Consider the following 50,237-nt stretch of genomic DNA (forward strand, 5'->3'; position numbering starts at 1 on the left):
TTAGCTGCCGTTATCTTTTGTCTATTCTTATGCTCATAACCTGCTGCTGGATCCCAACAGATGATGACCGTACTCGAACCGCCATCTGTGCTTTCCAGTCCGCAGCGCCGCTGCCAGGCGCTGCTGATGCTCTATCTCCCTGGTCATTCCATCACGGCGGAATACATTGGCATGGTGAATAATGTCGATGTTTCCACCGCCCGGCAAGATGTCATTGAAGCCGGAGAGGAGGTTGAGCGTTACCATCGTCTGGCGATCGCCACTCAGGCGGATGGCTGCTATCGGATTGAAGGCACAACCCTCGACCTGCGCCTGTGCTTACTGCACTGGCTTCGCCGCGCATTGCGTCTGTGTCCGCACTTTGTGACGCACCATTTTACACCAGCGCTGAAAACGCAGCTCAGGCAGTTGAAGATCCCGCGTACGCTATATGATGAAACCAACCTGCAGGCGCTGGTGAACCGCTGCGCCCGAAGCCTGCAGCGCGATTTTGAATGTCGTGACGTGCAGTTTTTACGCCTCTATCTCCAGTACTGTTTATTACAGCATCATCAGGGAGAAAGCCCTATTTTTAGCACGCTGCAAAGCGCCTGGACGCAGTCCACGCTGGAATATCAGATGGCGGCGGATATTGTCCACCACTGGCAGAGGCGGGTAATGCAAACGCCAAACCGCAACGAGCAGCACTTCCTGGCGCTGCTGTTTATGCTGCTGAAAGTGCCAAATCCCCAGTTTGATGGACGCGAGCAGGACCAGCAGCTACATCTGGCGATTGCCCGGCTGGTCGACCGTTTTCAGCATGAGGCGCACTGCCATTTCACCAATGAACGCAGCCTGCACGATCAGCTCTACGTTCACGTAGCGCAGGCGCTGAACCGCTGCGTGTTTGAGATCGGCATCGATCATCACCTGCCGGAAGAGATCCACCGCCTCTACCCGCGATTGATCCGCACCACCCGTGCGGCGCTGAGTGATTTTGAAACCCGCTATACCCTACACTTCAGCGACGATGAAGCGGCGCTGATTGCGGTGATTTTTGGCGCCGGATTAATGCAGGAGAGCGAGCTGCACGAGAAACAGGTGGTGCTGTTAACCGGCGACAACCCGGCGCTGGAGCAGGAGATTGAACAGCAGTTGAGGGAACTGACGCTACTGCCGCTCACCGTGAAGTACCTGACGGTCAACGTCTTCCAGAAAGAGGGCGCGCCGAAAAACAGCACGCTCGTGATTTCGCCTTACGCGATTGCCCTGCCCCTATTTTCACCGCCGCTGATCCACGCCGAACAACCGCTCAGCGAGCATCAGCAGCAGCATATCTGCAAGATACTGGAAACCTAGCGGGCGACCGTTTTTGGTCGCAGCACCAGCGCAGGCAGCGCCACCAGCGCCATCACCCAGAACAGCCCCTGATGAAGATGCTGATAAAGGAAGCCTGAGAACATGGTCATCACCGCAATGCTGCCGCCCATCGCCACCGCCGAGTAGACCGCCTGCAGGCGGATAACTTCGCTCCCCTGACGGGCAGCAATGTAGCGCATCGCCGCCAGATGGCAGACGGTGAAGGTGCCACAGTGCAGGATCTGAATCAGAATCAGCCACGGCAGGCTGGTCGTCCAGCCCATCAGCCCCCAGCGGATAACGCCGCAAATGGCCGACAGCAGCAGCAGATCCCGGGCGCTAAAGCGACGGAATACCTTTTTACTCAGCGCAAAGGTGACCACTTCGGCGACCACGCCCAACGACCACAGATAGCCGATAGCCGACGCCGAGTACCCCGCCCCTTCCCAGAAGATAGCGCTGAAACCGTAATAGGCGGCATGTGCCCCCTGAAGCAGGCTCACACAGGCAAGAAAGCGCCAGTTTTGCGTCACTAAGGAACGCCAGGCCGGCCAGCCAACGCTCTCCTGATGGCGGGATTCACCGAGCGGCATCACCGACGGTTTCAGCAACATCCCCAGCAGCATTGATGCGACGCCAAGACTCAGCATCACCAGGATGACATGGTAATCGAACAGGCTCACCAGCTTACCGGTCAGCGCAGAACCAATCACGAAAGCAATGGAGCCCCACAGGCGCACCCGGCCGTAGTCCATGGTTATCTGTTTTTGCCAGGTGTTCGCCAGCGCATCGGTAAGCGGCACCAGCGGCGAGAAGAACAGGTTGAAACCGATCATCACCACCATCAACCAGGCAACCTGCGTACCCGCCCAGAACGCGGCGGCGAACAACAGCGTCATCAGCGCCAGAATGCGCAGCACGCTTATCAAGCGCGAAGGATCGCTCACTCGCGGCGCTATCAGCAGGCTGCCGAGAAAACGAGCGACCAGCCCCGCCCCTAACAGTAGACCGATAGTTTCGGGCGACAGCCCAGCGCCTTTGAGCCAGACGCTCCAGAAGGGAAGAAAAATGCCGTAGCTAAAGAAATAGGTGAAGTAACTGAGCGCCAGCCAGCGCGTGGAGTGCAAAACCATGGGTCCTCCCGTTTTGGAGCCCCTAGTCTAATGACTCAACCCACATTCTGAAGAGCACTACTCCTCACATTAACAAGATAATTGTGATGAACATCACCTTTAGCTGTTTTTACGTCAGTCATCCGTCCGCACAAACGGTTACCGCGCTCGCTTCTCGCTGGCCCCCGACAAGAGCGCACAGAAAAGCGACGAACTTCGTATTAGAAATATTCATATAACCGGGCATCAAAGCGGGGTTATCGTCCTGCCATGGTGCGGTACGTACGTTACAGCCATAAGACTGATTTATGTGCGCGCGGTGGCAGGGAGCAACATTGTGTATTACGTTTAAATCACACGTACTTACACCATGGAATGACCATGAACGCTCTCCGTTATCTCGACTTTGGCGCATCGCGCGACTTGCTGTTGCTGATTGCGCGTATCGCTATCGTGCTGCTGTTTATTCTCTCCGGCTATCCCAAAATGCTTCACTACGATGGAACGGTGCAGTATATGGCATCCATCGGCACGCCAATGCCTACGCTGGCGGCCATCATTGCCATTCTGATGGAAGTGCCGGCCGTTATTCTGGTGATTCTGGGCTTCTTTACTCGTCCACTGGCGGTGATTTTTATTTTCTACACTCTGGGGACGGCGGTGATTGGTCACCACTTCTGGAACATGACCGGCGATGCGGTGATGCCGAACATGATTAACTTCTACAAGAACATCAGCATTTCAGGGGCGTTCCTGCTGCTGGCGATTGTCGGGCCGGGGAAAATTTCTCTGGATCGGCGCTAAGTATTGCCCGATGGCGCGACGCTTATCGGGCATAAAAAAAGGCCGCTTGCGCGGCCTTTTTTGCATCTTACGGTTAGCGATTACGCGTAAACCGGGAAGCGAGCGCAGATATCCAGCACTTTCGCTTTGACGCTTTCGATAACGGACTCATCGTTGATGTTGTCCAGCACGTCACACATCCAGCCAGCCAGCTCTTTCACTTCCGCTTCTTTGAAGCCGCGACGAGTGACAGCCGGGGAACCGATACGGATACCGGAAGTCACGAACGGGCTCTTCGGATCGTTTGGCACGCTGTTTTTGTTCACGGTGATGTTCGCACGACCCAGAGCGGCGTCTGCTTCTTTACCGGTCAGGTTTTTATCAACCAGATCCAGCAGGAACAGGTGGTTTTCAGTACCGCCGGAAACCACTTTGTAGCCACGGTTCAGGAACACTTCCACCATCGCTTTGGCGTTTTTAGCAACCTGCTGCTGGTAAACCTTGAACTCTGGCTCCATCGCTTCTTTCAGCGCAACCGCTTTACCAGCGATAACGTGCATCAGAGGGCCACCCTGCGCGCTTGGGAACACCGCGGAGTTCAGTTTTTTGTACAGCTCTTCACTACCGTCTTTCGCCAGGATCAGGCCACCGCGTGGACCCGCCAGGGTTTTGTGAGTGGTGGTGGTCACAACGTGAGCGTGTGGAACCGGGTTCGGATAAACGCCTGCGGCAATCAGACCGGCAACGTGCGCCATGTCGACGAACAGGTAAGCACCGATGCTGTCTGCGATTTCACGCATTTTTGCCCAGTCTACAACGCCGGAGTATGCGGAGAAGCCACCGATGATCATTTTCGGTTTGTGGGTCTGAGCCAGCTTAGCCATCTCGTCGTAGTCAATTTTACCGGACTCATCAATACCGTAAGGAATGATGTTGTACAGTTTACCGGAGAAGTTAACCGGGGAGCCGTGAGTCAGGTGGCCGCCCTGCGCCAGGTTCATACCCAGAACGGTATCGCCCGGCTGCAGCAGCGCGGTGTAGACCGCGAAGTTAGCCTGAGAGCCAGAGTGCGGCTGTACGTTAGCGTAGTCTGCGCCGAACAATTCTTTCGCGCGGTCAATCGCCAGCTGTTCAACGATATCAACGTATTCGCAACCGCCGTAGTAGCGTTTGCCTGGGTAACCTTCAGCGTATTTGTTGGTCAGCTGAGAACCCTGCGCCTGCATCACGCGCGGGCTGGTGTAGTTTTCGGAGGCGATCAGTTCGATGTGCTCTTCCTGACGTACTTTTTCCTGCTCCATAGCCTGCCACAGTTCGGCATCATAATCGGCAATGTTCATTTCACGCTTTAACATCCGCATCTCCTGACTCAGCTAACAATTAAATTTTGGCCTGAAAAGGCAGTCCAATTGGACAACGGCCAACAGTATAACTGATTAGTTCTGCGATAACAGGTCTTGACAAACGAAATTACGCAAACGTTTTCCTCCGCGCCACACAAGGGATTGAGGAATAAAGGGCTGAGGCAGGGAAACGGATTTCTTTTCAGGATTGTGATGTGAATAATTCATGTTGTAACCGCAATGGTGCATTCTTTCAAAGAACCATTTACAAAACAGGGGTATTTTTATAAGATGCATTTAACATGCAACATTAGATAACATTGATTGAAAGGAAGACCTGCCATGCTTGACGCTCAAACCATCGCCACCGTAAAAGCCACTATCCCCCTGCTGGTTGAAACCGGCCCGAAGCTCACCGCCCACTTTTATGATCGGATGTTCACCCACAATCCGGAGCTGAAAGAGATTTTCAATATGAGCAACCAGCGTAACGGCGACCAGCGTGAAGCGCTGTTCAACGCCATTGCCGCCTACGCCAGCAATATTGAAAACCTGCCCGCGCTGCTGCCGGCGGTAGAGAAAATCGCCCAGAAGCACACCAGCTTCCAGATCAAACCAGAGCAGTACAACATTGTGGGCGCGCACCTGCTGGCGACGCTGGATGAGATGTTTAGTCCAGGCCAGGAAGTGCTGGATGCCTGGGGCAAAGCTTATGGCGTGCTGGCAGGCGTGTTTATTAACCGTGAAGCTGAGATTTATCAGGATAACGCCAATAAAACCGGCGGTTGGGAAGGTACCCGTGCGTTCCGCATCGTCAAAAAGACCCCGCGTAGCGATCTGATTACCAGCTTCGAGATGGAGCCGGTAGATGGTCAGCCGGTGGCCGATTACCAGCCGGGGCAGTATCTGGCGGTATGGCTAAAGCCGGAAGATTTCGAGTATCAGGAAATCCGTCAGTATTCACTGACCCGCAAACCAGACGGAAAAGGCTATCGCATTGCCGTAAAACGTGAAAACGGCGGCCAGGTCTCCAGTTGGCTGCATAACGCGGCAAAAGAAGGCGATGTGGTCTATCTGGCCGCGCCTGCCGGAGATTTCTTCCTTAACGTCACCCCGCAAACCCCGGTTACGCTGATCTCCGGTGGCGTGGGGCAAACGCCAATGCTGGCCATGCTGGATACGCTGTCAAAAAACCGCCATCCGGCACAGGTGAACTGGTTCCACGCGGCGGAAAACGGCAGCGTTCACGCCTTTGCCGATGAGGTGAAAACGCTGGGTAGCGCGCTGCCGAACTTCACCTCACACCTGTGGTATCGCACCCCGACCGACGCAGACCGCCAGTCCGGCGCGTTCGACAGCGAAGGGCTGATGGCGCTTTCAGCGCTTGCCGATAAGCTGCAGGATCCGCAGATGCAGTTCTACCTGTGCGGCCCGGTGGCCTTTATGCAGCATGCGGCAAAACAACTCGTTGAGCTTGGCGTCAACGCCGACAGCATCCACTACGAATGCTTCGGCCCACATAAAGTCCTGTAATCTTTTCTTTCCAGGCGGGTAGGAAACTCCCCGCCTTCCCGCCTTTCTTCGCTCGTCCCAGTCAAAAAATAGAGTAGTGAGCTGTGTTATCATTACCCACTTATCTATTTCTTTTCCTTTGGTGACTCATTTTTATGCAACAACCGTTTGTGCGCGTTGGGGAATGGCTCGTCACGCCTTCAGTGAATCAAATAAGCCGCCCTGGACGCCAGCTCACTCTGGAACCTCGATTAATCGATCTGCTGATGTATTTTGCCCACCACCCAGGGGAAGTGCTCAGCCGCGACGAGCTTATTGATAACATCTGGATGCGGAATATTGTGACCAGCCATGTGGTCACGCAAAGTATTTCTGAACTGCGTAAATCGCTGCGCGACGGTGGTGATAGTCACGCCGAATACATTATTACCGTGCCCAAACGCGGCTACCAGCTTACGGCCCCGGTCACCTGGCTTAGCGAATCTGAAATAGGCGATGAAGCCGATGAGATACAGCCTACCACCGCCCTTGATAGCACGCCGGTCACGCCTGCGCGTGCCGCCACCGTAGAGCACAAACCACGCCGCTGGTTCGCCAACTTCTGGACCCAATGTGCCTTTTTACTCTCGCTTGGCGTGCTGATTGCCATGGTCCTGTTAAGCGTGGTGCGCCCGCATCCGCAGGTAACACGTGCACACCTGTTGCTGAACCCGCGCGATATTGACGTTCGCTTTGAACCGGGATCCTCCTGTAATAACTGGGCCTCGCAGCAGTCTTATGCCATCGGCCTCGGCACGCTGATTACCACCTCGCTGAACACCTATTCCACCTTTATGGTTCACGACAAAACCAACTATAACGTCAATGAACCGAGCAGCTCCGGGAAGACGCTGACCATCAGCTTTGTGAATCAGCGCCACTACCGCGCCCAGCAGTGCTTTATGTCGGTGCTGCTTATCGACAACGCTGACGGCTCAACCATGCTTGATAAGCGCTACTTTGTCACCGATAGCAACCTGGTCTCCATCCAGGGCGATCTGTTCGATAGCCTCTCCAGCGCACTGGCCCAGCCGTGGCCGGAGGGGATGCAAAAGGAACTGACCCGGCTGAAGCTGCCGGAAACGCAGTCACTGGCGCAGTTTTACCAGGCGCTGCAACTGGTTTCTGTCGGCGATGCGCCGTCGTTAAATAAGGCCAGCACGCTACTGACAAACATTACTAAATCCTCACCTCATTTTGCCTATGCCTATGCGCAAAAGGCGATGGTGGATGTTTTACGCCAGTCGCAGCAGCCTTTTGATAACCAGCAACTGGTCGCGCTGAATGAAGAATTAACGCGCGTAGAACAAATGCCGGATATTCAGAACAGCGCCATACTGTATCGAATTAAAGCTATCGACTATTTAAGCCACGGTAGTATCGATAACGCCTTCGAGGCGGTGAATAAAAGCATTGAAATTGAGATGTCATGGCTTAACTACGTGCTGCTGGGTAAAGTTTACGAAATGAAAGGCGAGAGTCGTCTGGCGGCTGATGCCTATATTACGGCCTTTAATTTACGTCCAGGTGAAAACACGCTGTACTGGATTCAAAATGGTGTATTCCAGACCTCGATTGAAAAAATAGTCCCGTATTTGCAGTCTTTTTTAGCTAAAGAGTAATCGTTAGCCCAATAACCCGATTATCATGGTTAAATAATCGCCCTCAAAATGTAATATTAATGTTGTCACAAGGTGTTATTTGTTACTTTGTGACAACATCAACTCTCTTAAAATACCACCACCTAACCAATTGTAATTAGTCACTATTTATCTTTTCCTGATATAAAGTTTTTATCCTGACGTGTTACGTTAAAAAGGTAAAGACCTCATTTTTTCTATGTTTGTTTTTACTTCACCTTTACTTTAGGACTTCTCTTAGCCTGCTCAGTAATAATTGCCGTCAGTTGGTCGGGTCATTCGTCATTTCTCATCTCGCGATCCGGTCCTAAAAATACTGTTCAGGAGAAACGAACATGAGTTCTGCCAAAAAGATCGGGCTATTTGCCTGTACCGGTGTTGTTGCCGGGAATATGATGGGGAGCGGTATCGCATTATTGCCCGCGAACCTCGCCAGCATCGGTGGTATTGCCATTTGGGGCTGGGTTATTTCTATTATTGGTGCCATGTCACTGGCTTACGTTTACGCTCGACTTGCAACCAAGAATCCGCAGCAGGGTGGCCCCATTGCGTACGCTGGTGAATTATCTCCCGCTTTCGGCTTCCAGACCGGCGTCCTTTATTACCATGCCAACTGGATCGGTAACCTGGCTATCGGTATTACCGCCGTCTCTTATTTATCCACCTACTTCCCGGTATTAAACGACCCGATTCCTGCCGGTATCGCGTGTATCGCCATCGTGTGGCTGTTCACCTTTATCAACATGCTGGGCGGTACCTGGGTGAGCCGTCTGACCACTATCGGCCTGTTCCTGGTGCTGATCCCGGTTGTGCTGACCGCCGTGGTGGGCTGGCACTGGTTTGACATGGCGACCTACCACGCCAACTGGAACACCTCTACCACGACCGATCCACACGCGGTGATTAAAAGTATTCTGCTGTGCCTGTGGGCGTTCGTCGGCGTGGAATCTGCCGCAGTGAGCACCGGCATGGTGAAAAACCCGAAACGTACCGTACCCATGGCAACCATGCTCGGTACCGCGCTGGCCGGTATCGTTTATATCGCTGCCACTCAGGTTATCTCCGGGATGTATCCCGCTTCCGTGATGGCCTCTTCCGGTGCGCCGTTTGCCGTCAGCGCCTCAACCATTCTGGGTAGCTGAGCCGCACCGCTGGTTTCCGCCTTCACCGCCTTTGCGTGCCTGACTTCTCTGGGCTCCTGGATGATGCTGGTTGGTCAGGCAGGTGTGCGTGCCGCCAACGACGGTAACTTCCCGAAAGTGTATGGCGAACTCGATAAAAACGGCATTCCTAAAAAAGGTCTGCTGTTAGCTGGCCTGAAAATGACCGGTCTGATGATCATCATCACCGTGATGAACTCCAACGGCGGTAAAGCTTCTGACCTGTTCGGTGAACTGACCGGTATCGCCGTGCTGCTGACCATGCTGCCTTACTTCTACTCCTGCGTTGACCTGATTCGCTTCGAAGGCATCAACGTTCGTAACTTCGTCAGCCTTATCTGCTCCGTGCTGGGCTGTGCGTTCTGCTTCATCGCGTTGATGGGTGCAAGCTCCTTCGAACTGTCCGGTACCTTCATCGTCAGCCTCGTTATCCTGATGTTCTACGGTCGCAAAATGCACCAGCGTCAGCATAACGACGACGAAAACAACACGGCTCAAGCGCTGTAATCATCCCCTAATTTCTCTAAAGGCTCCTCCTTCACCTGCCACATCGTGGCGGGAGGAGCCTTCTTTATCCGGAAACATGACTATGACTATGAACGTTATTGCTATCATGAACCACATGGGCGTCTACTTTAAAGAAGAGCCTATTCGTGAGCTTCACCGCGCGCTGGAAGGCCTGAACTTCCGCATCGTTTACCCAAATGACCGTGAAGACCTGCTGAAGCTGATTGAAAATAATGCCAATCTCTGCGGCGTGATTTTTGACTGGGATAAGTACAACCTTGAGCTGTGCGAAGAGATCAGCGCACTGAACGAGTACATGCCGGTTTATGCTTTTGCCAACAGCTACTCCACGCTGGACGTCAGCCTGAACGATCTGCGCATGCAGGTTCGCTTCTTCGAATACGCCCTGGGCGCTGCGGCTGACATTGCGGCGAAAATCCGCCAGAGCACCGACGAATACATCGACGCCATTCTGCCACCACTGACCAAAGCGTTGTTCAAATACGTACGTGAAGGCAAATACACCTTCTGTACGCCAGGCCACATGGGCGGCACCGCCTTCCAGAAAAGCCCGGTCGGCAGCATTTTCCATGATTTCTTCGGCCCTAACGCCATGAAGTCAGACATCTCCATCTCCGTTTCCGAGCTGGGCTCTCTGCTGGACCACTCCGGCCCGCACAAAGAAGCCGAAGAGTACATCGCCCGCGTCTTTAACGCCGAGCGCAGCTACATGGTGACCAACGGTACCTCTACCGCGAACAAAATCGTTGGCATGTATTCCGCACCGGCGGGCAGCACCGTACTTATCGACCGTAACTGCCATAAATCACTGACGCATCTGATGATGATGAGCAATATTACGCCGATCTACTTCCGCCCAACCCGTAACGCTTACGGTATTCTCGGCGGTATTCCTCAGAGCGAATTCCAGCGCGCGACCATTGAAAAGCGCGTGAAAGCCACGCCAAACGCGACCTGGCCGGTGCATGCGGTGATCACCAACTCCACCTATGATGGTCTGCTGTACAACACCGACTACATCAAGAAGACGCTGGATGTGAAATCCATCCACTTCGACTCTGCCTGGGTGCCTTACACCAACTTCTCGCCAATCTATGCGGGTAAATGTGGGATGAGCGGCGACCGCGTTGAAGGCAAAGTGATTTATGAAACCCAGTCCACGCACAAACTGCTGGCGGCGTTCTCTCAGGCATCAATGATCCACGTGAAGGGCGACATCAACGAAGAGACCTTCAACGAAGCCTACATGATGCACACCACCACCTCTCCGCACTACGGCATCGTCGCCTCCACTGAAACCGCCGCGGCGATGATGAAAGGCAATGCCGGTAAGCGTCTGATTAACGGCTCTATCGAGCGGGCAATCAAGTTCCGTAAAGAGATCAAACGACTGAAAGGCGAATCCGAAGGCTGGTTCTTTGACGTCTGGCAGCCGGAGCACATCGACGGCCCTGACTGCTGGCCGCTGCGTTCTGACAGCGCATGGCACGGTTTCAAAAATATCGACAACGAACATATGTACCTCGACCCGATCAAAGTCACCATCCTGACTCCGGGCATGAAAAAAGACGGTACCATGGACGACTTCGGTATTCCGGCGAGCCTGGTTGCCAAATACCTCGACGAGCGCGGCATTATTGTTGAGAAAACCGGTCCTTATAACCTGCTGTTCCTCTTCAGCATCGGTATTGATAAAACCAAAGCGCTGAGCCTGCTGCGCGCGCTGACCGAGTTCAAACGCGCCTTTGACCTGAACCTGCGGGTGAAAAATATTCTGCCTTCGTTGTACCAGGAAGCGCCTGAATTCTATGAAAACATGCGTATTCAGGAGCTGGCGCAGAGCATCCATAAATTGGTTGAGCACCACAATCTGCCGGACCTGATGTTCCGCGCGTTTGAAGTGCTGCCAGCTATGGAAATCACCCCGTACGAAGCGTTCCAGAAAGAGCTGCACGGCGAAACGGAAGAGGTCTATCTGGATGATGTGGTTGGTCGCATCAACGCCAACATGATCCTGCCGTATCCTCCAGGTGTGCCGCTGGTTATGCCGGGCGAGATGATCACCGAAGAGAGCCGTCCGGTGCTGGAGTTCCTGCAGATGCTGTGCGAAATCGGCGCGCATTACCCAGGCTTCGAAACCGACATCCACGGCGCCTACCGTCAGGCGGATGGTCGCTACACGGTTAAAGTGCTGAAAGACGCTAAAAAATAATTAAAACAACAGAGGGAAGCGGCTTGTCGCTTCCCTTTTTCGTGCATCCACACAGCAAGGAATCGACATGAAAACACCCTCACAACCGCGCGCGATCTACTACATCGTGGCGATTCAAATCTGGGAATATTTCAGCTTCTATGGCATGCGTGCCCTGCTCATCCTTTACCTTACCCACCAGCTTGGTTTCAACGACAGCCACGCTATCGACCTGTTCAGCGCCTACGCCTCGCTGGTCTATGTCACCCCTATTCTGGGCGGCTGGCTTGCTGACCGCCTGCTCGGCAACCGAACCGCCGTCATATCCGGCGCACTGCTGATGACGCTTGGGCATATTGTGCTTGGCGTGGAATCGGACTCCACGTGGAGTTTGTACCTTGCGCTGGGAATTATCATCTGCGGCTACGGCCTGTTTAAATCCAATATCAGCTGTCTGTTGGGCGAGATGTACGCCCCTGATGACAATCGTCGCGACGGCGGTTTTTCGCTGCTGTACGCGGCGGGTAACATCGGCTCCATCGCAGCGCCTATCGCCTGCGGGCTGGCGGCGCAGTGGTACGGCTGGCACGTTGGCTTCGCGCTGGCAGGCATCGGCATGTTCATTGGCCTGATCGTCTTCTTAAGCGGCCATCGCCATTTCCGTCATACGCAAGGGATGAATAAACCGGCGCTGCAGGCGGTGAAGTTTGTCCTGCCGACCTGGGGCTGGCTGGCGCTGACGCTATGCATCGCGCCGCTGTTCTTCACCCTGCTGCTGCAAAACGACTGGTCAGGCTATCTGCTAGCGATCGTCTGCGCGGCCGCCGCCGTTATCGTGGCGCGCATTATGCTGCGCTTCCCGGCGCAGCGCCGCGCCCTATGGCAAATCATTTTGCTGATGCTGACCGGCACGCTGTTCTGGGTACTGGCTCAGCAGGGCGGCAGCTCTATCAGCCTGTTTATTGATCACTTCGTGAACCGTCGCTGGCTGAACATTGAAGTGCCAACCGCCCTCTTCCAGTCAGTTAACGCGATTGCCGTGATGACGGCAGGCGTGGTGCTGGCCTGGCTGGCGCGTCCGGAAAGCAGCGTTAGCTCTGCTCTGCGGGTATGGCTGAAGTTCGCATTCGGGCTGGTGCTGATGGGTGCAGGCTTTATGCTACTGGCGCTGAACGCGCGCGGCGCACAGCTGCACGGTCAGGCTTCGATGGGCATGATGATCGCCGGGCTGGCGCTGATGGGCTTCGCCGAGCTGTTTATTGACCCGGTGGCGATGGCGCAGATTACCCGTTTGAATCTGCCTGGAGTGACCGGCGTATTGACCGGTATCTACATGCTGGCAACGGGCTCGGTCGCTAACTGGCTGGCGGGCGTGGTGGCGCAGAAAACCACCGAATCACAAATTAGCGATACGGCTATCGATGCCTATAGGCACTTTTTCTCGCAAATGGGGGAATGGACGCTGGGCGTGGTGGCGCTGATTGTGGTGCTGGTCACGGTGAAACGTCTGCTGGGTTCGTCCAGCGTAACGCTGGCACAAGCCGACGAGTAATGAAAAGGCGGCCGATGGCCGCCTTTTACTGATTAGATTGCTGCGTCGTCTTCTTCGCCGGTACGGATACGAATCACGCGCGCCACGTCGAAGACAAAGATTTTGCCGTCGCCAATTTTACCGGTCTGCGCGGTACGGATAATGGTATCCACACAGGTATCGACAATATCGTCGGTCACCACGATCTCAATTTTCACCTTCGGCAGAAAGTCCACCATGTACTCCGCACCGCGGTACAGTTCGGTGTGGCCTTTCTGACGGCCAAAGCCTTTCACTTCCGTTACCGTCATCCCGGTGATGCCAACTTCCGCCAGCGCCTCACGTACGTCATCCAGTTTGAAGGGTTTAATAATCGCATCAATCTTTTTCATGGTGTTCCTGTCGTTTTTATCGCGTAACCGGTTGCTCACCGTATCATAAATCAGACGTATTTCGGGTGCTACTCTTTAAAATCGTTCGCATCCAGTTCATGGCGGGAGAGCAATTTGTAGAACTCGGTGCGGTTGCGCCCGGCCATACGCGCAGCATGGGTGACGTTGCCTTTGGTGATTTGCAGCAGCTTGCGCAGGTAGTTGAGCTCAAACTGATTGCGTGCTTCCACGAAGGTCGGCAGCGCAGTGTTCTCACCTTCCAGCGCCTGCTCAACCAGCGCATCGCTGATGACCGGCGATGAGGTCAGCGCCACGCACTGCTCAATCACGTTAACCAACTGGCGCACGTTACCCGGCCAGTTAGCCGCCATCAAGCGCTTCATGGCGTCGGTGGAAAAGGCGCGCACGAACGGCTTATGCCGATCCGCCGACTGACGCAGCAGGTAGTTTGCCAGCAGCGGAATATCTTCGGTGCGTTCGGCAAGCGTTGGGATCTTGAGGTTCACCACGTTCAGGCGGTAGAAGAGATCTTCACGAAACTCGCCGCGGGCCATCGCTTTCGGTAGATCCCGGTGGGTCGCCGAAATGATACGCACATTGATGTCGAGATCGCGGTTGCTGCCAAGCGGGCGCACTTTGCGCTCCTGCAACACACGCAGCAGTTTCACCTGCAGCGGCGTGGGCATATCGCCTATTTCATCAAGAAACAGCGTACCGCCTTCCGCCGCCTGGAACAGCCCTTCCCGGTGGCTGACCGCGCCGGTAAACGCGCCGCGCGCGTGGCCGAACAGCTCAGACTCCAGCAGTTGCTCCGGCAGCGCCCCGCAGTTAATGGCTACAAACGGCTTCGCGTGGCGCGGGCTGGCATTGTGAATGGCCTGCGCCAGGATCTCTTTCCCGGTGCCGCTCTGGCCGTTAATCAGCACGCTGACGTCCGACTGCGCCACCATCTGCGCCTGTTCAAGTAGACGCAGCATCAATGGGCTGCGGGTGACAATCGCTTCCCGCCACCGTTCATCGTTTGCCGGTGACGTGCGCTCCAGCGCTTCGTCGATGGCTTTATACAGCGCGTCTTTATCCACCGGTTTGGTTAAGAAGCTGAACACGCCCTGCTGGGTCGCCGAGACCGCTTCCGGGATAGAGCCGTGGGCGGTCAGAATAATCACCGGCATCCCCGGCTGCACTTTCTGAATTTCGCTGAACAGCTGCAGGCCGTCCATCTCATCCATGCGCAGGTCGCTAATCACCAGGTCGATACGCTCTTTCGCCAGCACGCGGAGCCCCTGCGGGCCGCTTTCTGCCGTAACGACCCGATAGCCTTCGCTGGTCAGACGCATCCCGAGAAGCTTCAACAGGCCGGGGTCGTCATCCACCAGCAGCAGATGCGCGGGTTTACGGTTAGTCATGCTTATCCTCGTCAGATGCCGCGCCGTGAGACATATCGGCGCCCGGTTTGCGGGTAGAGAGCTGGCGTTCGATATCCGTCAGGTTTTGCAGCTTACGGGTGGTTAAGTCCAGCTCACCCTGTAGCTGTTGCTGCTGCAGGCGCAGCGCGTCCAGTTGACCGTCGCTGGTCTCCTGCAGTTTGCTGTAACGTTGACGTTCTTCGGACAGCGACAGCTGCAATACCTGCCCATCGCGCCAAAGTTGGTACAGCGGGCGAATGCGGACCGGAATTTGCGGGCTGAGGGTATCAATCGCCGTGACCACCTGCCGACGCTCGGTCGGGGTTATTTTGGCATTAGCCAGCAGGATGCCGCGCTTAAACGCGCCCTGCCAGGTATCCGCCGTCAGCGGGCTGGCTTCCGCGCGTGCGCGAGCTGCAGACAGACGATTGGCGCAGTCCACGCTGCGCAGCCAGTAAAGAGGGTTGTTCTCTGCGGTATCGCCATCCAGTGACCAGATATCGTCGCAGTTAGTCGACAGATAATCCGCTACCTGCTGGCGCGGTTCGCTGCCTTCAGCGCTGCTGCCGAGACTGTGCGGCGTCAGTGCGCTATTACATCCGGAGAGCATCAGGCAGGTGAGCCCAAATAGCCCGCCGCACCACCGCCGTGGTATCCGACTCGTCCGTGCTAAGAATTGGGGCATAGTGACTCGATTTCGATTCATGTGGTTGTTTTTTCCAGCCCTGGTACCGGGAGTTCGATGCGAAAACAGACGTTGCCGTCCTGGGTGTCGAGAAGCTGTAGTTCGCCGTGCATTTTCCGAACGGAGTCGCGTGCAAGGCTCAATCCCAGGCCGCTTCCCTTCACCGCACCTTTGCGCTGATGGCTCCCCTGAAAGAAAGGCTCGAAAATCATTAATTTTTCGCTATCCGGGATCGGCGTTCCGGTATTGATAACGTCTATGGCTATCCGCGAACCGTCCCGATGGCTGCGGAGATAAATGTTACCGGATTCAGTGCCATAGTGCACCGCATTCGAGTAGAGATTATCCAGCGCATTCAGCAGAAGAGTCGGTTCCGCCAGGCAAGCCGGTGCCTGCAGGTCGACCAGCGTGTGCATCAGTTTAGCCCTTGCCGGCAAACTGTGCGCAGAAACCACCAGCTCTACTAGCGGTGCCAGCGCGACGTACTCCATGCGCACGGCGGTTTCACTGAGTTTACGGTTGTAGTCCAGCAGCTGTTCAATCAGGGTTTGTAGATTGCGGCTACTGCTGTCGAGAATATCCACCACCTCTTTTTGCTCCGCCGTCAGCGGCCCCACCACCTGGTCAGCCAGCAGCTCGGTGCCCTCGCGCATGCTGGCGAGCGGCGTTTTCAGTTCGTGAGAGAGATGGCGCAGGAACTGGTGACGCTGCGATTCCAGCCAGGAGAGTCGGTCGCTGAGCCAGATAATGCGCTGCCCGACGGAGCGCAGCTCGCGGGGGCCACGGAACATCACCTCACCGTCCAGCGTCTGCCCTTCGCCCAGCCGGTTAATCATGCTCTCGATGCCCTTCACCGGGCCGATAATCATACGGGTAAACAGCAGCACCATCGCCAGGCTGACCAGGAATAGCACCAATGCCTGCCAGCCAAAGAACTGGCCGCGTTCGGCAATCGCCTGCTGGAGCTGCTGCCCACGGGAGAAGACCACGGTACGGGTAGCTTGTACCAGCTCACCATTAGCGGTGGAGAAGGCTTCAAGCTTCGCCACCGCCTGCTTTTCCGGGCCGCTGTTGGTGCACTGTAGAGCCGTCAGGTCGTGAAGATTCTGCCGCAGCCGCTGGTAAAGCGTGTCGTCCGGCAGCACGCCCGCGTGCGCCTCCAGCATGTCGCTGTAGCGCTTACGTTGGCTCTGGTAAACCTTCGCCAGCGTCGGGTCATCCAACACGCAGTACTGGCGGTAGCTGCGCTCCATATCCAGTGCAACGTTCGCCATCGCTTCGCTACGTCGGGCATCCATCAGCGTGGTGCGGTTGGTCTGTTCGGCCTGCGCGCTGAGCATGTTGAGGCTCTGCCATGCCTGCCAGGCAAGCACCAGCAGCGGCAGCAGAATCAGCAGGAAAGCCAGCGTCACCAGTTGGCGAAGCGATCGTGGAGAGAGCGAGGGGCGTTTCAAAAGAGGTATCTCAGTAAATCAACGTACTGGAATGCTAACTGAGGATATCGATGAGGGAAAGGCCAGAAACAACAAAGCCGGGCAGAAGCCCGGCTTTGTTATGGAATAAGGCGGTGCCTAACTCAACGTTTCGCCCGATGGTTGATAAAGCTACGCTATTATCAGTTGCTGGACGGCAGGCACCTTGTTGTGCGTCATTCGAAGTTTATGTAGCACGTCCCGAAGGGGCTGACATAAGAAGGTGAATGAGCCACTGGTTAATATTATGCATGATGCGTGCCATAATACAAAACAATAAATTAACACAATGATAAATATAGAAAATATATGAAACAGGTCAGAAAAGTGGTGAAGGCTGTTTTTGGGCATTGTGTCGCTAATTAGCAACACCTATTGGCACATAATAAAAATATCTTATAAATCATTGAATTAAATGTCTCCATTTAGCGACAGCGCAATACCACCAATGTCGGGGTTTCCCGACACACCTTCGCCGTACCGAATGTAGCCCAGCCGAGCAACGCGGCATGAGGGATGTGCAGAAACAAAAAAGCCCCTCACCAGGAGGGGCTTGATGCATTAAGCGTCTAACTTAACCAAGCTGCTTACGCGCATTGCGGAAAATACGCATCCACGGGCTGTCCTCGCCCCAGTTTTCCGGGTGCCAGGAGTTGGAAACCGTACGGAACACACGCTCCGGGTGTGGCATCATAATGGTGACGCGACCGCTTTCGTTGGTTACCGCGGTGATCCCATTAGGAGAACCGTTCGGGTTCGCCGGATAGGCTTCGGTGACTTTACCGAAGTTATCCACGAAGCGCAGCGCCACCAGCCCTTTGCTTTCCAGCTGAGCCAGATGCGCACCGTCGCGAACTTCCACATGACCTTCACCGTGAGAGACGGCGATTGGCATACGTGAGCCTTCCATACCGGCGAGCAGCAGCGATGGGCTGCTGGCCACTTCGACCAGGCTGAAGCGCGCCTCAAAACGGTCGGAGTGGTTACGCACAAAGCGCGGCCACAGGTCGCTGCCCGGGATCAGCTCATGCAGGTTAGACATCATCTGGCAGCCGTTACAGACGCCCAGCGCCAGGGTCTGCGGACGGTGGAAGAAGGTCGCAAACTCATCGCGAACGCGGTTGTTGAACAGAATGGATTTCGCCCAACCTTCACCCGCGCCCAGTACGTCACCGTAGGAGAAGCCGCCGCAGGCCACCAGCGCCTGGAAGTCTGCCAGACCGGTACGCCCTGCCAGCAGGTCGCTCATGTGCACGTCAATGGCGTCAAAGCCCGCACGGTGGAAGGCCGCCGCCATCTCAACGTGGGAGTTAACGCCCTGCTCGCGCAGTACCGCGACTTTCGGACGCGCCCCGGTGGAGATGTAAGGTGCGGCGACGTCGGCGGCGATATCGAAGGTGAGCTTCACATTGAGGCCCGGGTCGTTATCGTTGGCTTTCGCGTCGTGTTCCTGATCGGCACACTCTGGGTTATCGCGCAGACGCTGCATCTGCCAGGTGGTTTCGGCCCACCACATACGCAGCGTAGTGCGGCTTTCGCTGAATACCGGCTGACCGTCAGCGGTCAGGGTGAAACGGTCACCTTCAACGGCTTTACCGAGGAAGTGCACGCAATCAGCCAGGCCGTTGGCCGCCAGAATCGCCTCTACCGCTTCACGGTCTGCAGCACGAATCTGAATCACCGCGCCCAACTCTTCGTTGAATAGCGCCGCCAGACGATCGTCGCCGAGGGTTGCCACGTCAGCTTCCACGCCGCAGTGACCGGCAAAGGCCATTTCAGCCAGGGTAACCAGCAGGCCACCGTCGGAACGGTCGTGATAGGCCAGCAGCTTACGCTGTGCAACCAGTGCCTGAATCGCCTCGTAGAAGCCTTTCAGCTGTGCCACGTCACGGACGTCGGCCGGCTTATCGCCCAATTGACGGTAAACCTGCGCCAGTGCCGTGGCGCCCAGCGCGTTATGACCCTTACCGAGGTCAATCAGCAGCAGAGCGTTATCTTCGGTTACCAGCTGCGGCGTGATGGTGTGGCGCACGTCTTCAACGCTAGCAAAGGCGGAAATCACCAGCGACAGCGGCGAGGTCATCTCGCGCTGTTCGTTGCCTTCCTGCCAGCGGGTTTTCATCGACATGGAGTCTTTGCCCACCGGAATGGTCAGGCCCAACTGCGGGCACATCTCTTCGCCGATCGCTTTCACCGCTTCGTACAGACCGGCATCTTCGCCAGGGTGACCTGCAGCTGACATCCAGTTTGCCGAGAGCTTAATGTGTTTGATGTTACCAATCTGGGTTGCGGCAATGTTGGTCAGTGCTTCGCCTACTGCCAGACGGGCGGAGGCAGCAAAGTCCAGCAGCGCAACCGGCGCACGTTCGCCGATAGACATCGCTTCGCCGTAGTAGCTGTCGAGGCTAGCGGTGGTCACCGCGCAGTTCGCTACCGGAATCTGCCAGGGGCCAACCATCTGGTCGCGCGCGACCATACCGGTCACCGTACGGTCACCGATGGTCACGAGGAAGGTTTTTTCCGCCACGGTTGGCAGGTGCAATACGCGGTTCACCGCGTCGGCTAGCGTGATATTTTCACGGGCAAGCGCTTCGCCTTTCGCTTTCAGCGTCTGCACGTCACGAGTCATCTTCGGCGTTTTGCCAAGCAGCACGTCCAGCGGCATGTCGATTGGCTGGTTGTCGAAGTGGCTATCGCTCAAGGTCAGATGTTTCTCTTCGGTGGCTTCGCCGATCACCGCATACGGAGCACGTTCACGTTTGCACAGTTCGTCGAACAGCGGCAGCTGATCGGCGGCGACCGCCAGTACGTAGCGTTCCTGAGATTCGTTACACCAGATTTCCAGCGGGCTCATGCCCGGCTCATCGCTGAGGATGTCGCGCAGCTGGAATTTACCACCGCGCCCACCGTCGCTCACCAGTTCCGGCATGGCGTTAGACAGACCGCCCGCGCCCACGTCGTGGATAAACAGAATCGGGTTGGCATCGCCCAGCTGCCAGCAGCGGTCGATAACTTCCTGGCAGCGACGTTCCATTTCCGGGTTGTCGCGCTGTACGGAAGCGAAGTCGAGATCAGCATCGGACTGTCCGGAAGCCATTGAAGAGGCAGCACCACCGCCCAGGCCAATGTTCATCGCCGGGCCGCCGAGGACGATCAGCTTCGCCCCTACCACGATCTCACCTTTCTGTACGTGATCGGCTCGGATGTTGCCGATCCCGCCTGCCAGCATGATCGGTTTGTGGTAACCGCGCAGCTCTTCGCCGTTGTGGCTGTTCACTTTTTCTTCGTAAGTACGGAAGTAGCCGGTCAGCGCCGGACGTCCAAATTCGTTGTTGAACGCCGCGCCGCCCAGCGGGCCATCGGTCATGATGTCCAGTGCGGTAACGATACGATCCGGCTTACCGAAATCTTCTTCCCACGGCTGTTCAAAGCCAGGAATACGCAGGTTAGACACGGAGAAGCCCACCAGCCCCGCTTTTGGTTTGGCACCGCGACCGGTTGCCCCTTCGTCGCGGATTTCACCGCCGGAGCCGGTTGCAGCGCCCGGCCATGGAGAAATTGCCGTCGGGTGGTTATGGGTTTCCACCTTCATCAGGATATGCGCAGGCTCCTGATGGAAATCGTAACGACCGGTTTTATGGTCGGCGAAGTAACGGCCCACTTCAGAGCCTTCCATCACCGCGGCGTTGTCTTTATAGGCAGACAGCACGTGATCCGGCGTGGTTTCGAAGGTATTTTTGATCATCTTAAACAGCGACTTCGGCTGCTGTTTACCGTCGATAATCCAATCGGCGTTAAAAATCTTGTGACGGCAGTGCTCAGAGTTCGCTTGCGCGAACATGTAGAGCTCGATGTCGTTCGGGTTGCGGCCCAATTTAGTGAACGCATCCTGCAGGTAGTCAATTTCGTCGTCCGCCAGCGCCAGGCCAAGACGGATGTTGGCGTCGATCAGCGCCTGACGGCCCTGCCCCAGCAGGTCCACGCTGGCAACCGGTGCCGGCTGATGGTGAGCAAACAGTTTTTCGGCATCCTGCAGCGAGTCAAATACGCTCTCCATCATGCGGTCGTGCAGTTCGGCCGCCACGGCGCTCAGCTGTTCGGCGGTCAGGCTAGCGGCATCAACATAGTACGCCACGCCGCGCTCAAGGCGCAGAACCTGTGAGAGGCCGCAGTTGTGGGCGATATCGGTAGCTTTTGAAGACCAGGGGGAGATGGTGCCAGGGCGAGGGGTGACGAGCAGCAGTTTACCGGTAGGGTTATGGCTATTGAGGCTTGGACCATACTGCAACAGTCGCTCAAGTCGGGCTCGCTCTTCTTTATTAAGCGGCGCGTCCAGGTCGGCAAAATGGACATACTCGGCGTAAATGTTGCTTACCGGGAGGTTGGCTGCCTGAAACCGCGTCAGCAGTTTGTTAATACGAAATGCAGACAGTGCAGGCGAACCACGCAGAATTTCCATCATAAGTCTCTCGTCTTCTCAGCTTTCAGTGTGCGCAATGGGGGAGAACGGGCGCTATTATAGAGAATCCTGCGCCCCGACGAAACCGTTTGCGTCGAAATAAACACATCTCTTTTCTTTATCAATAGATGTGACGTATATCTCGAATAAGTTGCCAACTGGCGCAATGTTAAGCAAAATGCCGCTCATTCTATAACAAGGCTTTAGATTATCTGGAACAATCTCTGACAGCGCAGTGAATTAACCATTTGAAAAAACTAAAGATTAATTACCTGCTTATCGGCTTTGTGACGTTGCTGCTCGCAGCGGCGCTCTGGCCCTCTCTTCCCTGGTTTGGAAAACCAGAGAATCGCATCGCCGCTATCAAAGAGCGGGGGGAGCTGCGCATCAGTACCGTGCAATCTCCGCTGACCTACACCGTCGTCAATAATAAGGACTACGGGCTCGATTATGAGCTCGCCCAGCAGTTTGCCGACTACCTGGGCGTGAAGCTGAAAGTGACGGTGCGACAGAACATCAGCCAGCTGTTTGACGATCTCGATAACGGCAGCGCCGACATGCTGGCCGCCGGTCTGGTCTATAACAGCGAGCGCGTAAAAAGCTACCAGGCGGGGCCGACTTACTATTCGGTATCACAACAGTTGGTGTATCGCGTTGGTAATACGCGTCCACGCAGCCTTAGCAGCGTCTCCGCAGACCAGCTCACCATTGCCCCAGGCCAGGTGGTCATCAGCGATTTGCAAAACCTACAGGCGAACAAATACCCGGACCTCGGCTGGACCGTCGATGAGAAACGCAGCTCCGCCGACCTGATGCAGGCGGTGATCGACGGCAAGCTTGATTACACCATTGCTGATTCAGTGGCGATTGGTCTGTTTCAGCGCGTACACCCGGAACTGGCGGTTGCCCTCGACGTGACCGACGAACAGCCGGTAACCTGGTTTAGCCTGCAGGACGACGACAATACGCTTTCCGCTGCAATGCTTGATTTCTTCGACAACATAAATGAAGACGGCACCCTTGCCCGCCTTGAAGAGAAGTATCTCGGCCATGGCGACGACTTCGACTATGTTGATACTCGCACCTTCCTGCGCGCGGTAGATAGCGTGCTGCCTGACCTGCAACCGCTGTTTGAGAAGTACGCCAGCGAAATCGACTGGAAGCTGCTGGCGGCTATCTCTTATCAGGAGTCCCACTGGGATCCGCTTGCCACCTCGCCAACCGGGGTGCGTGGCCTGATGATGCTCACCAAAAACACCGCCCAGAGCCTGGGATTGAGCGACCGTACCGATGCCGAGCAGAGCATCAGCGGCGGGATGCGCTACCTGCAGGATATGATGGGCAAGGTACCGGACAGCGTGCCGCAAGAGGAGCGAATCTGGTTTGCGCTGGCGGCCTATAACATGGGCTACGCCCATATGCTGGATGCCCGCGCCCTCACTGCTAAACAGAAGGGTAACCCGGACAGCTGGGCCGACGTGAAGCAGCGACTGCCGTTACTCAGCCAGAAACAGTGGTACAGCAAACTCACCTACGGCTATGCCCGCGGGCATGAAGCCTATGCCTACGTCGAAAATATCCGTAAATATCAGATAAGCCTGGTGGGGTATTTGCAGGAAAAAGAGAAAAAAGCAGAGGAAGAGATGGCGATAGCGCAAGCCTATCCTACCGTTTCGCCAAATGAGCTACAGCATAGTGAAAATGATACGGGGATATTTTCATTCCTGCGTCGAGGCGATCGCGATAACAGCGATACGCCGCTGCTGCGCTTCACCTCGAAAAACTAGCAGCCCTTTTCTGCCTGCCTTAACGCTTTTTTCTGCTGCCGCCGTTCGCGGAAGAAATCGCTCAGCATTCCCGCGCAATCCTCAGCCAGCACCCCTTCGGTGATCTCAACGCGGTGGTTCATTCCTGGATGATGCAACACATCAATCAGCGAACCCGCCGCGCCGGTTTTGGCATCGCGAGCGCCGAAGACCAGTTTGCCGATACGACTATGCACCATCGCCCCCGCGCACATCACGCAAGGCTCCAGGGTCACATACAGCGTGGTATCTATCAGCCGATAGTTTTGCAGCACCAGGCCGCCCTGACGCAGCGCCATGATCTCCGCGTGCGCGGTGGGATCGTGACGCCCAATCGGACGGTTCCAGCCCTCACCTATCACCTGATTATTGTGAACCAGTACGGCGCCTACCGGCACTTCGCCTTCATCCCAGGCTCGGCGGGCAAGTACAAGCGCGTGGCGCATCCAGTATTCGTGGTTCAGTTCAGTGTCGGACAACGTGAGGACTCCAGATGATAAAACGCCGCGCATTATACACAATATCCATCAAAGCGCAGCGCCGACTATTCCAGTTGCTCCAGCTCGCCGCGCGCAGTGACCCGCCAGCGATGCTCACAAAAAAAGAGGAGCGGGTTATCCTGCTTGCTGTCGCTATAGCCGCTGTACAAGCGTAACGGCGCACCGAGGCGCTGTTCAAGCTGGGCCACTTTTTCATGGCCCAGGCAGCGAACTGACAGCACCCGCCCGCCAAACCCCCGCTGCATCTGGCTGCCAATCAGGTTGACGTGCGTCATCCAGGGTGCATCGGCATAGGCGCGTTCCACCAGCGTCTGCGGCGACCCGGTGATAAGCCAGACATCGGCATCCTGATGCTGGAGATAGCCGTCCAGCCGCTGCTGCACGACGGGAAACGGCGTGACGGTCGCACGAAACCAGAGGGTGAAGCTCGCTTCTAGCGCCTTTAGCGTTGCCTCGCGTCGGCCAAAAGTACTTCCCCACAGCAGCACGCTTACCGGCCAGCGCGCCGCACGCCCCTTCACCAGCATCGCCGCGCCAACGATCGGCAGCAAGGGCATCACCAGTAAGGCGTTAAGCGGTAATCGGCATAATAGATAGCGTAAAAAAGCGCCGAAGAGATCCTGCTGATGCAGCGTACCGTCGAGGTCGAAAAACACCACGCGGCGACAGTGACTGACCAAATGCATCTCCCGTTATCATCAATTCATTCGTGACCAGACTACCAGATAGCCCCTCAGGTTTCGCCCGATAGCGATACCCTCCGAAAATTGCTGCTAATTTACAATCACATAGCACATTTAATTCGATATATTCCGTTATAATAGAATACAAAATTCTTGCAAACGAGCAGAATGGTGGCCTGGCACATCGTGGTCATTGTGCCCGTGAGGTTATTATGAATTGTTTACTGAGTATTCGTCAGCGTTACCCGCAGCTGGCGCAAAGCGACAGAAAGCTGGCTGATTTCATTCTGGCACAGCCGGATTTAGCCCGCCATTTAAGCTCCCAGCAGCTCGCCAGCCAGGCGGGTGTGAGCCAATCCAGCGTGGTGAAGTTCGCCCAGAAGCTTGGCTTTAAAGGCTTCCCGGCGCTTAAACTGGCGCTGAGTGATGCACTCGCCAGCAACGTCAACCCGCACTCCGTCCCGGTACATAACCAGATTTGCGGCGACGACCCGCTTCGCCTGGTCGGCGAAAAGCTGATTAAAGATAACGTCGCGGCGATGCATGCCTCGCTCGACGTGAACACCGAAGACAAGCTGCTGGAGACGGTCAATATGCTGCGCAGCGCGCGTCGTATCGTGCTGACAGGCATTGGCGCATCGGGGTTAGTTGCCCGTAACTTTAGCTGGAAGCTGATGAAAATCGGCCTGAACGCCGTTTCCGAGCAAGACATGCACGCCCTGTTGGCTACCGTGCAGGCGATGACCCAGGATGATGTGATGCTGGCGATTTCTTACTCCGGGGCGCGCCGGGAGATTAATCTCGCTGCCGATGAGATGTTGCGCGTAGGCGGTAAAGTGGTGGCGATCACCGGCTTTTCCCCCAATGCCCTTCAGCAACGGGCGACGCACTGCCTGTACACCATTGCCGAAGAGCAGGCGACGCGCAGCGCAGCTATCTCTTCAACCAGCGCGCAGATGATGCTGACGGATCTGTTGTTTATGGGGCTGGTGCAGCAGGATCTAGAAAACGCGCCGGAACGCATTCGTCATAGCGAAGCGCTGGTGAAAAAGCTGGTTTGATCGGCGGTGCTATTACCACAGAAAAGGTATGGCCTGGCGTTAAAATGAGCGTATAATGCGCGCCCTGTTTATTTCGTTTCTGAGAATGTCCTGATGGCGCTGTTAATCACCAAAAAATGTATCAACTGCGATATGTGCGAGCCGGAATGCCCGAACGAGGCGATTTCGATGGGTGATAGCATCTACGAGATCAACAGCGATCGCTGCACCGAGTGCATTGGCCATTACGACACGCCAACCTGTCAGAAAGTGTGCCCGATCCCGAATACCATTCTTAAGGATCCGGCACATTCAGAGAGCGAAGAGCAGCTGTGGGATAAATTCGTCCAGATGCATCACGCGGACAAAATCTAGCTTTCGATAATCACCGTTGCACAGGCGTAGTGGCGTTCATCGGCGAGCGTCACATGCATATGTGCCACGCCCATTCTCTCCGCTAACCGCTTCGCTTCACCCCAGAGTCTCAGCTTCGGTTTACCCAACTCATCGTTGTAGACTTCGAACTGGTTGAACGCCAGGCCGTTGCGAATGCCGGTGCCTAACGCTTTTGAAGCGGCCTCTTTCACCGCAAAGCGCTTCGCCAGAAAACGCACCGGCTGCTGGTGCGTCTCCCAGATAGCCCATTCATTGTCGCTGAGCACGCGTCGCGCGAGACGATCGCCGCTACGGGCGATCACCCCTTCAATGCGGGCGATCTCGACGATGTCGGTCCCAAGCCCCAGAATCGCCATTACCCGCGCGCTTCCAGCATCAGACGTTTCATCTCGGCTACCGCCTCTTTCAGGCCGGTCATTACCGCGCGGCCAATAATCGCGTGGCCAATATTCAGCTCATGCATTTCCGGCAGCGCCGCGATGGCTTTGACGTTGTGGTAGGTCAGACCGTGACCGGCATTCACCTTCAGCCCCAGGCTGGCGGCATAGGTTGCCGCTTTCGCGATGCGCTCAAGCTCTTTCGCCTGTTCAGCATCGGTAGTGGCATCAGCATAGCAGCCGGTGTGGATTTCGATATACGGCGCGCCAACGTCGGCCGCGGCCTTAATCTGCGCGTTATCCGCATCAATAAACAGCGACACCAGGATGCCCACATCGGCCAGACGCTTGCAGGCATCACGCATTTTGTCGAGCTGACCGGCGACGTCCAGACCGCCTTCAGTGGTCACTTCCTGGCGCTTTTCCGGTACCAGGCAGCAGAAATGCGGCTTGGTTTCGCAGGCGATGGTCAGCATCTCTTCGGTGACGGCCATCTCCAGGTTCATGCGGGTGTCCATCGTCTGACGCAGAATGCGCACGTCGCGGTCGGTGATGTGGCGACGGTCTTCGCGTAAATGCACGGTGATGCCATCTGCACCGGCCTGTTCGGCGATAAATGCCGCCTGAACCGGATCGGGGTAAGCGGTGCCGCGCGCGTTACGCAGGGTGGCAATGTGGTCAATATTGACGCCTAACAGTAATTCAGCCATGACAATCCTCGTGTCTTTATTTTAACTTTCGTTTCCCCTCACCCCGGCCCTCTCCCCTAAGTGGCGAGCGGGAAAAGCGGGATAAGTGCAATAGGAGTTACCGCTTTGGTACAAACTGGCGAAACAGCTCGCGGCTCTTTAACGGCTTGCCACCAAGATACGGCTTCAGCGCCATGCGGGTAAAGCGTTTCGCGGCGCGCAGCGAATCCACATCAGGAAATTCCCGGTTTGCCAGCGCTTTCAGGTGGTGCCCAGTAAAGGTGTTGTTATCAATCACGACGCTTGCGATAAACCCTTTCTCTTCACGGTAGCGATAGGTCATGGTGTCATCGACCTCATCGCCGCTACCCGCGCAGTGGAGAAAATCCACGCCGTAGCCAAGATGCCCCAGCAGCGCCAGCTCAAAGCGACGCAGCGCAGGCTCAGGTGAGCCCGTGGCACCGGCCAGCGCCTGAATGCAGTGCAGGTAATCGAAGAACAGTTCAGAGAAGCGGGTTTCGTGCTCAAGTACGCGAGAGAGCAACTCGTTAACGTACAGGCCGCTATAGAGCGTAATACCGCTTAAAGGGAGTGCCAGCGAGACAGCTTCCGCGCTGCGCAGCGTTTTGACTTCGCCACGCCCGCCAAAGCGAACTAATAAAGGGGTAAAGGGCTGAAGCGCACCTTTGAGGTTGGAGCGTTTGGAACGTGCGCCTTTAGCAACAAGGCGCACGCGACCCGACTCTTCCGTGAAGACGTCCAGTATTAAACTGGTTTCGCTCCAGGGACGACTATGCAGGACGAAAGCGCGCTGCCAGCCTTCCATCGGGGGTTATTCTCAGAGATCGTCGGTATAACCGAGACTACGCAGTGCGCGCTCGTCATCGGCCCAGCCAGATTTCACTTTCACCCACAGTTCCAGGTGAACAGGTGCCTCGAACATCTCCTGCATGTCTTTACGGGCTTCAATACCGATGGTTTTAATCTTGGAACCTTTGTTACCAATCACCATCTTCTTCTGCCCTTCACGCTCAACCAGAATCAGGCCGTTGACGTCATAACCGCCGCGTTCGTTAGAGACGAAGCGTTCGATTTCAACGGTGACCGAGTACGGCAGCTCTGCGCCCAGGAAACGCATCAGTTTTTCACGGATGATTTCAGAGGCCATAAAGCGCTGTGAACGGTCGGTGATGTAGTCTTCCGGGAAGTGGTGAATCGCCTCAGGCAGGTGCTTACGCACGATGCTCGCGATGGTATCCACGTTCAGGCCGGTCTCTGCAGACATCGGTACGATATCGAGGAAGTCCATCTGGCTGCCGAGGAACTGCAGGTGTGGCAGCAGATCCGCCTTTTCCTGAACGTTATCCACTTTGTTCACGGCCAGAATCACCGGCGCTTTACCGCCGCGCAGTTTGTTCAGCACCATCTCGTCGTCAGGCGTCCAGCGGGTGCCTTCAACCACGAAAATGATCAGCTCAACGTCACCGATGGAACTGCTCGCCGCTTTGTTCATCAGGCGGTTGATCGCACGCTTCTCTTCCATGTGCAGACCCGGGGTATCAACGTAGATAGCCTGGTACGCGCCTTCGGTATGAATACCGACGATACGGTGACGCGTAGTCTGCGCTTTACGGGAAGTGATGGAGATCTTCTGCCCCAGCAGTTCGTTCAGCAGCGTGGATTTGCCGACGTTCGGACGACCGACGATGGCAACAAATCCGCAGTAAGTTTTTTCTTCGCTCATTCCAGCTCCAGCTTTTTCAACGCCTGTTCGGCGGCAGCCTGTTCCGCCTTGCGACGACTGGAACCTGTGCCGACCACCGGTTCACTCAGGCCGCTAACCTGGCAGTGGATAGTAAATTCTTGATCGTGTGCTTCACCGCGCACCTGAACCACCAGATAAGACGGCAGCGGCAGGTGACGACCCTGCAGATATTCCTGCAGGCGCGTTTTCGGATCTTTTTGCTTATCGCCTGGGCTGATTTCATCCAGACGCGTCTGGTACCAGGAGAGGATCAGCTTCTCAACGTTCTGAATATCGCTGTCGAGGAACACCCCGCCAATCAGCGCTTCAACCGTATCCGCGAGAATAGATTCCCGACGGAAGCCGCCGCTCTTCAGTTCACCCGGCCCTAAGCGCAGGCATTCACCCAGCTCAAATTCACGGGCGATTTCCGCCAGCGTATTGCCGCGAACCAGCGTCGCACGCATACGGCTCATATCGCCTTCATCCACGCGTGGGAAGCGGTGATAGAGCGCATTCGCGATCACATAGCTTAAAATTGAATCGCCCAGAAATTCTAAGCGCTCGTTGTGCTTGCTGCTGGCACTGCGGTGCGTTAATGCCTGTTGCAACAGTTCCTGATGAACAAAAGTGTAGCCCAGCTTCCGTTGAAGCCGATTAATTACGATGGGGTTCATGCGATACCAAATAAATAAATGCGTCAAAAATGCAGCACACGAAACAGACCTGAAGGAAACCAATGCGGTTTCGTGTGCCGTGTCCCAGATAAGAGACATCCGAAACTTCGGGGGGATATTCTATACGCAACGACAAGGGATGTCGTTAGTTTGAATGGATTAAAACACGAAATAATTCACGTGGCGGCTATTCAGCCGCCACGTGAAGTCAGACTAAGAATTAATGGATCCCACCGATGCGGCTTAAGCGCACGCCGGTTGGCCATTGACCCTCTTGTTTTTCGAAGCTCATCCAGATAGCGGTAGCTTTACCGACCAGGTTCGCTTCCGGCACAAAGCCCCAGTAACGGCTGTCCGCGCTGTTGTCGCGGTTGTCACCCATCATGAAGTAGTGGCCCGGTGGGACGATCCAGGTTGCCAGCGGCAAACCTGACTGGTGGTAATACATGCCGACCTGATCCTGCGCGATGGGTACGGTCAGGATACGGTGATTAACATCACCCAGCGTCTCCTGGCGCTGCGTCAGGCGTACGCCGTCGGCTTTGCTTTCACCCTGCGGCATCTCAAAGAAACCACTGGTCGCTTCACCGCCGTTGCTGCGGGAGAAGGTCTGGACGAAATCGCTCGGTTCAACGTTGGAGTAAGTGACCGGCAGCGCGCTACCGCACGCCTGACCAGAGCTGCATCCTGGCTGAATGGTCACCTGTTTGGCAATCGGATCGTAAGTGACTTTATCCCCTGGCAGACCCACGGCACGCTTGATGTAATCAAGACGCGGGTCTTCCGGGTATTTAAACACCACAATGTCGCCACGTTTCGGATGGCCGGTTTCAATTAACGTTTTCTGGTAAATCGGATCTTTAATCCCGTAGGCGAATTTTTCCACCAGGATAAAGTCGCCGATCAGCAGCGTTGGCATCATCGAACCAGACGGGATCTGGAACGGTTCATAGATAAATGAACGTACGATCAGCACGATGGCGAGCACCGGGAAGACCGACGCGCCGGTTTCCAGCCAGCCCGGTTTCGGGCCCACTTTCTTCAGCGTCTTTTTATCCAGCGCTTCGCCGGTGGCAACCTGCGCTGCCGCCTGGCGTTCCCGCCGCTTGGGCGCGAAGATAAACTTATCAACGCACCACAACAGGCCCGTGACCAGTGTGGCAATCACCAGAATCAGGGCAAACATGTTCGCCATGCCAACTCCTTAGAGATTATTTGTTGTCTTTACCGACATGCAGAATGGCGAGGAAGGCTTCCTGCGGCAGCTCGACGTTACCGATCTGCTTCATTCGCTTTTTACCCTCTTTCTGTTTTTGCAGCAGCTTTTTCTTACGGCTGATATCGCCGCCGTAGCATTTTGCCAGAACGTTTTTACGCAGCTGCTTGACGGTTGAACGCGCGATAATGTGCGTGCCAATAGCCGCCTGAATCGCGATATCAAACTGCTGACGAGGGATCAGATCTTTCATCTTCTCAACCAGTTCACGGCCACGGCTCTGCGAGTTATCGCGGTGCGTAATCAGCGCCAGAGCATCGACGCGTTCGTTGTTGATGAGGACATCAACGCGAACCATGTCAGAGGCCTGGAAACGTTTGAAGTTGTAGTCCAGCGACGCATAGCCGCGGGAGGTCGACTTCAGACGGTCGAAGAAGTCGAGCACCACTTCCGCCATCGGGATTTCATAGGTCAGTGCCACCTGGTTACCGTGGTAAACCATGTTGGTCTGTACGCCACGCTTCTCGATACACAGGGTGATCACGTTGCCGAGATAAGCCTGCGGCAGCAGCATGTGACATTCCGCGATTGGCTCACGCAGTTCGTAGATGTTGTTCAGCGGCGGCAGCTTGGACGGGCTATCAACGTAGATAGTCTCTTTTGCCGTGGTTTCCACTTCATACACTACGGTTGGCGCGGTGGTGATCAGATCCAGATCGTATTCACGTTCCAGACGCTCCTGAATGATCTCCATGTGCAGCAGGCCGAGGAAGCCGCAGCGGAAGCCGAAGCCCAGCGCCGTAGAGCTTTCTGGCTCATAGAACAGGGAAGCATCGTTCAGGCTCAGCTTGCCGAGCGCATCACGGAAGTTTTCGTAGTCATCAGAGCTTACCGGGAACAGACCCGCATAAACCTGAGGTTTTACCTTTTTAAAGCCTGGCAGCGGTTTGTCAGCCGGGTTACGGGACTGGGTCAGGGTATCGCCCACCGGTGCGCCGAGGATGTCTTTAATGGCGCAAACCAGCCAGCCTACCTCGCCGCATTTCAGCTCGGTACGGTCAACCTGTTTCGGCGTGAAGATGCCCAGACGGTCGGCGTTGTAGACCTGACCGGTACTCATCACCTTAATTTTGTCGCCCTTACGCATGGTGCCGTTTTTAATACGCACCAGCGAGACCACGCCCAGGTAGTTATCGAACCAGGAGTCGATAATCAGCGCCTGCAGCGGGCCTTCCGGATCGCCTTCCGGCGGCGGAATGTCGCGCACCAGACGTTCCAACACGTCGGTCACGCCCACGCCGGTTTTCGCCGAGCAGCGTACCGCGTCGGTGGCATCGATGCCGACGATATCTTCAATCTCTTCCGCTACGCGCTCTGGGTCTGCGGCTGGCAGGTCAATTTTATTCAGAACCGGCACCACTTCCAGATCCATTTCCATGGCGGTATAGCAGTTCGCCAGCGTCTGCGCTTCTACGCCCTGCCCGGCGTCAACCACCAGCAGTGCGCCTTCACAGGCCGCGAGAGAACGGGAAACTTCATAAGAAAAGTCGACGTGGCCTGGGGTGTCGATAAAGTTCAGCTGATAGGTTTCCCCGTTGGCTGATTTAAAGTCCAGCGTCACGCTCTGCGCTTTGATGGTAATACCACGTTCGCGTTCCAGATCCATTGAATCCAGAACCTGGGCTTCCATTTCGCGGTCGGAAAGGCCACCACAAATCTGAATAATGCGGTCAGACAGCGTCGATTTACCGTGGTCGATATGTGCAATGATGGAGAAGTTACGTATATTCTTCATATATTAAAATATTTATGCCTTACGGATACTTTGAGGCCGCGGTACGGAGCCTGACATTATTGTCGTTCGAAAACGCCGCATTCTACACTACAACCGCGTAACCAGGAAATGCTCTTCCCGCAAGCATAGCGCTTCCTGCGAGAAGCGTTCCAAAAATAATAAAGCCAGCGTAATCACTGGCTCATTTCGGTTGAGGATGCGGTGCGAATCAGGTCGGGCGGAAGCCCCACGCTGATGATGATGGGCTGCCAGGTTTCTTTCGCGGCGAGCCGAGGCGAGAGGCCTTTGGCAATCAAGAACCCGCCCACGCCGCCGAGCACTGCGCCGCACAGCGCCGCAATGTCGGTGCCGAACAGCACCTGAAACAGCGCCGCGACCACAAACAGCCCCAGCAGCGGTGACATGTAGACCAGCATCGCTGAGCCAAGCAGGCTGCCTTCGGTGATCCCCAGTTCGACCTTTTGCCCGGCCACCAGCGGCTCAGCACTAGGCACGGAAATCGTGTGGGTCGTCTGCGGCCCCAGCTTGTTCAGCACGCGGCTACCACAGCCCGCACGTGATGCGCAGCTATTGCAGGAGGCTTTTACGTCGCAGCTAACCTGCGCAACGCCGTTATGCCAGCCGACAACGGTGGCCCACTCTTTAATCATTGCGCACCCTTGAATTGAATACCGTCAGCAACCCGTTTCGCCGTTGGCGGCGGAAGCTCGCCAACAATCGTGATGTCGGCCTGGTTACGGATGGTCGTGGTGACCGTACGGCGACCGGTGCGCAGCATCTGCTCGCTGCTGTTGGCCGTCGCGCGGCTGATGTTCACGGAGAAGCTAAACAAGCCGTCAGAATAGAGACGGGATTCAACCGGACTATCGACGCTTGGCAGCGTACGGCGGCTGCTGGAAACCTCTTTAAAGCCCTGCGGCAACCAGCTTGCTGACCAGTTAAAGGTAGCGCTAGTGCCCGTTGGCAAGGAGAGCTGCGGCGGCAGGTTGGCTTTCGCCAGCCCCTGCATGCTGGTGCTGACCTGGTCGCCCGTGGAGAACGAGACTACCCGGAATTGCTCGAGGGTCTCACCGTCACGGTCGAGGAGGTCTACGCGCATTGGCAGCTTGCTTTCAGAGTCCATCCACACGATATAGCTATAGCGCGTACCGTCACGCGCCACGACGCGAATCACATCGCACATGCGGTCGGCAATACGCGTACGGCCTACGGAGATAAAGTCATAGTAAGGCGCAAGGCGTTTGAAATCGGTATAAACCAGGGAAGGCAGCGAGTCGACGATGTAGTCGCCGTTCAGCGTGAAGGGATCGAGCCCCGGCTCAAAGTAGCTGATTTCACTGCCGCGCTGGACCACTTCGCGGCGTGGGCCGTCCATCTGCAGCAGCTCCGCCAGCGGTTGGCCGTTAAGGCGCACGTGACGATAGCGCAGTGATTCGACGCCTGATTTATTAATGCTGACGAACGACAGCTCGTAGTTGAGTGACTGGCTGGCCAGATTCATCTCCTGCAACAACGCCCCGGACGATACATCAGCCGAGGCGTTGGCGGTGAAGAACAGGCTACCAGCCACAAGGGACATGGCACACCAAAGTTGCTTCATTACTGCGATTGCGTTCCTAGAGTTTGATAGCCTGGCACTTGAACAGCCGCTTGCTGGGTTTGTGCCTGCTCAAACTGAAGCTGTTCTGAATGCAAGCGACGCTGCAATTCGTAGTCCTGCAGCATAGCGTTAATGCGACGGCGCTGTTCCTGAACCTGTTGCGGCCCGGTGCTGCCTGCCGACGCGTCCGAAGGACCCCCCAGACTAACCGGACTGGCTTTACCCATCATCGGCAGCGTGTTGAATACCGGTGATTCAGGTTGGGAGGATTCCGGTTGCCCATTATAGTGCTGAACGCCGACAATAACAGCAAGCGATACGCAAGCTGCCACGCCCATCTGGGTAAGCGAACTGGCCCATGGACGAACCTTGCTCCAGAATGGCATCTTCTGCCATTGATGCGGTGCTGGCTGGGCTTCAGGAATAAGCGGCGCTGTCTTAAGACGAACCGGCTCATTTTCGATGGCGGCCATTACGCGAGAGGAAATGTCGAAGTGAAGCACGTCACCCGTGTCGCCGCGAAGCGAATCGCGGATCAGGTGATAGCTTGACCAGGTTTCCTGTAACTCTGCCGAGCGCGTCAACTCTGTCAGCAGCTCGTTATCCAGCGTTTCACCATCCATTAAGGCGGAAAGTTGTTCTTTCTGCATGCCTAATACCTTTTCCAGTATCCCGCTTCCATCAACGCCTGATAAGCGGTTGAACTTTATTATCGATAGCTTCTCGCGCACGGAAGATACGTGAACGAACCGTACCAACCGGACAATCCATGATGGCCGCTATCTCTTCATAGCTTAGGCCATCGAGCTCCCGCAAGGTAATTGCCATGCGTAAATCTTCCGGAAGCGCATCAATGGTACGAAAAACTATCTGTCTCAGTTCTTCTGACAACATTAAGTTCTCAGGGTTCGAAATTTCTTTCAAAGCGCCACCGCTTTCAAAGTTTTCGGCATCGTTCGCGTCAACATCACTGGACGGCGGGCGACGACCCTGAGCAACCAGATAATTTTTAGCCGTGTTGACCGCAATGCGGTACAGCCACGTATAGAAAGCACTATCTCCCCGGAAAGAATCCAGCGCGCGATAGGCCTTAATAAAAGACTCTTGCACCACATCCGGCACGTCGCCAGAGGGCACATAGCGGGAAACCAGGCTCGCAACCTTATGCTGATAGCGCACTACCAGTAGGTTAAAAGCTTTCTGATCTCCTTTCTGGACCCGTTCAACCAGGACCTGGTCCGTTAACTGCTCGCTCATCCGAGGTAATGTCTCCCCAAACCTTATTCCCATGCGTAATCAGAATGCCACTCCACCACTGCATTACGAGCAAGCAGGGACTTAGAGTGTTCGAATTTCGTAAAGTTCCGTTACGCTTTGTTTTTTGTTTAGCTCAGACCGTTCATTGTCTATCATTATAAGTCTGCTGATGCCTACCAATACGTAAGTTGCGAAATAAAAACGCAAATCCCGAGAAGAGTAACGTAACCCGGCTTTTATTTCATCATAAATACGTCTTAAAACTCATAGCGTTCCTCTTATTATTCATTCTCCCATCCCCTCCATTTCCCCATCAAATGTTTAGTCATTACAACCATAGCTCAAAAAAACCCTGCCCATGTCGCTTTTATAGTGCTACTCTCCGCTTACCGTGTTTAGTAAATTAAACAAAAATGATGAACTCACTTCCAGAACTTTCTTGTGATGTACTGATTATCGGTAGCGGCGCAGCAGGCTTGTCGTTGGCACTCCGTCTGGCAGAGCACAGTTCGGTTATCGTGCTGAGCAAAGGGCCGATCAGCGAAGGCTCAACCTTCTATGCCCAGGGTGGTATTGCCGCCGTCTTCGATGAGACGGACAGCATTGAATCGCATATCGATGATACGTTGATTGCCGGTGCCGGCATTTGCGATCGCCAGGCTGTGTCGTTTGTTGCCAGCAACGCCAAACACTGCGTGCAGTGGCTTATCGATCAGGGCGTGCTGTTTGACACCCAGATACAGGCAAACGGGGAAGAAAGTTATCATCTGACACGCGAAGGCGGGCACAGCCATCGCCGTATTCTGCATGCTGCCGATGCTACCGGGCGCGAAGTCGAAAACACCCTGGTCAGCAAAGCCATTAACCACCCCAACATCCGCATTCTGGAACGCAGCAACGCCGTTGACTTAATCATCTCAGATAAAGTTGGCCTGCCTGGCACCCGCCGTGTGGTTGGCGCCTGGATTTGGGATCGTAATAAAGAGAAGGTTGAAACCTGCGCGGCGAAATCGGTTGTGCTGGCGACCGGTGGCGCTTCGAAGGTGTATCAGTACACCACCAATCCGGATATATCCTCTGGAGACGGTATCGCCATGGCATGGCGCGCGGGCTGCCGCGTAGCGAACCTCGAGTTCAATCAGTTCCACCCTACCGCGCTGTACCATCCGCAGGCGCGTAACTTCCTGCTGACCGAAGCGTTACGCGGTGAAGGTGCACACCTGAAGCGCCCGGACGGTAGCCGATTTATGCTGGACTTTGACGAACGTGCCGAGCTGGCACCGCGTGATATCGTCGCACGCGCCATCGACCATGAGATGAAGCGCCTTGGCGTTGACTGCATGTATCTCGACATCAGCCATAAACCGGAAGATTTTGTGCGTCAGCACTTCCCGATGATTTATGACAAGTTACTGGGCCTGGGGATCGACCTGACCAAAGAGCCAGTGCCGATTGTGCCAGCGGCGCACTATACCTGCGGCGGCGTGATGGTTGACGACTACGGTCGTACCGACGTTGATGGGCTCTATGCCATCGGCGAAGTGAGCTATACCGGGCTGCACGGTGCCAACCGCATGGCATCCAACTCGCTGCTGGAGTGCCTGGTATACGGCTGGTCAGCGGCGGAAGATATTCATAAGCGCATGCCGTATGCGCGTCAGGCCGAAAAACTGCCCGCGTGGGATGAGAGCCGCGTGGAAAACTCCGACGAACTGGTGGTGATTCAGCATAACTGGCACGAACTGCGCCTCTTTATGTGGGACTACGTCGGCATTGTGCGCACCACCAAACGGCTGGAGCGCGCGCTGCGCCGTATCACCATGCTGCAGCAGGAATTGGACGAGTACTATTCCCGCTTCCGCGTGTCGAACAACCTGCTGGAGCTGCGTAACCTGGTGCAGGTAGCCGAGCTTATCGTGCGCTGCGCGATGATGCGCAAAGAGAGCCGTGGCCTACACTACACGCTGGACTACCCGGAGCTGTTAGCCGAATCGGGCCCGTCGGTGCTCTCTCCGCTGGTTCACATAAATAGATAGAACGCCTGGGTCAGTGCTGTGTAGCCTTCTGAATACTGCTGCTCTGGCCCACGGATCACCAGCCTGTCGCTAAAGCACTCCCCCCCCTTCGGTGAAAACGCCAATAATACCCGATGCGGCAGGCGCATCTCCGTTTCCGCCACATCGGTGCGTAGGCGCAAATGCCAGCCCATCGATAACGCCTGTTGGGTAAACGTCTGGCCGATATTTTCCGGCAGCACCACGCAGAAGAAACCATCTTCGGTAATCGCGTTCGCCGCGCAGGCCAACAGCGCTTCATGGTCGAGTGAGGTGGTGTAACGCGCCTGCTCACGCTGCGGCGTTGCGCACTCCACCCCCTGCTCATAGTAAGGCGGGTTGCTGACAATCAGGTTATAGCGCGTGGTCAGCCCGGCAACCCACTGCTGAATATCTGCCGTATGTACCTGAATACGTTCCGCCCATGGGGATTCAGCCACGTTTTCACGCGCCTGCTCCGCGGCGTCTTCATCCAGCTCAACGGCGTCGATCGCCACGCTATCATCGGTACGCTGCGCCAGCATCAGCGCGAGTAAACCGCTGCCAGCGCCAATATCGAGGATCCGGGTAACTCTCGCTATGGGTGACCAGGCACCCAGCAAAATACCGTCCGTACCGACCTTCATGGCACAACGATCGTGAGCGACAAAAAACTGCTTAAAGGTAAATCCGTTGCGGCGCAGCGCGGATTTAGAATCAGAGATCATGGTCAACCTTGCCAGGGGAACTGCATAAGCTTTTATTGATATGCACAATACCCGAGAACAGATAGCCATACAAACAGATGAAGATTAGAGCCGTAACGTCTATAATCAGCGCCTCACACAGAGGTAATCATGACTGTAACGACTTTTTCCGAACTTGAACTTGACGAAAGCCTTCTGGAAGCCCTCCAGGATAAAGGCTTTACACGCCCGACTGCCATTCAGGCTGCCGCCATTCCGCCTGCGCTCGATGGACGTGATGTTCTCGGTTCTGCGCCAACCGGCACCGGTAAAACAGCGGCGTATTTGCTGCCTGCGTTGCAGCACCTGCTCGACTTTCCGCGCAAAAAATCTGGCCCGCCGCGCATCCTGATCCTCACGCCTACGCGTGAACTGGCGATGCAGGTCGCCGATCATGCTCGCGAGCTGGCAAAAAACACGCACCTGGATATCGCGACCATCACCGGTGGCGTTGCGTATATGAACCACGCCGAAGTGTTCAGCGAAAACCAGGATATCGTGGTGGCGACGACCGGTCGTCTGCTGCAGTACATTAAAGAAGAAAACTTCGACTGCCGCGCCGTTGAAACACTGATCCTCGACGAAGCAGACCGTATGCTGGACATGGGCTTCGCCCAGGATATCGAGCATATCGCCGGTGAAACCCGCTGGCGTAAACAGACGCTGCTGTTCTCCGCAACCCTCGAAGGTGAAGCGATTAAAGACTTTGCCGAGCGTCTGCTGGAAGATCCGGTAGAAGTGTCTGCAACACCGTCGACCCGCGAGCGTAAGAAAATTCATCAGTGGTACTATCGCGCCGATAACTTCGAGCACAAGGTTGAGCTGCTGAAACACCTGCTGAAGCAGGAAGATGCCACCCGTACCATCGTGTTTGTGCGTAAGCGCGAGCGTGTGCACGAACTGGCGGAAATCCTGCGTCAGGCGGGGATCAACAACTGCTATCTCGAAGGCGAGATGCCGCAGATTAAGCGTACCGAAGGCATTAAGCGTCTGACCGACGGCCGCGTCAACGTGCTGGTTGCAACCGACGTTGCTGCGCGCGGGATCGATATTCCCGACGTCAGCCACGTCATCAACTTCGACATGCCGCGCGGCGCAGATACGTACCTGCACCGTATCGGCCGTACCGGCCGTGCCGGTCGTAAAGGGACGGCGATTTCTCTGGTGGAAACGCACGATCACCTGCTGCTGCTGAAAATCGGCCGCTATGTCGAAGAGCCGCTGAAATCTCGCGTCATTGACGAACTGCGTCCGACGACGCGCGCACCTAGCGAAAAAATGACCGGCAAACCGTCGAAGAAAGTGCTCGCTAAACGCGCCGAGAAGAAGAAAGAGAAAGACAAAGAAAAACCGCGTGTGAAGGTCCGTCACCGCGATGCCAAGAACGTTGGCAAACGCCGTAAACCAAGCGGCAGCGCTGCGCCAGAGCAGACTAACGAAGAGTAAAGCAAACGCCGGGATAACCTCCCGGCGTTTTCATATTGGAAGGTAACGGAAGCTGACCATAAAGAAAAAAGAGTTTGTGACTCAGGATCTCCTCAGCAAAATCTACCGGCAGTCGCAGGGCTGATTTATGGCTCTGCGCCCACTCGTGCCGACGGTACATTGCCGGGTGCTGCAGCGCCAGCGCTTCATCTATCACTAGCGCTCTTGCTTCCGTGTTTATTACCTTCTTTGGCGTGGCCATCGCATTGATCCTCTCCTTTACGCTCACCGCCGTTCTGGTAGGACGCGAAGAAGCCAAATAAAAAAAATCCCCCCGCAGGCACCCTGCGGGGGGATTCATCTACTGATGTCGGGCTAGCCCGACACGCCACTTTCCCACCCCTGAGAAATTACAGGCTCTCAGTAAAAGTACGCGCAATAACGTCGCGCTGCTGTTCTGGGGTCAGAGAGTTAAAGCGCACGGCATAACCAGACACACGAATGGTCAGCTGCGGGTATTTTTCTGGATGCTCAACTGCGTCCATCAGGGTTTCACGACGCAGCACGTTCACGTTCAGGTGCTGGCCGCCTTCAACGCGGACTTCTGGTTTCGCTTCAACCGGAATTTCACGGTATTCGATGTCGCCCAGCGCGCTGACGGCAACAACGTCATCTTCTGCGTAACCGCCTTTTGCACACAGGCAGCGTGCTTCGCCTTTCTCGCTGTCGAGCAGCCAGAATGAGTTCAGCAGGTCGTTGTTTGCAGCTTTAGTGATTTGGATACCTGTAATCATTTGATGCCTCCCTAAGGCTCTTTATATTCGTTTTTAACCGGCCTGACCGCGGCCAATTGGTAAAACCATTGTTGCTTGAGTGTATATATACCCCTCAAACACCCCTGATTCTTTGATTTAAATCAACAAAAACCACACCATAAAAAAGGTCATACGGGAAAATACTTGTTTTGCATCAAGTTACGTCCTGTGGCACGCGCAAAAATCTTTGTAAATATTCAACTTTTTTTAGCCCACCAGCAGCAAGCGCTGCCTTCCGATTTTGTGATGTCGAAAGAAGCAGTTAAGCTATACCGATAGCAATTCGCAGGAGAGTGAGATGACCACCCCTTTAACCTGGCACGACGTGCTGGCCGCTGAAAAAGCGCAGCCTTATTTTGTGAACACCCTTGCCACCGTCGCCAGCGAGCGTCAGTCCGGCCAGACTATCTATCCGCCGCAAAAAGATGTTTTTAACGCCTTTCGCTTTACCGAGCTAAACGATGTGAAGGTGGTGATCCTCGGGCAGGACCCGTATCACGGCCCTAATCAGGCACACGGTCTGGCCTTCTCCGTGCAGCCAGGTATTGCAACGCCGCCTTCACTATTGAATATGTACAAAGAGCTTGAAGGAACCATCCCCGGTTTTACCCGCCCGAACCACGGCTATCTTGAGAGCTGGGCACGCCAGGGCGTGCTGCTGCTCAACACCGTGCTGACCGTTCGCGCAGGACAGGCGCACTCGCACGCCAGCCTCGGCTGGGAAACCTTTACCGATAAAGTGATCGCGCTGATTAATGAACATCGCGAAGGCGTGGTGTTCTTATTATGGGGATCGCACGCGCAGAAAAAAGGCGCCATTATCGATACTCAACGCCACTGCGTGCTGAAAGCACCGCACCCATCGCCGCTCTCCGCGCATCGCGGGTTCTTTGGCAGCAACCATTTTGTGAAGGCGAATGAGTGGTTGCAGCAGCGCGGTGAAGCGCCGATTGACTGGATGCCGGTGCTGCCGGAATAGTTCGGAGGTTTTCCCGGCGTCGCGTTGCTCGGCCAGGCTACCGTTCACATGTAGCCCGGCCGGACCCAGTGACGCCGGAGAACTGTGTAGATATAAAAAAACCGGTCGAGTCGCCTCTTCCGGTTTTTTTTTTCAACATCGCGTTTGCTTACGCTTTATGCTGACGCCACCATTCGGCTAACAGCACACCCGTCGCCACGGAGACGTTCAGGCCTTCAACGGCACGCGTCCCGTCGATAGAAACGCTCATGTCAGCGATAGCGGCAGCCGCTTCGGAAACGCCATCGCGATCCTGGCCCAGCGCCAGAACCATCTTCTTAGGCAGCTCGGATTGGAACAGTGGCATGCCACGGCCGTTGCCGCTGGTCGTTACGATGGTGTAGCCCGCATCGCGGAACTGCTCCAGCGCGTCGATGAAGCCATCGCCGGTAATTGGCTCAACGTGTTCAGCACCACCTTCCGCGGTACGGATAGCGGCACCGGATTCCAGTAACGCGGCGTCCTGCAGTACCACGCCTTTCACACCGAAGTGCGCGCAGCTGCGGATCATCGCGCCGAGGTTGTGCGGGTTACCCGCATCTTCCAGCGCCAGTACGCAATCTTCTTCACCGCTTTTCGCAACCCACTGCTGTACGGACGTCCCGTTACGCTTTTTGATCAGGAAGCACACGCCGCCGTGGTGCTCAGTGCCGGACGCTTTCGCCAGCTCTTCTTCGTCAACCACATGATAGGCTTTACGGTTCGCCGCCATCCAGCGCAGCGCTTCTTTAAAGCGTGGGGTAACACTCTGTACGAACCATGCGCGAACGATAGCGTCCGGGCGGCTCTGGAACAGTGCCTGACAGGCGTTTTCACCGTAAACACGGGTCTCTTCTGCGCGCTGACGACGCAGGACTTCTGGATCGATAAAGCTTTTACCGCTGATCCCGCCGTGATCGGCTTTCGCCGGAGCGTCATCACCAGGAGCACGGGAAACCGTACGCCATGGGGAGCCTTCACCACGATCGCGATCGCGTTCTACATCGCGGTCACGGCCACGTTCACGGCCGCGTTCGCTGTTAGGCCCCTTTCTCTCATCACGGGCAGGGCGACGACCGCCTTCGGCACGGGAAGCACCAGCACGGGATGCGCCAGGACGGCCTCCGCCTTTACCAGTACGAGGATTTTGGGTGCGTTTGTCCGAGTCATCGTCACTGCGGACGTACATCACTTTGACCTTGCCGTTTTTGTTTTTCAGTTCGTCGCTCATGTTTTTCTCCACCTGCGCTGCGCGAAGCGCGCAGATTACCTGATGTGTTAGCGCTTAGCCATTACTTCATAAAAAAGACCACGACTATTATATCCATCGGATAAAACGCCTTGTTGATTAATACAGTCTTGTTGATAATGTGTAACATTATAGAAACATCCGGCAACATTGCCGTTCTGCAACACGATGACCCAGAGGTGAGTTATGAATACCGTTTGTGCCCACTGCCAGGCGCTTAATCGCATTCCAGAAGCGCGTATTAACGAAGCGGCAAAATGTGGACGCTGTGGTGAAGACCTGTTCGATGGCGAAGTAATTAACGCTACGGACAGCACGCTGGATAAACTGCTGAAGGACGATCTTCCCGTTGTTGTTGATTTCTGGGCGCCATGGTGCGGCCCATGCCGTAATTTTGCGCCAATCTTCGAAGATGTCGCCGAGGAGCAAAGTGGGAAAATCCGCTTTGTGAAAGTGAACACCGAAGCGGAACGCGAGCTCAGCGCCCGTTTCCGTATCCGTAGCATCCCGACCATTATGATTTTCAAAAATGGTGAAGTTGTCGATATGCTCAACGGCGCGGTACCAAAAGCACCGTTTGAAAGCTGGCTGAACGAAGCGCTGCAGGCATAATCCCACCGGGGCACATCTTGTGCCCCGTATTCGCCTCTGCGACAATAGTATTTTTGCCGTACGATTCCCATGATTGATAACGCCGTTCTTCGGTTGCGCGCCGAGCGACTTGCCCGCGCGACTCGCCCTTTTCTTGCCCGTGGTAATCGGGTTCGCCGCTGCCAGCGTTGTCTGCTGGTGCAACGCTATTGTCTGTGCGACACCATCGCCCCGCATCCGGCAAAGAGCCGTTTTTGCCTGGTGATGTTCGATACCGAACCGATGAAGCCCAGCAATACCGGTCGCCTGATTGCCGACATTTTGCCGCAAACCGAGGCTTTTCAATGGTCGCGTACCGAGCCGCCGCAGGCGCTGCTCGAGCTGGTTAAAAACCCAGACTACCAGCCGATGGTGGTTTTCCCGTCGTCCTACGCAGACCCAGACCGTCAGGTGCTCACTACGCCACCCGCCGGAAAACCGCCGCTGTTTATTATGTTAGACGGAACCTGGCCAGAAGCGCGGAAAATGTTCCGTAAAAGCCCGTGGCTGGACAATCTGCCGCTTATCTCCGTCGATCTGTCACGGGTGTCGGCATACAGCCTACGCGAAGCGCATGTCGAAGGTCAGTACTGCACCGCCGAAGTCGCCATTGCGCTATTGGATTTAGCCAACGACACCGGGGCAGCTTCTGCGCTCAGTGGACACTTCACCCGCTTTCGTGAGCACTACCTTGCAGGAAAAGCTCATCATCAGGGGAACATCACAACAGCCGAAGCGGAAAACGGTTAAACTCATCAGATTACTGTCGCGTAAGGAAGACGGCTATGAGTCAACGTGGGCTGGAAGCACTTCTGAGGCCAAAATCCATTGCGGTGATTGGCGCCTCAATGAAACCACAGCGGGCCGGTTTTTTGATGATGCAGAATCTACTGGCCGGCGGCTTTGCTGGCCCCGTTCTGCCCGTTACCCCGACCTGGAAAGCGGTGCTTGGCGTTCTTGCCTGGCCGACGATTGACAGCCTCCCCTTTTCACCGGATCTCGCGGTGCTTTGCACCCACGCTCGGCGCAACCTTGAGCTACTGGAAGCGCTGGGGGAAAAAGGCTGCAAAACCTGCATTATTCTCTCTTCTACTCCCGATCAGTTCAGTGCGCTAAAAGCCTGCGCCGCCCGCTATCAGATGCGTCTGCTGGGGCCAAACAGCCTCGGGCTACTGGCGCCATGGCAGGGCCTGAACGCCAGCTTTTCCCCGGTACCCATTCGCAAAGGCAAGCTGGCCTTTATTTCTCAATCGGCCGCCGTTTCTAATACCATCCTCGACTGGGCGCAGCAGCGGGAAATGGGGTTCTCTTACTTTATCGCGCTGGGCGACAGTCTGGATATTGATGTCGACGACCTGCTCGACTATCTGGCGCGAGACAGCAAAACCAGCGCTATTCTGCTCTATCTGGAGCAGCTCAGCGATGCACGGCGCTTCGTTTCCGCCGCCCGTAGTGCTTCACGTAATAAGCCGATTCTGGTGATTAAAAGCGGGCGCAGCCCGGCCGCTCAGCGTCTGCTTCACGTGAACTCCGGGATGGACCCGGCCTGGGATGCGGCCATTCAGCGTGCAGGTCTGCTGCGCGTGCAGGATACCCACGAGCTTTTCTCCGCCGTTGAAACCCTCAGCCATATGCGCCCGCTACGCGGCGAGCGTCTGATGATTATCAGCAACGGTGCGGCGCCAGCCGCGCTAGCGCTGGACGAGCACTGGGCGCGCAACGGGAAGCTTGCCACCCTCAGTGACGATACGTGCCAGCAATTACAACAGCTGCTGCCGGACACCGTTGAGGCCAATAACCCTCTGGATCTGCGCGATGATGCCAGCATCGAACACTATTTAGCGGCGGTGAATATACTGCTCAATAGCCCGGACCTGGATGCCCTGATGGTGATCCACTCCCCTAGTGCTACGGCACCGGGCAGCGAAAGCGCCACCGCGCTGATTGACCTCATCAAGAAGCACCCGCGCGGGAACTACATTAGCGTGTTGACCAACTGGTGCGGGGAATATTCCTCACGGGAAGCACGCCGTATGTTCAGCGATGCGGGCATTCCAACCTACCGTACCCCGGAAGGGACGATTACCGCCTTTATGCATATGGTGGAATACCGACGTAACCAGAAGCAGCTGCGGGAAACACCGGCGCTGCCACATAGCCTGACGGCCAATACCAGCCAGGCGCACGAGCTATTACAGCAGGCAATAGACAGCGGCATCAGCGCGCTGGACACCCACGAAGTTCGCCCGATTCTGGAAGCCTACGGGCTGAATACGCTGCCCACCTGGATTGCCTCAGACAGCGCCGAGGCAGTGCATATTGCCGAGCAAATTGGTTATCCGGTGGCGTTGAAACTGCGCTCGCCGGATATTCCGCACAAATCGGAAGTTCAGGGCGTCATGCTCTACCTGCGCACCGCCACCGAGGTACAGCAGGCTGCCGATGCGATCCTCGACCGCGTCAAAATGACCTGGCCGCAGGCGCGCATTCACGGCCTGCTGGTGCAGAGTATGGCTAACCGTGCTGGCGCACAGGAGTTGCGTGTAGTGGTTGAGCACGACCCGGTTTTTGGCCCGCTGATTATGCTGGGCGAAGGTGGCGTAGAGTGGCGCGCGGAAGATCAGGCCGCCGTAGCGCTGCCACCGCTGAATATGACGCTAGCGCGCTATCTGGTTATTCAGGCCATTAAGAGTAAGAAAATACGCGGCCGCAGCGCGCTACGCCCGTTAGATATTCCGGGCTTAAGTCAGCTCCTGGTGCAGGTTTCGAACCTGATTGTCGACTGCCCGGAGATCCAGCGTCTCGATATTCACCCGCTGTTGGTCTCCGGTAATGAATTTACCGCGCTGGATGTGACGCTGGATATCGCCCCGTTTAGCGGCTCGAGCGAAAGCCGGCTTGCCATTCGTCCGTATCCTCAGCATCTGGAAGAGTGGGTCACCATGAAAAACGGTGAACGCTGTCTGTTTCGCCCTATCCTGCCGGAAGATGAGCCGCTATTGCAGCAGTTTATCGCCCGGGTCACAAAAGAGGATCTCTACTACCGCTACTTTAGCGAGATTAACGAATTTACCCATGACGATTTAGCCAACATGACGCAGATCGACTACGATCGAGAAATGGCCTTTGTGGCGGTTCACGGCTCTGGTGACAATAGCGAGATCCTCGGCGTGACCCGCGCGATTTCCGATCCGGATAATATCGACGCGGAATTTGCCGTACTGGTTCGTTCCGATCTAAAAGGCCTTGGGCTCGGCGGGAGGTTGCTGGATAAGCTTATCGGCTACACTCGCGCTCACGGTTTACTGCGCCTGAACGGCATTACCATGCCCAATAATCGCGGGATGATAGCGCTCGCGAGAAAGCTCGGTTTTGACGTTGATATTCAGCTGGAAGATGGCATCGTCGGTCTATCCCTAAGGCTGAGTGATGACTAAGTTGCTGGAAATGCTGCCCTTACCAGACAGAGATGGTATCATTGACCGCTTACGTCGTCTGCCAGGTACAGAGGACCCTTCACTAAACCAGAGAAGAAACGCACTGTGATGTTGTCAAAATTTAAGCGTAATAAACATCAACAACACCTTGCCCAACTACCCAAGCTTTCACAGTCTGTTGATGATATTGAGTTTTTCTATGCTCCAGCAGATTTCCGTGAAGCTCTGCTCGCAAAAATCGCCAGCGCCACGCGCCGAATTTGCATCGTCGCGTTGTACCTCGAACAGGACGACGCCGGAAAGACGATTCTGCAAGCCTTGTACGAAGCCAAACGTCAACGCCCGGAGCTTGAAGTCCGCGTGCTGGTTGACTGGCATCGCGCACAGCGTGGGCGTATTGGTGCTGCCGCGTCTAATACCAATGCGGACTGGTACTGCCGTACTGCGAAAGAAAACCCGGGCGTAGAGGTTCCCGTTTACGGCGTGCCTATCAACACCCGTGAAGCGCTCGGCGTACTGCACTTTAAGGGCTTCATTATTGATGACTGCGTGCTGTACAGCGGCGCGAGCATCAACGATGTCTATCTGCATCAGCACGATAAATATCGCTATGACCGCTATCAGTGCATCCGTAACCCGCAGATGGCCGACATCATGTTTAATTGGGTGTCGGAGAATCTGGTTGAAGGTCGCGGCGTTAACCGCCTCGATAATACCGAGCGTCCGAAAAGCCCGGAAATCAAAAACGATATTCGTCTTTATCGTCAGGAGCTGCGCGATACCAGTTACCATTTTGAGGGTAACGCCAGCGATGACGAGCTCACCGTCACGCCGCTGGTTGGTCTGGGCAAAACCAGCGTACTGAACAAAACGATTTTCCACCTGATGCCGTGCACTGAGGAAAAGCTCACCATCTGCACGCCATACTTCAACCTACCTGCACTGCTGGTGCGGAATATTATTCGCCTACTGCGGGATGGGAAAAAGGTCGAGATTATCGTCGGCGATAAGACGGCAAACGACTTTTACATTCCAGAAAACGAGCCGTTTAAGATTATCGGTGCGCTGCCTTATCTGTATGAGATTAACCTGCGCCGCTTCCTGAGCCGCCTGCAGTATTACATCAATACCGATCAGCTGACTGTGCGCCTGTGGAAAGACGAGGATAATACCTATCACCTGAAAGGGATGTGGGTGGATAACGAGTGGATCCTGCTGACCGGCAACAACCTTAACCCACGCGCCTGGCGCCTGGATCTTGAAAACGCCGTGCTGATCCACGATCCGAAAAAACAGCTAGCGTCTATGCGCCAGAAAGAGCTGGATCTGATCCGCAAACACACGACGGTGGTAAATGACTTCCGCGATCTGCAAAGTATCGCTGAATACCCCGTTAAGGTGCGTAAGCTGATTCGCCGTCTGCGACGTATTCGTATCGACCGACTGATCAGCCGTATCCTTTAAATTGCAGCCCCGTTTCGACGGGGCTTTTTTTCAAGGAGCCATAATGACCCGCATCCTCGTTCTTTGTAGCGCGCTCGTATTAAGCGGCTGTAGCCATATGGCAAACGATAGCTGGAGCGGGCAGGATAAAGCCCAGCACTTTATTGCCTCCGCCATGCTTTCTGCCGCCGGTAACGAATATGCGCAGCACCAGGGCATCAGCCGCGACCGCAGCGCCGCCATTGGCTTTATGTTTTCCGTCAGTCTGGGGGCATCCAAGGAGCTGTGGGATAGCCGCCCGGCGGGAAGCGGCTGGAGTTGGAAAGATTTTGCGTGGGATGTCGCCGGCGCCACAACCGGCTATGCTGTGTGGCAGCTGGCGCAGCATTAGCATACTACAGGCGTAACCCCTTCCCTTTGCGGTGCAGCTTCAGCGATACCAGGAACGCCAGCGCCGCCATCACCGTGACGTACCAGAAGAAGGCCGTCTCAATCCCGGACGACTTCAGCGACAGCGCAACGTACTCAGCCGAACCGCCAAACAGCGCATTCGCGACCGCATAAGAGAGCCCGACTCCCAGAGCACGAACCTGTGCCGGGAACATTTCAGCTTTCAGAATGCCACTGATAGAGGTATAGAAGCTGGTAATCAACAGTGCGCACATCACCAAACCAAACGCGGCGTAAGGCGAAGTGACGTTTTGCAAAGCTGAGAGAATGGGCACGGTAAACAGCGTTGCAAGGGCACCGAAGCAAAGCATAGAGGTACGGCGACCGACTCTGTCTGACAGCAGGCCAAAGAACGGCTGTACCAGCATGTAGACAAATAGCGCCGCCGTCATAATCACGCTGGCGAGGTTTGCGCTCATGCCGGCGGTATTCACCAGATACTTCTGCATATAGGTCGTGAAGGTATAGAAGCTTAGCGACCCTGCTGCGGTAAAGCCCAACACCATCACGAAGGCTCGACGGTTACGCCATAACCCTTTGAAGGAGCCCGCCTCTTTTAGCGTACGCGTCTCTTTCTGTGATGTTTCATCCAGTTGACGGCGCAGCCACAGCGCAACAATCGCCAGCACCGCGCCCATAGCGAACGGTATACGCCATCCCCAGGCGTGGAGGCTTTCGCTGTCCATCACGTTTTGCAGAATAACAACGACCAGTACCGCCAGCAGTTGGCCACCGATTAAGGTGACGTACTGGAATGACGCATAGAAGCCTTTGCGTCCTTCAACCGCGACTTCACTCATATAGGTTGCACTTGTGCCGTACTCTCCACCGACGGAGAGACCCTGGAACAGACGCGCCAGCAGCAGCAACGCCGGAGCCCAGGTGCCAATCACGCTGTAGCCCGGCAGACAGGCGATCACCAGCGAGCCAAAGCACATCATACAGACGGAGATAAGCATTGAAACTTTGCGTCCGCGACGGTCGGCGATGCGGCCAAACAGCCACCCGCCGATAGGACGCATCAGAAAACCGGCGGCAAAGACGCCTGCAGTTTGCAGCAGTTGGGTGGTGGTATTTCCGGATGGAAAGAAGATGTGGGCAAAATACAGAGAACAGAACGAGTAGACATAAAAATCAAACCATTCAACGAGATTCCCCGATGATGCCCCGACAATTGCCATGATACGACGGCGAGTATCGCTGCCGGTAAGCGTCCCTTCTGGGGTCACACTGGTTACAGCCATTTGTTAACTCCTGCCAAAAGCGATCTCCTGCCTTAACCGGGCGTAACACGTCACGCAGGCAGATATTTTAGTAAATGAAATGTTATATAATTGTTATATGTAAATTAGTGACCGATGTCACGTTTTTCATTAGCAAGATCACGATTTAGGAGTAACTTCAGTGGTGAGGGTCGTTTGAAAGGAGAAACGGGAGGAGTGGATATGCATCCGGCAGGTTTCATTATCACCGCCTGTAGCCCGGGCGAACGCAGTGACCCCGGGAATATCACCGCACTTTCACTTTCCGCAGACGCAAAAAAGCCCATCCGTCAGGATGGGCTTCTTCACTAATTGATGCCTGGCAGTTCCCTACTCTCGCATGGGGAGACCCCACACTACCATCGGCGCTACGGCGTTTC

42 protein-coding genes and 1 pseudogene are annotated in these 50,237 nt (G+C 55.5%); 18 read left to right on the top strand and 25 right to left on the bottom strand.

Going from position 1 to position 50,237, the window contains the following annotated elements; all coding sequences use genetic code 11:
* Nucleotides 1-60: 60 nt before the first annotated feature.
* A complete protein-coding gene (csiE, locus tag FHC49_RS01175; protein ID WP_185668879.1) occupies nucleotides 61-1,338 on the top strand; it encodes a stationary phase inducible protein CsiE in 1,278 nt (425 codons plus the stop codon).
* Here csiE and FHC49_RS01180 read toward each other — a convergent pair.
* On the bottom strand, nucleotides 1,335-2,471 hold the full coding sequence (locus FHC49_RS01180; RefSeq protein ID WP_185668878.1) for a 3-phenylpropionate MFS transporter: 1,137 nt from the start codon (nucleotides 2,469-2,471) through the stop codon (nucleotides 1,335-1,337). The genes csiE and FHC49_RS01180 overlap by 4 nt on opposite strands.
* A 360-nt stretch (nucleotides 2,472-2,831) precedes the next feature.
* Here FHC49_RS01180 and FHC49_RS01185 point away from each other — a divergent pair, with 360 nt between their 5' ends.
* A complete protein-coding gene (locus FHC49_RS01185) occupies nucleotides 2,832-3,254 on the top strand; it encodes a DoxX family protein (protein ID WP_220438310.1) in 423 nt (140 codons plus the stop codon).
* An 80-nt stretch (nucleotides 3,255-3,334) separates the two neighbouring features.
* Here FHC49_RS01185 and glyA read toward each other — a convergent pair whose 3' ends face one another.
* Complete coding sequence (gene glyA, locus FHC49_RS01190) at nucleotides 3,335-4,588, bottom strand: serine hydroxymethyltransferase (RefSeq protein ID WP_035891344.1); 1,254 nt, start codon at nucleotides 4,586-4,588, stop codon at nucleotides 3,335-3,337.
* 330 nt (nucleotides 4,589-4,918) lie between these two features.
* Here glyA and hmpA point away from each other — a divergent pair, with 330 nt between their 5' ends.
* From hmpA to dtpD, 5 genes and pseudogenes are all read left to right on the top strand, one after another.
* Nucleotides 4,919-6,109: an NO-inducible flavohemoprotein gene (gene hmpA / locus FHC49_RS01195; protein ID WP_220438311.1), complete on the top strand. Its 1,191-nt coding sequence runs from the start codon at nucleotides 4,919-4,921 to the stop codon at nucleotides 6,107-6,109.
* A gap of 134 nt (nucleotides 6,110-6,243) precedes the next feature.
* The gene (gene cadC, locus FHC49_RS01200; protein ID WP_220438312.1) at nucleotides 6,244-7,749 is read left to right on the top strand and encodes a lysine decarboxylation/transport transcriptional activator CadC; all 1,506 of its coding nucleotides are present in this window, start codon (nucleotides 6,244-6,246) and stop codon (nucleotides 7,747-7,749) included.
* A 353-nt stretch (nucleotides 7,750-8,102) separates the two neighbouring features.
* Nucleotides 8,103-9,434, top strand: a pseudogene (gene cadB / locus FHC49_RS01205) (cadaverine/lysine antiporter).
* A gap of 88 nt (nucleotides 9,435-9,522) precedes the next feature.
* Nucleotides 9,523-11,667 carry a lysine decarboxylase CadA gene (cadA, locus tag FHC49_RS01210; protein WP_185668936.1) on the top strand — a complete coding sequence of 715 codons (2,145 nt, stop codon included), beginning with the start codon at nucleotides 9,523-9,525 and terminating at the stop codon, nucleotides 11,665-11,667.
* Nucleotides 11,668-11,734: 67 nt separating this feature from the next.
* A complete protein-coding gene (gene dtpD / locus FHC49_RS01215; RefSeq protein ID WP_220438313.1) occupies nucleotides 11,735-13,198 on the top strand; it encodes a dipeptide permease DtpD in 1,464 nt (487 codons plus the stop codon).
* A 32-nt stretch (nucleotides 13,199-13,230) separates the two neighbouring features.
* Here the strand turns inward: dtpD and glnB are convergent, their stop codons facing one another.
* From glnB to purL, 5 genes are all read right to left on the bottom strand, one after another.
* On the bottom strand, nucleotides 13,231-13,569 hold the full coding sequence (gene glnB, locus FHC49_RS01220; protein WP_002914032.1) for a nitrogen regulatory protein P-II: 339 nt from the start codon (nucleotides 13,567-13,569) through the stop codon (nucleotides 13,231-13,233).
* Nucleotides 13,570-13,637: 68 nt separating this feature from the next.
* Entirely contained in the window at nucleotides 13,638-14,975 is a 1,338-nt protein-coding gene (glrR, locus tag FHC49_RS01225; RefSeq protein WP_220438314.1) for a two-component system response regulator GlrR, read from the bottom strand.
* Complete coding sequence (qseG, locus tag FHC49_RS01230) at nucleotides 14,968-15,660, bottom strand: two-component system QseEF-associated lipoprotein QseG (RefSeq protein ID WP_370631738.1); 693 nt, start codon at nucleotides 15,658-15,660, stop codon at nucleotides 14,968-14,970. The genes glrR and qseG overlap by 8 nt, the downstream gene beginning before the upstream one ends.
* 17 nt (nucleotides 15,661-15,677) lie before the next feature.
* Nucleotides 15,678-17,114 (bottom strand): HAMP domain-containing sensor histidine kinase, encoded by a 1,437-nt coding sequence (locus FHC49_RS01235; protein WP_185668870.1) that lies wholly within the window; start codon nucleotides 17,112-17,114, stop codon nucleotides 15,678-15,680.
* 592 nt (nucleotides 17,115-17,706) lie between these two features.
* Complete coding sequence (gene purL, locus FHC49_RS01240; protein ID WP_220438316.1) at nucleotides 17,707-21,594, bottom strand: phosphoribosylformylglycinamidine synthase; 3,888 nt, start codon at nucleotides 21,592-21,594, stop codon at nucleotides 17,707-17,709.
* A 245-nt stretch (nucleotides 21,595-21,839) separates the two neighbouring features.
* Between purL and mltF the strand changes: the two genes are divergently transcribed.
* Nucleotides 21,840-23,378: a membrane-bound lytic murein transglycosylase MltF gene (mltF, locus tag FHC49_RS01245; RefSeq protein ID WP_220438318.1), complete on the top strand. Its 1,539-nt coding sequence runs from the start codon at nucleotides 21,840-21,842 to the stop codon at nucleotides 23,376-23,378.
* On the opposite strand, the gene tadA is transcribed toward mltF, so the two are convergent.
* A complete protein-coding gene (tadA, locus tag FHC49_RS01250; RefSeq protein WP_220438319.1) occupies nucleotides 23,375-23,908 on the bottom strand; it encodes a tRNA adenosine(34) deaminase TadA in 534 nt (177 codons plus the stop codon). The genes mltF and tadA overlap by 4 nt on opposite strands.
* Before the next feature lie 32 nt (nucleotides 23,909-23,940).
* Nucleotides 23,941-24,576: a phosphatidylglycerophosphatase C gene (gene yfhb / locus FHC49_RS01255; RefSeq protein ID WP_185668935.1), complete on the bottom strand. Its 636-nt coding sequence runs from the start codon at nucleotides 24,574-24,576 to the stop codon at nucleotides 23,941-23,943.
* 215 nt (nucleotides 24,577-24,791) lie between these two features.
* Here yfhb and FHC49_RS01260 point away from each other — a divergent pair, with 215 nt between their 5' ends.
* Nucleotides 24,792-25,640, top strand: coding sequence for a MurR/RpiR family transcriptional regulator (locus FHC49_RS01260; protein ID WP_185668866.1), 849 nt, complete (start codon nucleotides 24,792-24,794; stop codon nucleotides 25,638-25,640).
* Between the two features lie 93 nt (nucleotides 25,641-25,733).
* Complete coding sequence (locus tag FHC49_RS01265; protein WP_220438321.1) at nucleotides 25,734-25,994, top strand: YfhL family 4Fe-4S dicluster ferredoxin; 261 nt, start codon at nucleotides 25,734-25,736, stop codon at nucleotides 25,992-25,994.
* Here the strand turns inward: FHC49_RS01265 and acpS are convergent.
* The 11 genes from acpS to rpoE all read right to left on the bottom strand — a co-directional run bounded on the left by acpS (nucleotide 25,991) and on the right by rpoE (nucleotide 35,370).
* Nucleotides 25,991-26,371 carry a holo-ACP synthase gene (gene acpS, locus FHC49_RS01270; protein WP_220438323.1) on the bottom strand — a complete coding sequence of 127 codons (381 nt, stop codon included), beginning with the start codon at nucleotides 26,369-26,371 and terminating at the stop codon, nucleotides 25,991-25,993. The genes FHC49_RS01265 and acpS overlap by 4 nt on opposite strands.
* Nucleotides 26,371-27,102 carry a pyridoxine 5'-phosphate synthase gene (gene pdxJ / locus FHC49_RS01275; protein ID WP_220438330.1) on the bottom strand — a complete coding sequence of 244 codons (732 nt, stop codon included), beginning with the start codon at nucleotides 27,100-27,102 and terminating at the stop codon, nucleotides 26,371-26,373. The genes acpS and pdxJ overlap by 1 nt, the downstream gene beginning before the upstream one ends.
* 97 nt (nucleotides 27,103-27,199) lie before the next feature.
* Nucleotides 27,200-27,907: a DNA repair protein RecO gene (gene recO / locus FHC49_RS01280; protein ID WP_185670086.1), complete on the bottom strand. Its 708-nt coding sequence runs from the start codon at nucleotides 27,905-27,907 to the stop codon at nucleotides 27,200-27,202.
* 12 nt (nucleotides 27,908-27,919) lie between these two features.
* The gene (gene era, locus FHC49_RS01285; RefSeq protein ID WP_220438331.1) at nucleotides 27,920-28,825 is read right to left on the bottom strand and encodes a GTPase Era; all 906 of its coding nucleotides are present in this window, start codon (nucleotides 28,823-28,825) and stop codon (nucleotides 27,920-27,922) included.
* Nucleotides 28,822-29,502 (bottom strand): ribonuclease III, encoded by a 681-nt coding sequence (gene rnc / locus FHC49_RS01290; RefSeq protein WP_015963393.1) that lies wholly within the window; start codon nucleotides 29,500-29,502, stop codon nucleotides 28,822-28,824. Before rnc ends, era begins: the two co-directional genes overlap by 4 nt.
* A 220-nt stretch (nucleotides 29,503-29,722) precedes the next feature.
* Entirely contained in the window at nucleotides 29,723-30,697 is a 975-nt protein-coding gene (gene lepB, locus FHC49_RS01295; protein ID WP_185670084.1) for a signal peptidase I, read from the bottom strand.
* 16 nt (nucleotides 30,698-30,713) lie between these two features.
* Nucleotides 30,714-32,513, bottom strand: a complete 1,800-nt coding sequence (lepA, locus tag FHC49_RS01300; protein ID WP_185670083.1) for a translation elongation factor 4 — start codon at nucleotides 32,511-32,513, stop codon at nucleotides 30,714-30,716.
* Nucleotides 32,514-32,686: 173 nt separating this feature from the next.
* On the bottom strand, nucleotides 32,687-33,163 hold the full coding sequence (gene rseC / locus FHC49_RS01305; protein ID WP_220438333.1) for a SoxR-reducing system protein RseC: 477 nt from the start codon (nucleotides 33,161-33,163) through the stop codon (nucleotides 32,687-32,689).
* The gene (rseB, locus tag FHC49_RS01310) at nucleotides 33,160-34,113 is read right to left on the bottom strand and encodes a sigma-E factor regulatory protein RseB (protein WP_185670081.1); all 954 of its coding nucleotides are present in this window, start codon (nucleotides 34,111-34,113) and stop codon (nucleotides 33,160-33,162) included. Before rseB ends, rseC begins: the two co-directional genes overlap by 4 nt.
* Entirely contained in the window at nucleotides 34,113-34,763 is a 651-nt protein-coding gene (rseA, locus tag FHC49_RS01315; protein WP_220438334.1) for an anti-sigma-E factor RseA, read from the bottom strand. The genes rseB and rseA overlap by 1 nt, the downstream gene beginning before the upstream one ends.
* 31 nt (nucleotides 34,764-34,794) lie before the next feature.
* A complete protein-coding gene (gene rpoE / locus FHC49_RS01320; protein ID WP_035893821.1) occupies nucleotides 34,795-35,370 on the bottom strand; it encodes an RNA polymerase sigma factor RpoE in 576 nt (191 codons plus the stop codon).
* A 416-nt stretch (nucleotides 35,371-35,786) separates the two neighbouring features.
* On the opposite strand from rpoE, the gene nadB reads away from it, so the two are divergent.
* Nucleotides 35,787-37,406 (top strand): L-aspartate oxidase, encoded by a 1,620-nt coding sequence (gene nadB / locus FHC49_RS01325; RefSeq protein WP_220438348.1) that lies wholly within the window; start codon nucleotides 35,787-35,789, stop codon nucleotides 37,404-37,406.
* Here nadB and trmN read toward each other — a convergent pair.
* Nucleotides 37,391-38,128, bottom strand: a complete 738-nt coding sequence (gene trmN / locus FHC49_RS01330; RefSeq protein ID WP_220438347.1) for a tRNA(1)(Val) (adenine(37)-N(6))-methyltransferase TrmN — start codon at nucleotides 38,126-38,128, stop codon at nucleotides 37,391-37,393. The genes nadB and trmN overlap by 16 nt on opposite strands.
* A 132-nt stretch (nucleotides 38,129-38,260) precedes the next feature.
* Between trmN and srmB the strand changes: the two genes are divergently transcribed.
* Complete coding sequence (gene srmB, locus FHC49_RS01335; protein ID WP_185670079.1) at nucleotides 38,261-39,595, top strand: ATP-dependent RNA helicase SrmB; 1,335 nt, start codon at nucleotides 38,261-38,263, stop codon at nucleotides 39,593-39,595.
* Here the strand turns inward: srmB and FHC49_RS01340 are convergent.
* Entirely contained in the window at nucleotides 39,582-39,836 is a 255-nt protein-coding gene (locus FHC49_RS01340) for a hypothetical protein (protein WP_220438336.1), read from the bottom strand. The two genes, srmB and FHC49_RS01340, sit on opposite strands and share 14 nt — an antisense overlap.
* Before the next feature lie 148 nt (nucleotides 39,837-39,984).
* A complete protein-coding gene (gene grcA, locus FHC49_RS01345) occupies nucleotides 39,985-40,368 on the bottom strand; it encodes an autonomous glycyl radical cofactor GrcA (RefSeq protein WP_185670077.1) in 384 nt (127 codons plus the stop codon).
* 319 nt (nucleotides 40,369-40,687) lie between these two features.
* On the opposite strand from grcA, the gene ung reads away from it, so the two are divergent.
* The gene (gene ung / locus FHC49_RS01350) at nucleotides 40,688-41,368 is read left to right on the top strand and encodes a uracil-DNA glycosylase (RefSeq protein WP_185670076.1); all 681 of its coding nucleotides are present in this window, start codon (nucleotides 40,688-40,690) and stop codon (nucleotides 41,366-41,368) included.
* A gap of 148 nt (nucleotides 41,369-41,516) precedes the next feature.
* Here ung and FHC49_RS01355 read toward each other — a convergent pair whose 3' ends face one another.
* A complete protein-coding gene (locus tag FHC49_RS01355) occupies nucleotides 41,517-42,617 on the bottom strand; it encodes a tRNA/rRNA methyltransferase (protein WP_220438337.1) in 1,101 nt (366 codons plus the stop codon).
* Between the two features lie 204 nt (nucleotides 42,618-42,821).
* Between FHC49_RS01355 and trxC the strand changes: the two genes are divergently transcribed.
* The 5 genes from trxC (at nucleotide 42,822) to FHC49_RS01380 (ending at nucleotide 48,536) form a co-directional block, all read left to right on the top strand.
* Complete coding sequence (gene trxC / locus FHC49_RS01360; RefSeq protein ID WP_123650357.1) at nucleotides 42,822-43,247, top strand: thioredoxin TrxC; 426 nt, start codon at nucleotides 42,822-42,824, stop codon at nucleotides 43,245-43,247.
* 69 nt (nucleotides 43,248-43,316) lie between these two features.
* Nucleotides 43,317-44,015: a tRNA-uridine aminocarboxypropyltransferase gene (locus FHC49_RS01365; RefSeq protein ID WP_185670074.1), complete on the top strand. Its 699-nt coding sequence runs from the start codon at nucleotides 43,317-43,319 to the stop codon at nucleotides 44,013-44,015.
* Between the two features lie 35 nt (nucleotides 44,016-44,050).
* Complete coding sequence (pat, locus tag FHC49_RS01370) at nucleotides 44,051-46,702, top strand: protein lysine acetyltransferase (RefSeq protein ID WP_220438338.1); 2,652 nt, start codon at nucleotides 44,051-44,053, stop codon at nucleotides 46,700-46,702.
* A gap of 108 nt (nucleotides 46,703-46,810) precedes the next feature.
* The gene (gene pssA / locus FHC49_RS01375; protein ID WP_185670095.1) at nucleotides 46,811-48,166 is read left to right on the top strand and encodes a CDP-diacylglycerol--serine O-phosphatidyltransferase; all 1,356 of its coding nucleotides are present in this window, start codon (nucleotides 46,811-46,813) and stop codon (nucleotides 48,164-48,166) included.
* A 43-nt stretch (nucleotides 48,167-48,209) separates the two neighbouring features.
* Nucleotides 48,210-48,536 carry a YfiM family lipoprotein gene (locus tag FHC49_RS01380; protein WP_220438339.1) on the top strand — a complete coding sequence of 109 codons (327 nt, stop codon included), beginning with the start codon at nucleotides 48,210-48,212 and terminating at the stop codon, nucleotides 48,534-48,536.
* Between the two features lie 4 nt (nucleotides 48,537-48,540).
* On the opposite strand, the gene FHC49_RS01385 is transcribed toward FHC49_RS01380, so the two are convergent.
* Nucleotides 48,541-49,839 carry an MFS family transporter gene (locus FHC49_RS01385; RefSeq protein WP_185670071.1) on the bottom strand — a complete coding sequence of 433 codons (1,299 nt, stop codon included), beginning with the start codon at nucleotides 49,837-49,839 and terminating at the stop codon, nucleotides 48,541-48,543.
* Nucleotides 49,840-50,237: the final 398 nt, after the last annotated feature.

The organism is Kluyvera sp. EC_51 (assembly GCF_019584505.1).
Taxonomy (GTDB): Bacteria; Pseudomonadota; Gammaproteobacteria; order Enterobacterales; family Enterobacteriaceae; genus Kluyvera; species Kluyvera sichuanensis.

Coding starts and splice junctions, on each gene's coding strand:
- rseC (WP_220438333.1), bottom strand. CDS start 33,163: ATGATTAAAGAGTGGGCCACCGTTGTCGGCTGGCATAACGGCGTTGCG.
- cadA (WP_185668936.1), top strand. CDS start 9,523: ATGAACGTTATTGCTATCATGAACCACATGGGCGTCTACTTTAAAGAA.
- lepB (WP_185670084.1), bottom strand. CDS start 30,697: ATGGCGAACATGTTTGCCCTGATTCTGGTGATTGCCACACTGGTCACG.
- FHC49_RS01340 (WP_220438336.1), bottom strand. CDS start 39,836: ATGGCCACGCCAAAGAAGGTAATAAACACGGAAGCAAGAGCGCTAGTG.
- nadB (WP_220438348.1), top strand. CDS start 35,787: ATGAACTCACTTCCAGAACTTTCTTGTGATGTACTGATTATCGGTAGC.
- FHC49_RS01355 (WP_220438337.1), bottom strand. CDS start 42,617: ATGAGCGACGAACTGAAAAACAAAAACGGCAAGGTCAAAGTGATGTAC.
- pdxJ (WP_220438330.1), bottom strand. CDS start 27,102: ATGGCTGAATTACTGTTAGGCGTCAATATTGACCACATTGCCACCCTG.
- FHC49_RS01365 (WP_185670074.1), top strand. CDS start 43,317: ATGATTGATAACGCCGTTCTTCGGTTGCGCGCCGAGCGACTTGCCCGC.
- glyA (WP_035891344.1), bottom strand. CDS start 4,588: ATGTTAAAGCGTGAAATGAACATTGCCGATTATGATGCCGAACTGTGG.
- glnB (WP_002914032.1), bottom strand. CDS start 13,569: ATGAAAAAGATTGATGCGATTATTAAACCCTTCAAACTGGATGACGTA.
- dtpD (WP_220438313.1), top strand. CDS start 11,735: ATGAAAACACCCTCACAACCGCGCGCGATCTACTACATCGTGGCGATT.
- FHC49_RS01185 (WP_220438310.1), top strand. CDS start 2,832: ATGAACGCTCTCCGTTATCTCGACTTTGGCGCATCGCGCGACTTGCTG.
- FHC49_RS01380 (WP_220438339.1), top strand. CDS start 48,210: ATGACCCGCATCCTCGTTCTTTGTAGCGCGCTCGTATTAAGCGGCTGT.
- ung (WP_185670076.1), top strand. CDS start 40,688: ATGACCACCCCTTTAACCTGGCACGACGTGCTGGCCGCTGAAAAAGCG.
- glrR (WP_220438314.1), bottom strand. CDS start 14,975: ATGACTAACCGTAAACCCGCGCATCTGCTGCTGGTGGATGACGACCCC.
- srmB (WP_185670079.1), top strand. CDS start 38,261: ATGACTGTAACGACTTTTTCCGAACTTGAACTTGACGAAAGCCTTCTG.
- acpS (WP_220438323.1), bottom strand. CDS start 26,371: ATGGCGATTCTGGGGCTTGGGACCGACATCGTCGAGATCGCCCGCATT.
- purL (WP_220438316.1), bottom strand. CDS start 21,594: ATGATGGAAATTCTGCGTGGTTCGCCTGCACTGTCTGCATTTCGTATT.
- pat (WP_220438338.1), top strand. CDS start 44,051: ATGAGTCAACGTGGGCTGGAAGCACTTCTGAGGCCAAAATCCATTGCG.
- FHC49_RS01265 (WP_220438321.1), top strand. CDS start 25,734: ATGGCGCTGTTAATCACCAAAAAATGTATCAACTGCGATATGTGCGAG.
- rnc (WP_015963393.1), bottom strand. CDS start 29,502: ATGAACCCCATCGTAATTAATCGGCTTCAACGGAAGCTGGGCTACACT.
- FHC49_RS01180 (WP_185668878.1), bottom strand. CDS start 2,471: ATGGTTTTGCACTCCACGCGCTGGCTGGCGCTCAGTTACTTCACCTAT.
- era (WP_220438331.1), bottom strand. CDS start 28,825: ATGAGCGAAGAAAAAACTTACTGCGGATTTGTTGCCATCGTCGGTCGT.
- qseG (WP_370631738.1), bottom strand. CDS start 15,660: ATGCCCCAATTCTTAGCACGGACGAGTCGGATACCACGGCGGTGGTGC.
- pssA (WP_185670095.1), top strand. CDS start 46,811: ATGTTGTCAAAATTTAAGCGTAATAAACATCAACAACACCTTGCCCAA.
- rseB (WP_185670081.1), bottom strand. CDS start 34,113: ATGAAGCAACTTTGGTGTGCCATGTCCCTTGTGGCTGGTAGCCTGTTC.
- grcA (WP_185670077.1), bottom strand. CDS start 40,368: ATGATTACAGGTATCCAAATCACTAAAGCTGCAAACAACGACCTGCTG.
- hmpA (WP_220438311.1), top strand. CDS start 4,919: ATGCTTGACGCTCAAACCATCGCCACCGTAAAAGCCACTATCCCCCTG.
- cadC (WP_220438312.1), top strand. CDS start 6,244: ATGCAACAACCGTTTGTGCGCGTTGGGGAATGGCTCGTCACGCCTTCA.
- FHC49_RS01260 (WP_185668866.1), top strand. CDS start 24,792: ATGAATTGTTTACTGAGTATTCGTCAGCGTTACCCGCAGCTGGCGCAA.
- rpoE (WP_035893821.1), bottom strand. CDS start 35,370: ATGAGCGAGCAGTTAACGGACCAGGTCCTGGTTGAACGGGTCCAGAAA.
- tadA (WP_220438319.1), bottom strand. CDS start 23,908: ATGCGCGGCGTTTTATCATCTGGAGTCCTCACGTTGTCCGACACTGAA.
- trxC (WP_123650357.1), top strand. CDS start 42,822: ATGAATACCGTTTGTGCCCACTGCCAGGCGCTTAATCGCATTCCAGAA.
- FHC49_RS01385 (WP_185670071.1), bottom strand. CDS start 49,839: ATGGCTGTAACCAGTGTGACCCCAGAAGGGACGCTTACCGGCAGCGAT.
- rseA (WP_220438334.1), bottom strand. CDS start 34,763: ATGCAGAAAGAACAACTTTCCGCCTTAATGGATGGTGAAACGCTGGAT.
- csiE (WP_185668879.1), top strand. CDS start 61: ATGATGACCGTACTCGAACCGCCATCTGTGCTTTCCAGTCCGCAGCGC.
- recO (WP_185670086.1), bottom strand. CDS start 27,907: ATGGAAGGCTGGCAGCGCGCTTTCGTCCTGCATAGTCGTCCCTGGAGC.
- lepA (WP_185670083.1), bottom strand. CDS start 32,513: ATGAAGAATATACGTAACTTCTCCATCATTGCACATATCGACCACGGT.